The organism is Terrabacter carboxydivorans (assembly GCF_039532035.1).
Classification (GTDB): domain Bacteria; phylum Actinomycetota; class Actinomycetes; order Actinomycetales; family Dermatophilaceae; genus Terrabacter; species Terrabacter carboxydivorans.
Map to the genome: position 1 here is coordinate 1 of NZ_BAAARE010000016.1, position 57,671 is coordinate 57,671.

The window sequence follows — 57,671 nt, forward strand, 5'->3', positions numbered from 1 at the left end:
ATAGCCAAGCCGACCTCGACGAGGTCGCCCGCGAGCTCAACGGGCGCCCCCGTGAAACCCTGAACTGGAGAAACCCCGCCGAAGCCCTCAACCACCACCTCGTTGCAACAGCTCTTTGAAACCGCCCGGTGGAGGACCCGCGAAGTTTGGCCTCTCGACGGTGGAGGGGTGGGGAGAGTCAGGGGTCGGTGGGCCAGCCGCGGGTGACCTCGGCCTTGACCTCGGCCCACTCCCCCTCGAGGGCACCGAGCCGCTCGCCGAGGAACTCGAGGAAGGCGACCGACAGCTGGAGACGGCGCCCGGCGGCGGTCCCGAGGCCCCCGACGGCGGGGACGCCCGCCCGCAGGCTCGTCTCGATCTGGGCCAGCACCCGGTCGCGCGAGAGCATGGCCCCGTGCCAGGCATCGGCCTGCACGACGTAGACGTCGCGGCGCGACCCGCGCTCGCGCTCCTTGCCGATGAGGTAGGTCTGGGTGAGGTAGCGCACCGCGCCGGAGACGGCCGCCGGGCTGACGTCGAGGGCCTCGGTCAGCTCGGCCGCGGTCATGCGTCCGTCGTCGTCGGCGAGCAGCTGCGCGAAGACGCGCGAGGCCAGCCGCGGCATACCGGCGTCGGTGAGGGTGTCGCCGAAGCGCTCGACGTAGGCCGAGACCGCGCGGTCGTCGCGCTCGGGCTCCGGTCGTGCTCTCGTCACCGCTCCTCCTCCGTGCGCCTGCGCCGACCCTATCGTCACCGTCACAACATTCAGTAAACCGTGAATGTTGTGTACCGTCGATGCATGACTTCCGCGATCCAGGTGCAGGGGCTGCACAAGAGCTTCGGACGCACGGTCGCCCTCGACGGGCTGGACCTCGACGTGGCGACCGGTGAGATCCACGGCTTCCTCGGACCCAACGGGGCCGGCAAGTCCACGACCCTGCGGATCCTGCTCGGGCTGCTGCGGGCCGACGGCGGTCACGCCACCCTCCTCGGCGGGGACCCGTGGCGCGAGGTCGAGACGCTGCACCGACGGCTCGCCTACGTGCCCGGTGACGTGGCCCTGTGGCCCAACCTCACCGGCGGCGAGGTCATCGACGTCCTCGCGCGGCTGCGGGGCGGGGTCGACGAGAGGCGCCGAGCCGAGATGATCGAGCGCTTCGACCTCGACCCGACGAAGAAGGGCCGCTCCTACTCCAAGGGCAACCGGCAGAAGGTCGCCCTCGTCGCGGCGCTCTCCTCCGACGTCGAGCTGCTGCTGCTCGACGAGCCGACCTCGGGCCTCGACCCGCTCATGGAGGCGGTCTTCCGCGAGGTCGTCCACGAGTTCCGGGAGGCCGGCGGCACGGTGCTGCTCTCGAGCCACATCCTCTCCGAGGTGGAGCAGGTGTGCGACCGCGTCAGCATCATCCGCGAGGGGCGCAACGTCGAGTCCGGCACCCTGGCCCAGCTGCGGCACCTGTCCCGCACGACCGTCCGGGCGACGCTCGCCCATCGAGTCGACGCAGCACAGGTCGAGTCGCTGCCGGGAGTCGCGGACGTCACGGTGGACGGGGACCACGTGACGTGCACCGTCGGGAGCGACGACCTCGGCCGGCTGCTCGAGCTGCTCGGCACCCACGGGATCACGGCCCTGACGAGTGCCCCACCCACACTCGAGGAGCTCTTCATGGAGCAGTACCGCAGGGCATCGGCGGTGACCCCGTGACCACCCTCGCGTCTGCTCCGAGCCCCACCGCGCGCCCGGCCCCACGCGCTGCCGGCGCCGGCCTCACCGGCACGCTGTCGCTCCTGCGCCTCGCCGCACGCCGGGACCGGGTGCTCGTGCCGGTCAGCGCCATCGGCCTCGCGGCGTTCGTCGCGCTCTCGGCGGAGGCGACGTTCGAGCTCTTCCCCGACCTCAGGACCGCTCAGGAGTCGATGGCGCCGACGTTGGCCAACCCCGCACTCGTCGCGATGTACGGGCCCATCTCCAGTCTCGGCATCGACTCGATCGCGACCTTCAAGTCGGTGCTGCTCGGCGCCGTCTTCCTCGCCCTGCTCGCCTACGTCGTGGTCCGGCGCCACACCCGCACGGAGGAGGAGGCCGGTCGCCTCGAGCTGCTCGGCGCCGGGGTCGTCGGACGCCGGGCGGCGCTGGCAGCCGCGGTGCTGCTCGGCACCGTCGCCGTGCTGCTCACCGTCGTCCTGACCGTCGTGTGGTCGGTCGCCGTCGGGCTCGACCCGGCGGGGTCGGTCGCCCTCGGGGTCTGCTGGCTCGTCGTCGGCCTCTCCTGGGTCGGCGTCACGGCCGTCGCGGCGCAACTGACGTCGAGCACGCGTGGCACCGCCGGATGGTCCCTCGGGGCGCTCGCCGTCGCCTTCCTCGTCCGCGCGGTCGGCGACACCGCGGCCGCCGACAGCCCGGCCCGCCTCCTCTCCTGGCTCTCGCCGCTCGGGTGGGGCGTCAAGGTCTCGCCCTACGGCGAGAACCGGTACTGGGTGGCAGCGCTCGGCGTCGCGCTCTACGCCGTGCTCGTGGCCGTCGCCTTCTCGCTGCTGGACCGACGCGACCTCGGGGCCGGGGTGCTGCCGAGCCGGGCAGGCCACGACCGCAGCGACATCGGCACCACCGGCGCCCTGACGCGGCGACTCGCCCGGGGCACCGTCATCGGCTGGCTCGTCGCCTACGTCGTGCTCGGCCTCGTGCTCGGCTCCATCGCCGGCAGCGTCCAGACCTTCGTGGACTCCCCCCAGGTCGCCGACTTCCTGAGGGCGATGGGGGGCGACGCCGGGTCCATCACCGACATCTACTTCTCGACGGAGCTGCACTTCGCCGCCATCGGCGCATCGGCCCTGTCGATCGCGCTCGTCACGCGGATGCACACCGAGGAGACGACGGGCCGCCTGGAGGCGCTCCTCGCGACCCCGGCAAGGCGCCTGGCGTGGGCCCTCGGCCACGTGGCACTGGCCGTCCTCGTCTCGGCGCTCGTCCTGGTCGTCAGTGCCGCCGTGGCCGGCCTCGTCCACGGAGCCGATGCCGGCGACATCGGGGGAACGGTCGCGCGCCTCACGGGAGCGGCCCTCTCGACGCTGCCGGCCGTGTGGGTCGCCACGTCCGTCGCCCTCGTGCTCTACGGAGCGCTGCCTCGCTTCACCGGGCTGGCGTGGGCCGCGCTCATCGTCTTCCTGCTGCTCGGCGAGTTCGGCGACCTGCTCGACCTGCCCGGCTGGCTCGTCGACCTCTCCCCGTTCACGCACCTGCCGGCGCTGCCCGGGGGCACCCTCGAGTGGGTGCCGCTCCTCGCCCTGACCGTCGTCGCCTCGGCCGTCGGCGCGGCCGGCCTCGTCGCCCTGCGACGGCGCGACATCGGCTGACGACCGCGCCGGGTCGCAGGCGACCCGGGGACCGACGGCACACGGCATACGACCTACGGCGGACGGCTGCCCCGAGTCCGGGCGCTTTGGCCGGGACAGCGTGCCGCGCCTCGGTACGGTGTGCCCCATGACAGGCATACCGGGCTTCTGGGCCGTGATCCCCGCCGGTGGGTCCGGCACGCGGCTGTGGCCCATCTCCCGGCGCCACTCCCCCAAGTTCCTGCACGACCTGACCGGTTCCGGGCAGTCGCTGCTGCGCGCGACGTGGGACCGGCTCGAGCCCCTCGTCGGCGACCGGATCCTCGTCGTCACCGGGGTCGCCCACGAGGACGCGGTCCGCCGCCAGCTGCCGATGCTCGGCTACGACGCGGTCGTCGGCGAGCCCTCGCCCCGCGACTCGATGCCCGCCATCGGCCTGGCCGCTGCCATCCTCGAGCGCCGCGACCCCGAGGCCGTCCTGGGCTCCTTCGCGGCCGACCACGTCATCACCGAGCCGGACAACTTCCGGCGCGCCGTCGCCGAGGCCGTCGTCCTGGCCCGCCGCGGCGAGCTCGCGACGATCGGCATCGACCCGACGGAGCCCGCCACCGGCTTCGGCTACATCCGGCTGGGCGAGCCGCTCGTCGTCGCGGGCGCACCGAGCGCCCACCGGGTCGACGAGTTCGTCGAGAAGCCCGACCTCGAGACCGCCACCCGCTATGTCGACAGCGGTGAGTACCGTTGGAACGCAGGCATGTTCGTCGTCGGCGCGACGACGCTGCTCGAGCTGCTGGCGGAGAACCACGCCGACATGGTCGACAGCCTGCGCACCATCGCCGGCGACCCTCGCCGGATGGCCGACCTCTGGCCGTCCCTGCACAAGATCGCCATCGACCACGCGGTCGCCGAGCCCGCAGCAGCAGCGGGTCGCGTCGCCGTCGTGCCCGCCGCCCTCGGCTGGGACGACGTCGGCGACTTCGCCTCCCTCACCAGGCTCGTCGCGGAGTCGAGCTCGCTGCCCGGCATCACCGCGATCGGCCCGTCCGACGACATCATCAGCATCGACTCGACGGCCACCGTGGCCGCCGGTGGCCGCCTCGTCGCGCTCATCGGGGTCGAGGACCTCGTCGTCATCGACACCCAGGACGCCCTGCTCATCACCCGCCCCGACCGGGCCCAGGAGGTCAAGCAGGTCGTCGAGACCCTGACGGCCCAGGGCCGCACCGAGCTGACATGAGCAGGCTCGCCGGGGCACGTCGCCGGGTCGGCCCGCCCCCGGCGACGGTGGCGCTGCCCGTGACCGTCGCACTGGTGTGGCTGGTGACGTGGCCGCGCACGGTCCCGACGCTCTTCGGTGACCACGGCAGCTACATCTCCATGGCCGAGCGGGTCCTCGCGGGGGACCGCCTCTACGTCGACGTCTGGGACAACAAGGGGCCGCTCTTCTACGACGAGATCGCCGTCGTGCGACTCGTGTCCCGCTACGCCGACATCGTGCTCGAGGTCGCCTGGGTCGCGCTGGCGTGCTGGGCCGTGCTCTCGCTGTGCCGCTCCGCCGGGGTCCGTCGCGGCCTGGCCCTGCTCGTGACGCTGGCGGGCGTGCCGGTCGTCGTCACCGGGGCCGCGTACGGCCCGGGGATGACCCACCTGCCGGGGGTCGCCCTCTGCCTCGCGACCACCGCGCTCGCGGTGCGGCGCCGCTGGGTCCTCGCCGGCGCGCTGACCGGGGTCCTGCTCTTCAGCAAGGAGATCATGGTCCCGATCGCGGCCGTCGCCGTGGTCACGGCGGCCTGGCACCACCGGTCGTGGCGCGGGTTCGCGCGGGCCGTGGTGAGCGCCCTGGTCGTCAGTGCCGCGGTCGTCGCGGGGCTCTACGCGCGGGGCGAGCTCGGCGGGTTCGTCACGAGCATCACCTCCAACCTCGACTACGCCGACGGCGACCTGGCGCAGTCGCGCTACGGCAGCGTCGTCGGACACCTGCTCAACGCGATGCCCGAGGACGGGCGCGGCGGCGGGCTCGTCACCATCGCCGCCGTGGCCCTGGTCCTGGTGACGGGCGGTCGCGCGGGCGGTCGCGGCGCACGGGGCGCACGCGGCGGCGACCGGGAGGCGACCGGCGCCGAGGAGAACCCACCCCTGGCGCAGCCGGAGCTCGTCCGGGACCTCACGGTGGCCACCCTGGTGGCGGCGATCGTCGTCATCGCCGCCACGGCCCCGTGGCCCCACCACAGCCAGTCCCTCTACGTGGCCGGCTGCCTCGCGCTCGTCCTCGTGGCCCTGCGACTCTCCCCACGGCATACGCCCGGAGAGCAGCAGTGGCACCCGGCCCGCGTCGCCGGGACCGCGGTGCTCGTCGCCTTCCTCCTGGGAGGCGCCCTCCACCCCTACTACTACCTCGAGTCCGCGCGTGAGGTCCCGAGCCGCATCGTCGCCCTCTCTCACGACTCCGTCGACAGCGCCGTCATCACCCAGCAGCCGCGCGTGCACACCTACGCCCGGGCCGGTTCGAACGACGACGGGGCCCACGCCGTCGGCCTGCGCTCCTACGCGCTGGTGTGCCCGCGGTTCCACCACTACCCGTTCGAGAGCAGCGCCGTCCTCGACGGCATCCTCGCGTGCCTGCCCAGCGCCGACGCGCTCATCGTCGACCAGACGATCCGGGACGAGCCGAACTCCCCGCAGTGGAACGCCTACGTGGCCAAGGTGCGTGCCCTCGTCGGCAACGGCTACACGTGCGTGCCGACGTCGCGCTCACAGGTCTGCGTCAAGACCAGCCTCTACGTCGCGCCGGGCACGTCCGTCCCGAGCTGAGCCGCGGGGACGCCCGTCACCTCTCGGACGTAGTCCCAGAGCCGCGCCACCTGCTCGGGCGTCTCGACGCCGACGGGCGCGTAGTGCGTCGACCGGCGACGCCGGTCGTGCCAGAAGCCGCCGGTGCCGATCGGGTCGCCGGTGGCGGTGAGCCACACGGCGGTGTCGGCGCCCGAGTCGGCGTCGCGCAGGAGCGGCCCGGTGAGGGCGGCGAAGCGGGGCAGCGAGTCGGTGACGCCGGGGGTGTCGGCCCAGCCCGGGTGCATCGAGTGGACGCGGATGCCGTCGGCGGCGAGGTCACGGGCCCAGAGCTCGGTCATGACGAGCTGCATGCGCTTGGTCCGGGCATAGGCGGTCACACCCGAGTAGTCACCCCGGGTGTACTCCGGGTCCTCGACGTCGAGCCGCTGGCCGTAGGCGCCGCCGGACGTCACGACGACGACGCGCCCGCCGGCCAGCGCCGCGCGCAGCCCGTAGGTCAGCACGTGCGGCCCGAGGACGTGGGTGGCGAGCGTCAGCTCGTGCCCCTCCGGAGTCGTGGTGCGCTTGGGCGGCATGACGCCGGCGTTGTGCACGACCGCGTGCAGGTGCGGCACCTCGCGGGAGAGCCGACGGCCGAACTCCGCGGTCGCGGCGAGGTCGCTGACGTCGGCGACGTGGGTCGTCACCTCGGCGCGGGGCCGCTCGTCGAGCAGCCGCGTACGCGCGTCCTCGAGGCGGCCCGCGTCGCGGCCGGTGAGGTGGACGGCCGCGCCGAGCCGCGCGAGCCCGCGGGCCGTGGCGAGGCCGAGTCCACCGCTCGCACCCGTCACGAGCACGTGACGGCCCGTGAGGGCGCCGGGCGCCGGGTCGCTCGGCCACCAGGCCCGACGCACCGCCGGCCCGATCTTCGTGTAGCCCAGGACCAACGACTTGTCCATGACCCAGTCGACCGCCGCTGCCGCTTCGTGGAGCACCATGGCCCTCACCCTAGGTGGACCGCACGAGGACGTCACCAAGCCGTCACCCGCCGCACCCCGGGGCGTCGCCCGGGCCGGCGCCGACCTCGGGACGGTTGGGCTGTGCGCGTCGCCATCGTCACCGAGTCCTTCCTCCCGGCCGTCAACGGCGTCACGACGAGCGTCTGCCGCGTCGTCGAGCAGCTGCACCGTCGGGGCGACGAGGTGGTCGTCGTCGCGCCGCGGACCCGGGCGCAGGGGCCCGACACCTTCGACGGGGCGCCCGTCCACCGCGTGGCCTCGGTGCCCGTGCGCCAGTTCGACGTCGGCCTGCCGACGCCGGAGATCGAGCGACTCCTCGTGGACTTCTCCCCCGACGTGGTGCACGTCGCGAGCCCCTTCGTGCTCGGGGCTCGCGGGCTCGCGACGGCGCGCAGGCTCGACCTGCCGACGGTCGCCGTCTTCCAGACCGACGTCGCCGCCTACGTCCGCCAGCACACCCCGGGGCCGGCGGGCGCCGCCACGGCAGCCGCCACGTGGCGCTGGATCCGTCGCATCCACTCCTGGGCCGACCTCACCCTCGCGCCCTCCTCCTGCGCCATGGCCGACCTCGTGGCCCAGGACGTGCCGCGCGTCGAGCAGTGGGGCCGCGGCGTGGACGCGGCCCTCTTCAACCCGACGTGGCGGCTCGATGCCCTGACCCGCTCCCTGCGTCGGGAGCTGGCGCCCGACGGGGAGCGGCTCGTCGGCTACGTCGGCCGGCTCGCCCCCGAGAAGGAGGTGGAGAGGCTCGCCGAGCTGGCCGACCTCCCACGGTCCCGCCTCGTCGTGGTCGGGGACGGTCCCTCTCGCGGCGCGGTCGGCGCGGCCCTCGCCGAGGCCGTGGCCGCATCACCGGGACGGCCCAACCGGCCGCCCGTGCTCCTCGGGTCGCGGACGGGCGACGACCTCGCCCGCGCCTACGCCTGCCTCGACGTCTTCGTCCACACCGGCACCTCCGAGACCTTCGGGCAGACCCTGCAGGAGGCCGGTGCGACAGGGCTGCCCGTCGTCGCACCCCGCCGCGGCGGACCGGTCGACCTCGTGACCGACGCCGACAACGGCTACCTCTTCGACCCCGACCGGCCGGGTGACCTGCGGGCGCAGGTATGCCGCGTGCTCGACTCCCCCGACCACGCCGCACACCTGGGACGGCGCGCTCACGAACGTGTGCGTGCCCGCTCGTGGGCGGTCGTGACCGAGGACCTCTCGCGGCACTACGACCGCGTCATCCGGGCACGGCGCCCCGCTCGCGTGGCGTGACGCCCACGCGCCGCGGGACCGGCAGCCGGACCGGCAGCCGGACCGGCGGGACCATCCAGCTCCAGGGCCGCCGGAGGGACGACGCGGGGCAGGACAGGCGCCCACCCGGCCGAGGCGGACGGCATACGCCCTCGATGTCCAAGGTTGTTGTTGAGATTGTCACAACAGGGGCGATACCAGCGGGTAGGAAGTCAGGTGCGGAAACCGCGGGGATAGGGTGCGCACGTGGCCACCAACACTCTCCCAGCGACGGGAACTCCTCGACCTGCGTCGGCACGCCGCACCACCGTGTTCATGAAGCTGCTCATGGCCCTGTCGGGCGCGCTCTTCGTGTTCTACGTGCTGCTGCACATGTACGGCAACCTCAAGATCTTCGGCGGCGTCGCGGCGTTCGACGAGTACGCCCTGCACCTGCGCACCATCCTGATGCCGATCCTGCCCTTCGGCGGGTTCCTCTGGCTCTTCCGCGTGCTGCTCGTCGTCGCGCTCGTCGCGCACGCCTACTCCGCCTTCTACCTGTGGAGCCGCGCCAAGGGCGCGCGCACCACGCGCTACGTGGCCAAGCAGGCCGCGCAGGCGAGCATCCGGAGCCGGATGATGCGCTGGGGCGGCGTCGCGCTGCTGCTCTTCCTCGTGTGGCACCTCCTGCAGTTCACGATCCTCAAGATCAACGTCGGCCCCGAGGCCGCCGGTGACAGCGCCGGCAAGCTCGTCATCTCGAGCTTCCAGGTGTGGTGGGTCGTCCTCATCTACGTGCTGGCGCTCGTCGCCCTCGGCATGCACCTGTGGCACGGCGTGTGGAGCGCCTCGCAGACCCTCGGCTGGACCAACAGCGCCAAGTCGCGCCGGACCGCCAAGGCCACCGCCACCGTCATCGCGCTGGTGACCGCCGTGGGCTTCGCGCTCCCGCCGCTCGCCATCCTGTTCGGAATCGTCAAGGGGAACTGATCCATGACCGACACCCAGACAGCCAGCACCATCACGCCCGAGGCTCCCGCCCCGACCCGTGAGGCGGCGCCCGGCGTCGTGCACGGCCTCTACACCGAGGGCGACCCCATCGTCGACACGAAGGCGCCGAAGGGCCCCATCGAGTCCCGTTGGGACAAGCGCAAGTTCGAGGCAGCGCTCGTCAACCCGGCCAACCGACGCAAGCTCACCGTCATCATCGTCGGCACCGGGCTCGCCGGTGGAGCGGCAGCCGCGACGCTCGGCGAGGCCGGCTACAACGTGAAGTCCTTCTGCTACCAGGACTCCCCGCGGCGCGCGCACTCGATCGCCGCGCAGGGTGGCATCAACGCCGCCAAGAACTACAAGGAGGACGGGGACTCGACCTTCCGTCTCTTCTACGACACCGTCAAGGGCGGCGACTACCGCTCGCGCGAGTCGAACGTCTACCGACTCGCCGAGGTCAGCGCCAACATCATCGACCAGTGCGTCGCGCAGGGCGTGCCCTTCGCCCGCGAGTACGGCGGCCTGCTCGACAACCGCTCCTTCGGCGGCGTCCAGGTCTCGCGCACCTTCTACGCGCGCGGCCAGACGGGTCAGCAGCTGCTCATCGGCGCCTACCAGGCGCTCGAGCGCCAGGTCGCGGCCGGCACCGTCGAGATGTTCAGCCGGCACGAGATGCTCGAGGTCATCGTCGTCGACGGCAAGGCCCGCGGCATCATCGCCCGCGACCTCGTCACCGGCGAGATCGAGACGCACCTCGCCGACGCCGTCGTGCTGGCCTCCGGCGGCTACGGCAACGTCTTCTTCCTCTCGACCAACGCGATGGGCAGCAACGTCACCGCGACGTGGCGTGCGCACCGCAAGGGTGCGCACTTCGCCAACCCCTGCTACACGCAGATCCACCCGACCTGCATCCCGGTGGCCGGCGAGCACCAGAGCAAGCTGACGTTGATGTCGGAGTCGCTGCGCAACGACGGCCGCATCTGGGTGCCCAAGAACGCCGCCGACTGCGAGAAGGACCCGCGCGAGATCCCCGAGGAGGACCGCGACTACTACCTCGAGCGGATCTACCCCTCCTTCGGCAACCTCGTCCCGCGTGACATCGCGAGCCGCCAGGCCAAGAACGTCTGCGACGAGGGTCGCGGTGTCGGCCCCAAGGTCGGCGACTTCCGTCGCGGCGTCTACCTCGACTTCACCGACGCCCTCAAGCGCATGAGCGCCGAGGCCGTCGCGGAGAAGTACGGCAACCTGCTCGACATGTACCAGCGGATCACGGGTGAGAACCCCTACCAGGTGCCCATGCGCATCTACCCCGCGGTGCACTACACGATGGGTGGCCTCTGGGTCGACTACGACCTGCAGTCGAGCATCCCGGGTCTCTTCGTCTCCGGTGAGGCGAACTTCTCCGACCACGGGGCCAACCGCCTCGGTGCGTCGGCCCTCATGCAGGGACTGGCCGACGGCTACTTCGTGCTGCCGAACACCATCCGCGACTACCTCGCCAAGGGCCCCTTCCCCAAGCTCGAGGAGTCCAACGAGGCCGTCGTCGAGGCCCGCGCCTCGGTCGACGCCCGCGTGCAGAAGCTGCTCTCCATCAACGGAGACCGCTCGGTCGACTCCTTCCACAAGGAGCTCGGCAACATCATGTGGGAGTACTGCGGCATGGAGCGCTCCGAGGAGGGGCTGCTCAAGGCCATCGACCTCATCCGCGGCCTGCGCGACGAGTTCTGGCGCAACGTCAAGGTGCTCGGCAGCGCCGACACCCTCAACCAGAGCCTCGAGAAGGCCGGCCGCGTCGCCGACTTCCTCGAGCTCGGTGAGCTGATGTGCATCGACGCCCTGCACCGCCGCGAGTCCTGCGGCGGCCACTTCCGCGCCGAGTCCCAGACCGAGGACGGCGAGGCGCTGCGTCACGACGACGAGTACGCCTACGTCGCCGCGTGGGAGTGGGGCGGTCAGGACGGGACGCCCGTGCTGCACAAGGAAGACCTGGTCTACGAATTCGTCGAGATGAAGCAGCGGAGCTACAAGTGAAGACCACCCCACAAAGTTCTCCGTTCGTACCTCACTCCGATACTTTGCGAGGACCCCGATGAACCTGACCCTCAAGATCTGGCGCCAGTCCGGCCCCAAGGCCAAGGGCGAGATGGTGACCTACCCGGTCACCGACATCTCCGAGGACATGAGCTTCCTCGAGATGCTCGACGTCCTCAACGAGCAGCTCAACGCCCGCGGCGAGGAGCCGATCGCGTTCGACTCCGACTGTCGCGAGGGCATCTGTGGCATGTGCGGCCTGATGATCTCCGGCAAGGCCCACGGCCCCGAGGTCACCACGACGTGCCAGCTGCACATGCGCAGCTTCTCCGACGGCGACGAGATCACGATCGAGCCGTGGCGTGCCGACGCGTTCCCGGTCATCAAGGACCTCGTCGTCGACCGGAGCAGCTTCGACCGGATCATCCAGGCCGGCGGCTTCATCAGCGCCAACACCGGCTCGGCGCCGGAGGCCCACTCGGTGCCGGTGCCCAAGCCCAAGGCCGACCGCGCCTTCATGGCAGCGGCCTGCATCGGCTGCGGCGCGTGCGTGGCGGCGTGCCCCAACGCGTCCGGCATGCTCTTCATGGGCGCCAAGATCACGCACCTCGGTGAGCTCCCCCAGGGCCAGCCGGAGCGCGACGCCCGTGTCGTCAGCATGGTGACCCAGCACGACCACGAGGGCTTCGGCGGCTGCACCAACGTCGGCGCCTGCTCCTCGGCGTGCCCGAAGGAGATCCCGCTCGACGTCATCAACCAGCTCAACAAGGACCTGCGCGGCGCCCTGATGCGCGGAGAGTGACGCGCGACGCGCCGATCGCACAGATCCACCGACGACTCGCCCCGGACCTCCGGGGCGGGTCGTTCGCGTTCGGCACTTTGTCGAAACGCTCGAGCCTCCCCGCGCTCGGCTGCTAACGTCCCCGAACGGTCGGAGGCGCAGGGACAGGACAGGGGTCATGACGGGTTCGGCGACGACAAGCAGTGTGACGGTGGGTCCGGCGACACGTCGCCCGATGCTGATCCTGGCGTGGACCGCCGCAGCGGTGGTCCTGCTCGTCCAGAGCCTCAGGGTGCGGTCGCTCTGGTACTACGGCACCGACATCGAGGCCACCTGGGACGGCGCCCGCAACCTGTTGCGCACGGGCGACCCGTACGTCGTGGTCCCGGGGCACAGTCCCTTCGTCTACCCGCCCTCCGCAGCACTACTCTTCGCCCCGGCGGCGCTGGTCGACAATCGGCTCTTCGTCGCAGGAGGCCAGCTGTTGACGGTGGTCGCGGCTGTGGCACTGGGTGCAGCTCTGGCGGCTCTCGTCGGAGCCCGTTGGTGCGGACCGGTCGCAGCGTGCTTCGTCATCGTGATGACGCTCTCATCCGTCGGGACCGAGACGCTGGGATACGCCAACCTCTCGTGGGCGGTCGCCGCCCTTGCAGGGTGGACGCTCGTGGCGATGCAGCACCTCAGGTGGCACACGGCGGCCGTGCTGATCGGTCTCGCTGTGGCCATCAAACCGATGGCCGCCACCTTGGCTCTCGTGCTCCTCGTCGAACGCAGGTACCGCGCGCTGGCCCTCGCGGCAGCCATCCCCCTCCTGCTCAACCTGGCGACCATCCCGCTGCTGCGTGCGCCGGCGGAGTTCGTCACGGTCGTCCTGCCCCGGGTGCTGAGCGGCGCGACGACGGGTGTCGGCAGCAATCCTTCCCTCTGGGGCTTCGGCGTCCGGCACGAGCTCGACAGTCCCGTCGTCTGGTTCCTGCGCGCCCTGCTGTTCGCGGCCACCGCGGGACTCGTCGTCGTCGCAGCCCGACGTCGTTCGCCAGCCCACCACGCAGTCATCGGCCTCGGGTCGGCAGCGGCCGTGATGCTGGTGGTCCAGGTCAACCAGCCGTCCTACGGGCTCGTGGTCCTGCCGCTCGCGGCGGCGCTGTTCGCTGTGGGAGACGCGTGGACCCGAGCCGTCCTCATCGCTGCCTCGGGCCTCATCCTGTCCTGTGGAACTCCGGGTTGGGTGCCGACCGACGCCACCATGCTCGGCGAGCTCGCCCTCTTGGCTGCCTCGGCCCGCGTCACGATGTCCGGGGACCGCACCGCCGACATCCAACCTGCGTACGTGTCTCGGGGTTAGTCTTTCCCGGCGATGACGCCTCCTGCCCTCCTCCGACGCCGCCCGTGGACGACTCCGGCCGCGGGCGCGACGCTCGGTGCCGTCGCGCTGGGGCTCACCCTGACGAGCACGTATGCCGTCCCCGCCGCGGGTGCCACTGCTCTCCCCCGTGCCGCTGTGGTCTCGTCGGTCCGGGCCACGGCGTCGACCTGCGCACCGTGGCAGACGCAGCAGGCCGTACCTGCGGGCACGGCGCTCGCGCCCCGGGTCTTCCCGGCGGACGAGCAGCTCGTGCAGGCGCCGGGGTCGGCGTCGGCCGGCGCGGGCAAGACCTCGAAGCCACCGAAGATGCATCTGGTCTGTCGCAACGCGCCGCCCGTCCCGTTCCCGCACGCGGCCTGGCAGCCGGACACCGTCGTCGGCGGCTCGCGCCTCGCCGAGACGGGAGTCATCGTCGACCGCCCGGTGTCGGTGCCGGCACCTCCGGCGGTCTACGACGTCTCCTACGTCATCGCCGACCTCGACACCGGTGAGATCCTCGCCGCCAAGTCACCGCACGCCTGGCTGCGACCGGCGAGCACGCTCAAGACGCTCACCGCCCTGACCCTGATGCCGCGCCTCGACCCGCACCAGGTCGTCGTGGCCGGACAGGACGCCCAGGACGCCGCGGGCTCGCGCGTCGGCGTCCTCGCCGGCAACCGCTACCCCGTCTCGAGCCTCTTCGACGCGATGCTGATGTTCTCGGCCAACGACGCCGTCTACGCGCTCGCCGACGCCGCCGGCGGCTACGAGGAGACGGCCGCCCTGATGAACCAGAAGGCCGACGAGGTCGGGGCGCACGACACGCTCACCGTCGACCCCAGCGGCCTCGACGACGGCGCGCAGCGCTCGAGCGCCTACGACCTCGCGGTCATCGGCCGCGACGCGATGCGCCTGCCCGACTTCCGCGCCACCATCACCAAGCGCGACACGGTCTTCCCCGGCGGCAAGGACGCCCGGGGCAAGGTGTGGCCCGCCTTCCACGTCTACAACATCAACGAGCTGCTGGCGCACTACCCCGGCGCCATCGGCATCAAGCCGGGCCGCACCGACCGCGCGCAGCACACGTTCATCGGGGCCGCCACCCGCGGCGGTCGCACGCTCATCGTCAGCCAGATGGGCAGCATCACGGGGTCGTGGAAGCCCACGGCGGCGCTTCTCGACTGGGGCTTCGCCAACGCCGACCGGGTGACCCCCGTCGGCCGCCTCGTCGACCCGGGCGAGGCTCGCGCACCCTCCCCTGCGCCGACGCTGCCCGCCCTGCCCACCGACGGTGCCACGGGCACGGGATCCGGAGGCGGCTCCGGGCCGTCTGGCGGCACGGGCACACCCGCGCCGCTGTCCGCCGCGGCTCTGGCGGCGACGTCGCTGGACCGGACCATGTCGCTCGCGGTGCTCGCCGCCGCCGGGGTCGTCGTGACGACGGCGGCCACGCTCCTCGTCCTCGGCCTGCGCCGACGCAGGGCCGCGCGTCGCTGACGGGCCGCCACCACCGGGGCCGAGTGCCCGTCGCCAGGTGGCGACCGGCCGAGCAGCCCGCGGGTGCCTCGGCGACCCGGACGCCGTGGGGGTCCGGAGCGCTCAGGCCCGGTGACGCCTGACCCGACGCACCCCGCGCACCGCAGACACGGCGAACGCCCCGATAACCGCACCGGCCGCCAGGCTCGCGCGGTCGGTGGCGCGTGACGACTCCGCGACGACCCTCCCGGAGGCCGCAGTCGCGGCGGGGACGACGGGAACGGGAGCCTCCGACGGGGCGGGCTCCACGGCATACCGAACCGTGTCGGTGTCGGCGCTGCCGAGGCCGGCTACGTTCGCGGTCCACGCGGCCGAGAGCAGGATGACCTTGGACATGAGGTTGAGCCAGAAGAGCAGCCCCACCGCGACGGCGACGGCGCCGAGCAGCGGGTTGGCGGTCGCATGGCTCACGAGGAAGCCGCCGAAGAGCTTGAGCACCGTGAGGATGACGGCCCCGAGCACGGCGCCCTGACGCACGTGGTGCATCGGAAGCCGCACCCCCGACAGCATCCGCAGGAGCACGACGAGGATGAGGGTGTCGAAGACGATCCCGGCCAGCAGGCCGAGCAGGCCGACGAGGAAGCCGTTGCCCGCCAAGCCGATCCAGCCCGCCACCCGCTCGGCAAGACCCCCGATGGCGCTCGTCAGGATCGCCGACACCGCGATCGCCAGGCCCAGCGTCACGAGGACGAAGAGGTCACGGCCCTTGGTGCGCACCATGTTGTCGCTCGACGCCTCGAGGCCGAAGACGCCACGGATGCCCGTCCGCAGCGCGCCGACCCAGCCGAGGCCCGCCAGCAGCAGGGTGACGAAGGAGACGATGCCGGTGATGGTGAGCGTCAGGCTGGCCGGCGCCTGCACGCTGATGATGCCATCGGGGTGACCGGCCGTCTTGACCATCCCGGGCAGGGTCGCGTTGAGCGACTCCGCGATGGTCTCGACGAGGTCGGGGCGCCCGCGGAGCACGAAGCCGAAGATCGCGAAGGCGAGCGCCAGCGCCGGGAAGATCGAGAAGAACGCGAAGTAGCCGACCCCCGCGGCGAGCAGGTCGCCGTTGGCCTCCCCGTAGCGGGTCCACGCGTGGAAGGCACGCGTCGCCTTGAGCCGGTCCAGCGCGGTCTGGAACGCCGGCACGCTCAGCTCCCGACGAGGGCGAACTCGTGCACCGGACGCCACACGCCGTCCTCACCGAGCTCGTACAGGTGGTACGCGCCGACGGGGAAGGCGACCGAGTAGTCGGCCAGCTCGCCGAACGCCCGGTCGAGCGACTCCGACGGCACGTTGTGCGCCACCGTCACGTGCGGGTGGTAGTAGAAGTCGAGGTCGCGACGCACCGGTCCGGAACGCAGCGCACGCTCGAGCGACTCGCAGTTCGAGACCCCGCGCGCGACCTGGATGAAGACGACGTCCGAGAGCGGACGGAAGGTGCCGGTGCCGCGCAGGACGACGTCGAAGGCGGAGTGCGCGGCGGCAACGTCCGCGCAGTGGCTGCGGAAGGCGGCATACGCCTCCTGATCGACCTCGGTCGGCGGCAGCAGGGTGATGTGGGCCGGGATCTGCCACGCCTGGGGGTCGCCGAAGTCGGCACGACGGCGCTGGAGGTAGTCACCGTGCGGAGCCGGGATCGGGATCGAGACGCCGATCGTCGTCGGGCGCGCAACACTCACGCCCCTGACCGTACCGAAGTCACGCGCCCGGAATGTGCCGGGGTCTGAACAACCACGGATCGAGGCGCACGTCGCAGCGCCACACGGGGTGCGTCAGGCGCTACCGTCCACCCATGTTCCGCAGCGAGCACAGGGCATCCGGGCGACCTCCCGGTGCGACCCTCTCGGTTCCCTGGACGTGGGCCTTCGGGACACCGCCCCCTGAGTACGGCGTGCGGCTCGTGCGGCGCCCGTCTGACTGGGGCCAGGGACGGGTTCGCGGCCTCCTGACCCAGCTGGTTCACGCGGGACGGCTGGCCGTGACCGCCAGACACTCTCGAACGCTCGTGCTGGCCACCGTCGGAGCCGAGGCCGCCGTCACCGCCCGGCTCGCCAAGCTGCTCAACCGACGGCTGCACGTCGTCGTCTTCGATGTCCTCGCCCCGCGCCGAGAGCTGCCCCGTCCGTTGGCGAGGCGGTTGTTCGCCTCCGTCGACGAGTTCGTCGTCATCCGGACGGGCGACGCCACCATGCTGGCACGACGCTTCGACGTCGATCCCGGCCGCTGCCGGTTCGTGCGCTGGCCGGTGCCGGACCCGACCGGACCCGGGGACGGAGCACCCGACCCGGCTGTGGGCGAGAGCGCCGGACGCGGGCTGCCGTCGACGTACGTCTACTCCGCCGGATGGGCACATCGTGACTGGGACACGCTCGTGCAGGCGATCGACCAGACGAAGACGGAGGTGCAGGCCGTCATCGCTCCCGGCAGACCCCTGTCGCTGCCGCCGGGGGTGCGCGACCGCGTCCGCGTCATCGACATGCCACCACCAGAGCTCGGCCGGGTGCTGACCCGCGATGCGGAGGTCGTGGCCGTCGTCATGCACGACACCGACCTGCCCGCCGGGCCGCTCGTCCTCCTCGACGCCATGGCTGCTGGCCGGGCGGTCGTGGCGACCGACGTCAACGGCACGCGTGACTACGTCCGCGACGGTGAGACGGCACTGGTCGTGCCCGCCGGCGACCCGGCAGCCCTGGCGGGCGCCTTGTCGCGGGTGTGGGAGGACCCCGAGCTGCGCGCCCGGCTGGGATCCTCGGCGCGCCGGGCGGTGACGGACCTCCACCAGGTCACGACGTTCTGGGACGACCTCCTGGCCCCCGGCGCCTGGGAGTCCTCGACGGCGCCGTGAGTCAGGCCCGCGAGGAGCTGCGAAGCAGGCCGACCTTGTCGTAGACGCGACGGACCGTCGCCTCGGCCACGGCACGAGCGCGCTCGGCGCCGTCGGCCAGGATGCGGTCGAGCTCCGCCGGGTCGGCCATCAGCTCGAGCGTCCGGGTGCGGAACGGCGTCACGGCCTCGACGACGACCTCGGCGACGTCCTTCTTCAGGTCGCCGTAGCCCCTGCCGGCATAGTCCTCCTCGAGCGTCGCCACCGGCGTCCCCGACAGGGCGGAGTGGATCGAGAGGAGGTTGGAGATGCCGGGCTTGGCCGCCTCGTCGAAGCGGATCTCGCGCTCGGTGTCGGTGACGGCCGAGCGGATCTTCTTGGCGATGCGCGCCGGCTCGTCGAGCAGGCTCACGAGGCCGGCGTCGGAGGCCGCGGACTTGCTCATCTTGGCCGTCGGCTCCTGGAGGTCCTGGATCTTGGCCGTGGCTTTCATGATGTGCGGCTCGGGCACGACGAGGGTGTCGCCGAAGCGCTGGTTGAAGCGGCCGGCCAGGTCGCGGGAGAGCTCGAGGTGCTGGCGCTGGTCCTCCCCGACCGGCACGACGTTCGCGTCGTAGATGAGGATGTCGGCGGCCTGCAGGACCGGGTAGGCGAAGAGCCCGACGTTGGTGTTGGTGCCCTTGGCCGACTTGTCCTTGAACTGCGTCATGCGGCTGGCCTCACCGAAGCCGGTCAGGGTGCCGAGCACCCAGTAGAGCTCGGTGTGCTGAGCGATGTGGCTCTGCACGAAGAGGGTGGAGCGGGCCGGGTCGACGCCGCCGGCGATGAACTGGGCCGCGGTGATGCGCGTCCGCTCGCGCAGGACCTCGGGGTCGGGCGCGACGGTCAGCGCGTGCAGGTCGGCGACGAAGTAGAAGGCGTCGTGGGTCTCCTGCAGACGGACCCACTCGACGAGCGCCCCGATGTAGTTGCCGAGGTGGAGCGAGTCGCTCGTCGGCTGCATGCCGGAGAGGCTGCGGGGCGTCGTGGTCGGCAGGGAGGGCGTCGAGGACATGGGTGCATTCTGGCCCATCGCCGGCCACGGGCCCGAACCGGTCCGATGCGTCCCTGCTGGCCCCGGCTGCTTCGCGCTGGTCCACGCGTCGGGTCGCGCGCCTCAGTCGCTCTCGAGGTCGTAGTCGACGACGACGGGGGCGTGGTCGCTCCACCGCTCGGCATACGTGGGCGCCCGACCGACGAAGACGTCACGCACGGTGGCCGCGAGACGCGACGTCGCGAGCTGGTAGTCGATTCGCCAGCCGGCGTCGTTGTCGAACGCCTTGCCGCGCCACGACCACCACGAGTACGGGCCCGGGACGTCACCGGCGTGCCTGCGCTGCACGTCGACCCACGCTCCGTCGGCGAGCCAGCCGTCGAGGACGGCGCGCTCCTCGGGCAGGAAGCCGGCCTTCTTGAGGTTGCCCTTCCAGTTCTTGAGGTCGGCCTCACGGTGGGCGACGTTGAGGTCGCCGGTGACGAGGGCGAGGGCGCCGTCGGCGGCGGCCCGCTGCATGCGCCGGGTCATCGCGTCGAGGAACGCCATCTTGACGTCCTGCCGGTCAGTCCCCGCCTCGCCGGTGTGGACGTAGGCCGAGACGACCGTGAGTGCTCCGGCGGGCGTCATGACGTCGGCCTCGACCCATCGCCCCTCGTCGGCGAACGCCCCGTCTAGGCCCACCCGCACGGCGGTGTGCGGATCGCGCGTGGCGACGGCGACGCCCGCCCGTCCCTTGGCCGTGCCCTCGGTGTGGGCCACCGACCAGTGCGCGAGGCCGGCGTCGGCGAGCACCTTGGCGAGCTCGGTGTCGTCGGCGCGCACCTCCTGGAGGCACAGCACGTCAGGTGCGACCTGCTGGAGCCACGGCACCATGCCTCGTCGTGCGGCAGCTCGGATCCCGTTGACGTTGGCGGTGACGACGCGCATGGGCCCGATTGTGCAGGACCCGTGTGGCGCCCTCCCTGCCCGCCCCACGGGATCGCACGATCACCCGCGGTGGTATGCCGTGTGCTGCCTAGAATGCGACGTGCCCACCGATGCCCTCGCCCTCGCGCCCGTCGTCCTCGCGGTCGTCCTCGTGGTCAGCGCTGTCGGCAAGCTGCGCGCCCCGACGGCCTCGGCCGAGGCGTTCCGAGACCTCCGCGTGCCGTCCGTGCTCTCGGGCTCCCTTGTCGTGCAGGCTCTTCCGTGGGTCGAGCTGCTGCTGGCCGTGGCGCTCGTCGTCAGCGGTGGATCGCTCGGTGTCGTCGTCGCGGCGGCCACCCTGCTGCTCTTCACGTCATACCTCGTCCTCGTGGTGCGGGCGCTGGGGTTCGACGAGGACGTCGAGTGCGCGTGCTTCGGTGAGTTCGCGCCCGGCCGGATCACGCGGCGCACCGTGGTGCGCAACGCGTGGCTGGTCGTGGTGGCGGTCGGCGCGCTCGTCGGCGCGGCCGGCGGCTCCTCGGTCGTCGCACGCATCGCCGACGGCCGGCTGCCGTGGTGGTGGCTCGGTGGCGCAGTGGCGGCGGCCGTCACGACCTGGCTGGTGGCGGGTGCCACGAGCGCATCAGGTGTCGAGGCGGCTCGCGTCCCGACCGTGGACGAGGAGGGCGACTACGTGCGTCAGCGGACACCGGCCCTGCCCGTGACGCTCGGTGACGGCTCGACGAGCACCCTGCGCGCGCTGAGCGCCGAGCGACCCCAGCTGCTCCTCTACGTCTCGGAGACCTGCGGCAGCTGCCTGCCGGTCATCGAGGCCGCCCCCGTGTGGCGTGAGCAGCTGCCTCAGCTCGACGTCCGCCTCGTGCTGCGCTTCGGGCCGGAGAGCTCGACACTCGGCTCGACGCAGGAGCCGCTGAGCGTCCACGACACCGAGGGCCTGGTCTACGAGACGTTCGACCTGCGCACGCCCAGCGCCCTGCTGCTCGGGGCCGACGGGCTGCTCGCGGGAGGGCCGATCACCGGGAGCACCGCCGTGCCGGAGTTCGTCGACGACATCCGCGCAGAGCTCGAGGCCGCCCTCGGCGCCTGAGACCGCGGTCGGGCGTCCCCGTTCGGCGGCAGCGCGTCGTGTCGTGGCAGCGATGACGGCCCCGGCCCCCGTGGGGGCCGAGGCCGTCGTCGTGTCCGGTTGCCCGACGGTGTCAGGCGCAGGCCGCGTTGAGCGGGGGCGGAGGAACCGCACCCTGGATGTTGCACGAGCCGCCGCCGCCCGTCGCGGGAGGCGTCGACAGCGTGCCGCTCGAGATGCTGACCGGCGTCGGGTCGATCGCGGCGCAGGTGCTGCACTCGTAGCGCTGGTAGTCCAGGCTGAACGAGGTGTTCTGGCTGTTGGCCTGGCTGTTGGTGTAGACGAAGATGCGCTGCACCTCGCCGTCCGGCGTGCAGAACGTGTTGCACACCGTCGACAAGGGCGGCGTGCACGTCGCGCACGAGCACGTCGTGCCGCTCTTGACGACGACCTGGTACCCAGTGACGGGGACGCCGTTGATCCGCACGTTCGTGATGACCGTGACACCCGTGGTCGGACCCGGGCCGAGCGTGTTGACCGCAGTCAGCTCGAAGACGTAGCCCTTGAAGATGTCGTTGGCGTTGCCGGGGAGCTTGCAGGCCCCACCGGTGAAGCTCAGCGGTCCGGACGAGGCTGCCACCGTGGGAGCCGCCCCCGCGACCACGACAGCAGGCACTGCCCAGGCAGCGCCCTTGACGACCGAACGCCGGCTCGGAGGCGCCGAGTCGGCGCCATGGTTGTGTGACATGAATGTATCCCCCACTCGATGACTGACCCCCCCGAGTCAAGCGTCAACATACCCGAGCCGGGCACCCCGGATGCCTGAAAACGCACACCTTCGTCCATTGCGCGGACATCATGACGGCAGGTCGTCCCAAAGGTCCTTTTTGTGCTCAGGAACGGCCACGAGGACCGTGGCCTCGACCAGTTCACGGACCGCGGCGGCGACGAGCTCTGCCGGGTCTCCGAGGCCGTCCGGGGGTGCGCCGAACCGCTCCGTCACCCCCTCGACCAGCTGGGCCAGGGAGCAGGCCTCGCCCACGAGGTCGAGGATCTCGACACCGATCGGGGACAGCCGCGCGACCCGGTGCAACGGCGGGTCCGCGACGAGGACGACGGTCCCCTCGTCGGTGACCAGCTCGTCACGGATGACACCGCGGCTCAGCACGGTCGCGGGACCCAGCGGGTGCACGTCGTCGCTCATCTCGACCTCCCCAGGACCTCGCGCACGACGGGCTCGAGGTCCGCGGCGTCGTGGTAGCGGACCCGGCGCAGGCCACCAGCCGACTCCACGAGGTCGGCGAGGCGGCGGAGCGGTCGGTCGAAGGTAGCGAGTGCAGAGGTCTCGGGCGCCAGCAGCACGAGGGCGTCGAGCAGCTCCACGGGCTCGACCCGCACCGTCTCGCCGGCCTGGAGGTCACGGCGCAGCAGGACCATCCCTGCCAACCAGGGCCGCACCTGCGGGGGGCAGAGGCCGAGCGACTCCGGGGCGACCTCGTCCTTGGGTTGTCCCGTGTCGGGTCGCCGCACCGACAGCGGTTTGCAGTACGGCTCGACGTGCCCGTCCGCCGTCACCCCCACGGTCTCGTCGGAGACGTAGCCACGCCCCGGTCCGAGCGTGCGCACGAGCGTCGTCTTGCCGGTGCCGCCCGGCGCGACCAGGGCGACGGTGGCTCCGGAGACCTGGTCGCAGAGTCCCCCTGCGTGGAACATCATCAGCTGCCCGGTGCGAGCGGCGATGGCGGCGCGTGTCACGGACTGGGTCAGTGCCTGAAGCGCCTGTGCCACGTCGTCGGGGCCGGCGGAGTCCTCGAGACCTGGCGCCGAGACGACCGGCGCGCCGGCCACGGGCCGGACGGACGACATCGACCACGCCACCCGGGCGAGCGGTCGGAGCCTGTCGTCAGGCACGTCGACCCCGACCGTGGCGCCGAGGGCGCGGACGTGGAACGTCGCCGGGCGCCCCGACCCTGTCACGTGGCGCCCCTGCGCGCCCCGAGGCGTCCCAGGACGTCGACCATCTGGTCCACGCGACGGGACCAGTCCGAGCCGGACACCCGGCGAGGGTCGGCCACCGCCCCCGGGGAGCCACCGGCTCGGGCCATCGCACCCACGACGGTGACGACGAAGGTCTCGTGCGACGCAACCGTCACCAGGTCGTCGACGACGTCACGGAACCCGGCAACCGGGGTCGAGACGACGGGTCGTCCACCCGCTTGGTACTCGTAGAGCTTGATGGGGTCGAGGCTGTCCGTGAAGGGCGTGACGACGTGCGGCACGACGAGGACGTCGGCGTGCTGCACGTAGGCCGGCACGTCAACGCTGGGACGAGGTCCGAGCAGCTCCACGCCGGCGGTCTCCAGCCGCGAGACCTGCGCGGCCGCAAGGGCGTTCGGGCCGACGAGCACGAGGTGGCCAGACCCGGCAAGGGCTTCTGCGGTGGCGACGCACAGGTCGACGTCGAGCCGGTCGTCGTGCAGGGTGCCGACGTAGACGGCGACGGGGCCCTCGGGCAGGTCCGCCGGTCGTTCGTGGGCGACGGCGTAGGCCGAGGTGTCGACTCCGTTGGGCACGAGGGTGACCGCCCGCCCCGTCCCCTTGCTCGCCGCCAGTGCCGGCGAGCAGACCACCACCTCGTTGCACCGGGCGAGCAGCACCTGCTCCTGGTCGGTGATGCGCTCGGTCTCCGGCGCGGACCGCTCCGCCAGGGTCCAGTCGTCGGTGACGTCGTAGAGAGAGGGCCACTGCGTGGCCTCCACGAGGAGCGAGCCCCTCGGGTCGTTGACCCAGAGCACGGGGCGCTCCATGCCGAGCGTCCGGGTGGCACGCAGCACCTGCTGCGCCCATCGCTGGTCGAGCCGCCGGTCGACGCGGCGGGGCAGCCACTTCGTCGGCTCGAGCAGCCACAGCGACTGCTGGCGTATGCCGTCCATCTCGGGGGCGGGTCGCAGGCCGCGTCCGAGCCGTGGCGCCCCCGCGCCGAGCGCCGCGTGCAGCGGGTCGGTGGCCGGCTCGACGAACAGCACCGTGAGGTGAGGGTCGCGACGCAGGAGCCCTGCCACGAGATGCTGGTTCCGGCGCCAGGTGCCGTCCCACGCCTCCAGCGAGGCAACGACGAGGTCCACGTCAGAGCACCCCCCGGTAGACGGCGGCGGTCTCGCGCGCCTGGTGCTCGGGAGTGAAGAGGGCCCGCTGGACCCTCTGCAGCTCGACGGCGTAGGCATCGCGGCGCCCCGGGTCACCCGTGAGCTGCGCGAGCAGCTCGCCGGCCCTCGCGACGTCACCGGCGGGGTGCAACGCGGCCGTCGACACCGCCCCCACCGTCTCGAGGTGTCCCCCGGAGCCGACAGCGACGACCGGCAGCGCGGCCGCCATCGCCTCGAGGACGGTCAGGCCCAGGCCCTCGATGCGGCACGGGGCGAGCAGCACGCCGGCCCGCTCCATGAGGTCCGGCACATCGGGCCGGTGACCGAGGAAGCGGATGGAGTCCGCGAGCCCGAGAGCCTGCGCCAGCGCCCTCAGGGCCGGGAGCTCGGAGCCGTCACCGGCCACCTCGAGCCGCCACCCCTGAGCGGCGGCACCGGAGGCGGCAAAGGCGCGCAGGGCCACGTCCGTGTCCTTCTCGGGCTCGAGGCGCTGCGCCACGAGGACGACGGGCTCGCGCTCACGTGCCGGGCGCGTGGAGCTCGTCGAGTCGACACCGGGGTGGATCACGACGCTGGCGCCGGCGATGGTGTCGGCGACGTAGTGGCTGATCGCGATCTGCGCGTCGACGCGTCGACCCGCTGCCGCTGCCACCACGGTGGAGAGGGGGTTGCTGCCACGACCACGAGCGAAGTGCCGGGTGACCACGAGGGGTGTCTCCATACCGACCATGGCTGTGGCACAAGCGATCTCGGCAGCGGTCATGTGGGCATGGACGACGTCGGCGCCGGCTGCCCATTGCCGGACCCTTCTGAGGACGTCGCCCACCGTCGTCGAGGGCAGCGTGCGCACCCCGGGCCCCGCGGCGACGGTCATGCGCCGGGGGTCTCCTCCCACGACGAGCACCTCGTCGCCCGCCGAGACCTGGGCGCGCGCCAGCCGCGCGACATGGCTCTCGACGCCGGCGAACGCGTCGGAGCGGACGGCGTGCAGGACCCTCACCGTGCGACACCGTGCACGCCGGTCCGCACGTCGCCGGCGGGGGGCAGGTCGGTGAGCACGTCGAGGTAGCGGCGGGCGACCATCGCCCACGAGTGGCGCTCCGCCGTCTCACGCGCGGCGGCCCGCACCGCGGTCCGGTCGAGGGCGAGGACGCCCTGGAGACCGCGGGCGAGGGCGTCGGCGGTGGCCTCGACGACCGCGCCGTTGACCCCGTCGGCGACGAGGTCGGGCACGCACCCGGTCGGGGTCGCGACCACGGGCACGCCGCACGCGAGCGCCTCGAGGACCACGAGGCCGTAGGACTCGTAGGCGCTGGGCATCGCGAGCACGTCCGCGGCGTGCAGCCACGGCCGCGGGTCGGGGTGGGCGCCGGCGAAGTGCAGGCGGTCCCCGAGGGCGACCGAGGAGGGACGTGCGGACTCGGCTGCGACCATGTCCGCCGTGCCGCCGACGACGACGAGCCGCACACCGGGCCCCAGCCTGCGGACGGCGTCGACGAGGACGGGGAGCCCCTTGCGGCCGAACTCGTTGCCGATGAAGAGCACCATCCGGTCGTCGGGTCCGAGTCCGAGCTCGTCACGGGCCACCTGCCGCTCCGGCTCGGTCGGCGGACGGAAGCGGTCCACGTCGACACCGTTGCCGATGACGACCGTCGGGATGGCGAGGTGCGGGTGGATCTCGCGCAGCAGTCGCTCCTCGTCGGTCACCAGGTTGACGACGAGCCGGTGGCTGCCCGCACGCGAGTAGCGCCGACGGTCCCGCGCCGTCGTGAAGAGGTGCAGCGGGTTGCGCGCCATCCGGAGCAGATGGTGCCCGCGGGCCCGCATGGCCGCCTCGACGAGGCCGTGGTTGACGTAGACGTCACCGGTCACCGCGTCGTTGTGGCACACCGACCGCTGGTCGGGGTGCGCGCGGAGGTAGCCGCGGGCCCGGTGGGTGCCCACCGTCGAGAACCAGACGACGCGGGCGATGAGGGCGAGCCGACCGGTCAGTCCGCCGCGCGGCGAAGGCAACCAGGCGCCCCCGGCCTCGTCGAGGGTGAACCGCCGGACGTCGATCCCTTGGTGCTGCCACTCCTGCTCGAGGTGCCAGGCGACGGCGCCCACCCCCGTGCCCGGCCCGATCTCCGGGGTGATCTGGACGATCGTGGTCATGCCGAGCCCACCGGCACCCGAGGTGCCGCTGCCGGGTCGGAGGTCCGAACCTCCGTGGCTCGTTCCGCGTGCCAGGCGGCGCCGAGGCAGATCCCGAGCACGACGAAGGGCACGGAGCCCTGCACCGCCGCCCAGAACAGGTCGAACTGGCCCTGCACGAGGCGCGAGACGAGCACTGCGAGGGCCAGCGATCCGTAGGCGGGGTCGAGCTTCCAGGCGACCCGCAGGGTGACGACCATGAGCATGACGAAGGCCACGAGGCCGACGACACCCGCCGAGGTGAGCACCTCGATCTCGGCGTTGGGAGGCTGGAACTGGAAGGGGAAGCGGTCGGTGTACCACCAGCGCAGCCCCACGCCGAACCACGGGTCGGCACTCCAGACCGTCATCGAGTCCTGGAACCACGTGAGCCGCTGGAAGACCGAGTTGAACTGGTTGCCCGACTGCACCTGGTCCTGCACGAGGTTGGTGACGAAGAGCCCGACCGGCGCGATGAGCAGCAGCACGATGCGGGACCGCTTGCGGTCGCTGTCGGAGCGCAGGACGAGGACGACGACGGCCGCGACGAGACCGATGAGCGCCTGCCGGGACTGGGTGAAGAGCACGGCGGCCAGCAGGAGCGAGGTCAGGACGAAGGTCCAGCGCCGGTTGATGCCGACCCACGCGGGCCGCGCGTAGACCATCACTGCGCCCGTGGCACACACCGTGCCGGCGAAGTTCTTGTGCATGCCGTAGGGGAAGGAGGGGTAGACCGGTGCGAAGTCCCCGTGCGCGAAGTGGACGACGCCCTCGACGATCGTGATGACCGCCAGCACGGCCATCGTGCCGACGAGCAGGCGTATGCCGGTGCGGGCGTGACCGTTGGCCCCGACCGCCCAGCCGACGACGAGCGACCCCGACACCATCATCCAGGCGTGCGCCCACTCGACGGCGTTGGCGGTGTAGGGGTTGTTGACGACCGTGATGAGCGTGGCGAACTGGTAGATCGCGGAGGCCCACAGGACGGCGCGCAGCCCGGACGAGAAGGGCCGCTTCGCCAGCAGCAGCGCCGGCAGCGCTGCAGCCGCGAGCGCGAAGTCCGACAGGGACAGGTCCACCCCGCCACCGCCGACCCGGAGGACGACGAGCAGGACGGGAAGCACGGCGAGCGGGATGAGACCGGGCTGGACCGCGGTGAGCCCTGCCGCGAGGACCGCGACGGCGATGATGACCGCTGCCTGCGGCGTCGTCACCGCCAGGCGACCGACGACCGCGACGAGCAGGACGCCGCCGAGCAGCAGGACGGCCTGGGCCAGCAGCTCGGTGCGGCCGGGTCCTCGGAGCCGCTCGGGAACCAGGCTGGTCATCGCATCTCCGGGCCGGCGTCGACGAAGGTCTTCGGGACCGCCGGAGCGGCGGTCCCTCCCACAGGCGCACCATGACCTCGGGCCGGTCGCGAGTCCTCGGGGCGCACCTCCGAGCGGACCGGCCCGGAGAGGTAGAGGCGCAGCCGTGACCGGGCCGCCTCGCCGCGCGGTCCCGGGAGCACGACCCCGCGCAGCGCCGAACCCACCACCTGCCCGGCCCGGGCCACGTGCCATCCGAGCGCGCCGTGGTGCTTGCGGAGGTAGACCTCCTGGGCCGCGTGGAAGTGACCCTCGCGCCGGGTCGCGTCGGTGCTCGTGGCGGCGCCGACGTGGGTCGCTCGCGCGGCGGGCACGAGCGAGTGGCGCCAGCCGAGCCGGACGGCACGGTGCGCCCAGTCGGTCTCCTCGGCATAGAGGAAGAACCGCTCGTCGTCGAAGGGTCCGACGTGGTCGATCGCCTCGCGGCGGAGGAGCAGCACCGAGCCGATGACGTAGCGGTTGCGTCGCAGTCGCCCGAGACCTGCCGCCTCGACCCAGGTCGCGAGCGGTGACGGGAAGGGCCACTCGACGCGGGCGACGGAGCCGGAGGCGTCGATCTGCGTCGGGCCGACGCTCGCGAGGTCGGGCTCGGCGTGCAGGGCGGACCGCAACCGGTCCACGTCCGCCGGCAGCACGACCGCATCGGGGTTGACGAGCAGCACGTCCGCTCGCGGGTCGACGAGGCGCAGCCCCTCGTTGACACCGGCGCCGAAGCCGCCGTTGCGACCGGGGTCGACGTAGCGCGCGCCGGCCGCCTCGGCCACGGCGCGCACGTCGGCGGACGACGAGTTGTCGACGACGGTGACCGGCAGGTCGCCCAGCGGCGCCAAGGCCTCGCGCAGCAGGCCGGGCTGGCCGTAGGCGACGACGATGACCTCGAGCGGCCTGTCGTGCCAGTCGATCTCGTCGGACCACTGCTTCGTCGCGGCGCGGTACATGGCCTCCTGCTCGACCGCGATCCGGTCCCAGGAGGTCTCGGCGGCGCGGGCGAGGCCTGACGTGCGCAGACGAGAGGCGACATCGGGGTCGTGCACGACGGTCGAGAGCGCCTTGGCGAGCGCGACGGCGTCACCCTCGGGCACGACGAGCGCTGCGTCGCCGACCACCTCGGGGAGGGCGCCGCTGTCGCTGACGACGACAGGAGTGCCGCACGCCATGGCCTCGACCGCGACCCGACCGAACTGCTCGACCCACGAGGCAGTGGTCAGAGACGGGACGGCGAGCACGTCGAGCGAGCGGTAGAAGTCCGGGAGCTGCTCGGGCGCGAGGGCTCCCAGGAGCTCGACACGGTCGTCGATGCCGAGCGTGCGCGCCAGGGCCTCGAGCTCGCGTCGCTGCGGGCCGTCGCCGACGAGGCGCAGACGGAGCCCCGGCTCGAGAGCCGCAGCGCGGAGCAGGACCTCGACCCCCTTGGCGGCGTCGAGGCGACCCGCGAACCCGACGACGGGCACGGGTCTGGGCGTGACGGCATACTCCCCCGGCGTGAAGGCCGCGAGGTCGGTGCCGAGGTCGATGGTGCGCGCGCGACCCGGGAAGCCCTTGCGCTCGACGATGCGTCCCGCGGCGTCGTTGCACACGTTGACCCCGGTCGCGTGCCGCAGCGCCGCACGCTCGAGCCAGCGGAACGGGACCGGGTGACGCTTGTCGATGTTCTGCGCCGAGTAGAGCAGGTAGGGGGCGCGCTGCCGCCGGAGCCAGCGCAGGGCCAGCACCTCGGCGGTGGCGAGCGCGAACGGCTCCTCGTGCACGTCGATGACGTCGACCGGTCGCCCGAGGGCGCGCCACAGGGGACGCGGGTCGTAGACGAAGAGTGCGGGGTGCGACCCGACGGTGCCCGCGGGCACGACCGGCTCGCCGGGGCGCACGGCCAGCGCGACGCGGCGTCCGCCTTCGGACCACGCGGCTGCCGACACGACGTCGACCCGGTGACCGCGACCGCGCAGCGACCGCTCCCGCTCGCGCCACACGTCCACGACGGCGCTGTGGGACACCCTCAGTGCCCACATGAGCACTCACCCCTCTCCCCGTGCCGTCCCCCGGATGTCTCCGTCTCGGCACAACCTCTTGGATGATATGGGAGGATCGCCGCACGTACTGTCGAGTTGGGCCGGGGGGGCAAAGTGACGTTCCGGGATTTCCTGGGCGTTCTGGGAGCACGCTGGCGGATCATCGCGGTGAGCCTGCTCGCCGTGGTCGCCGCAGCGGCCGTCCAGACGATGCTGACGCCTGCCGTCTACGCGTCGAGCTCGAAGATCTACCTGCGGGCCACGCAGCCGGCGAGCGCGAGCACCAACAACCAGGTGACGACGTATGCCGTGTCGGCGAGCGACCTCGCGACCTACCTGGACGTGCTCACCTCGCCGTCAGTGGAGGAGCCGCTGCGCCTGCGGCTGGGTCTGCCCTCCGACTTCCCGCTCTCGGTGTCGGGCGAGGTCTCGCAGACCTCCAACATGATGACGATCACCGCGACGGGCGGCGACCCGCAGCTGGTGACCCGGGTGGCCACCGAGGTGGGCCCGGTGCTGGCCGACGTGGCGACGAAGAAGTTCTCGCCGCTGCTCGCCGCCAACGGCCAGTCGGTCGAGGCGACCACGATCACGCCGGCGACCGTGCCCGGCGAGCCGATGTCGCCGAACGCCAAGCGCAACCTCGCCCTCGGCGGCCTCCTCGGGCTCGCCCTCGGCATCGGCCTCGCGCTGCTGCGGCACACCCTGGACACCAAGGTGCGCTCCGAGGATGACATCAAGGCACTGTCGGGGCGCCCGATCCTCGGCAACATCCCGATGGTGAAGTCGGTCAAGGGCGGCCTCCTGTCGCTCGAGAGCGACCCCCACGGCCGCCACGCGGAGTCGATCCGGCGCCTGCGCACCAACATCCTCTTCGTCGACGTCACGACGGGCGGCCACTCCTTCGTCATCACCTCGTCGGTGCCCGGCGAGGGCAAGACCACGACGACGATCAACCTGGCGCTCGCCATGGCCGACGCCGGGTCGAAGGTCCTGCTCATCGACGGTGACCTGCGCAACCCCTCCGTCGCCAGCACGATGGGCCTCGACGGGTCGTTCGGCCTGACCACCCTCCTCCTCGGGCAGGCCGAACCGGACGACGTCGTCCAGCGCTGGCGCGAGACGACCCTGCACGTGCTGCCGGCTGGCCCGGTGCCTCCGAACCCGAGCGAGCTGCTCGGCTCGGAGCCGATGGAGGCCCTGTTCGGCAAGCTCTCGCACGACTACGACTTCATCCTCGTCGACAGCCCGCCCGTCGTCCCCGTCATCGACGCCGTGCTCATCAACAAGCTGACGCACGGGCTGATCATGGTCGTCGGTGCCGAGCGCACGAAGAAGCGCGACCTCGCGAGCGCCGTGCAGTCCCTCGAGACGGTCGACGCCCCGGTCGCCGGTTTCGCCCTCAACATGGTGTCGTCGGGGTCCTCGACGACGCACCGCTACGGCTACTACGGCTACAACCGCGACGCCGACGCCAAGCTGAGCCGTCGCGAGAAGCGCGAGCGGTCCAAGCGTCACGCCTGAGCGGTCTGCTCAGTCCCGGGGGCTGTCGTCGGTGACGAGCAGCCGCCTGGCGCGCAGGTCGTCGACGAAGGTCTCGACGTCAGAGGCGATGGCGTCCTCGGGCCGGCCGAACGCGTCGGCGACCCGCGAGACCCAGCCGTCCCCCGGCGCCGTCGTGGCCTCGACCCAGATCACGGCAGCGGCGCCTTCGAGGACGACGAGCGGCCCTCCGGGTAGGTGCGCGACGTAGACGGTCTGCCCGTCCTCGCTCAGGGTCACCCCGGCGTCCGGTCCGGGCCGGTAGGCGGCACTCATCGGCCGTCCCGGTCGTGGTGGGTACGACGGGCGACCTGCTCACGCAGACCGCGAAGGGGTCGACCGAAGAACTCCGAGACGATCTCACGACGGGTCACCGGGCCACCGCGGACGATCGTCAGGTGCTCGACGTTGACGAGGACCGACCTCGACGCGACGGTGAGCTTGGCGCGCAGGCCGTGCGCGGCACGCACCCGGGCGCGCCACTCGTCCATGCGGGTGCCCCCTCGTGAGGCGACGCGCCAGAGGTCGTATGCCGGGTCGTGGCGGTGCTCGTCGAGCGTGCCGGTGATGACGGAGAAGCCCAGTGCGGCGTCGAGGCGACGGACCCAGTCGCGCAGGCGGGCCCGCTGCTCCTCGTCCACCGCGGTCCACACCCACTCGACGTCGTTGGCGGCCTTGGGGTCGCCTCCGCCGCGGGCGGCGTGCAGCAGGAGCAGGACGGCCTGGGCATCGCGGGCGGGGACGGCGCACTCGCGGCCCCCGAGGACGGTCGTCGTGCGCTCGGACCACAGGGTGTCGAAGGCGCGCTCGGGCGTGGGGCCGGTGCCGGGGTAGATGCGGTGGAGGTCGAGCAGGCCGAAGTCCCGGTGCCGCAAGGTCGCCGAGTGCTCGAAGGACGAGCCGTACGCGAAGGAGTTGATCAGCTCCCAGCCGTGCCGACGCAGCTCGTCGAGGAGCAGCGGCACGTGCTCCGGTCTCGCGAGCACGTCTGCGTCGGAGTAGCCGCGGCCGGGCACGAGCGTCGGGTCGAGGGCCGCTCCCTTGACGTGGAGCAGGTCGGCCCCGCAGCGGTCGGCGACCCACTGGAGGCAGGCATGGGCGAAGCCGATGCGGACCTCGAGAGGCACGTCGGCGCCAGCGGTGGGGGCCTCTGTCGCCTCGTGGGTTGCCATCGCGCGAACCCCCATAGACTGCAAGCGGACTGGTCGATCGCACCCTAACAGCCCGCTAGGAGGTGCACGTGACGCACCGCGACCGTCTGCGCTGGGCCGCCGTCGCGGTCGCCGCCGCCGTCGTCTTCGTCCTCGCGGCCTTCGTCTCCACGCGGACCGGGCCGGGGGCAGTCCTGGACGACACCGTGCGGGGGTGGATCCTCAACGGGCTGCCCGCCCAGCTGCGCCAGGGGCTCGACCATCTCGCCCGCCCGCTCGTCATCGTGGTGCTGGCACCGGTCGTGGTCGTCCTCGCGCTGCTGGCGCTCGTGCGACGGAGCTGGCGCCGGGCCGTGGCGGCGCTCGTCGTTCCGGCCGTCACGACGCTCGTCGCTCTCGAGCTGCGGGTCCGGGACGTCTTCGGCGTCGGGGGTGACGCGTTCCCGTCGAACCACGCCGCTGCGGGTCTGGGCCTGCTCGTCGGGGTGTGCGTCGCCTGGCCGCGCCCGCTGACGCGCCGGGGCCTCGTCTGGGTGGGGGTGACGGCGTTCCTCGTGGGCCTCGGCAACGTCACGTGGTACGCCCACCAGCCCCGCGACGTCCTCGGCAGCGCCCTCATCGTCCTGTCGACGGCGGCGGCGACGTTCGCCGTGCTCGGCGGGGACTCCCCCAACCTCGCCGCGGGGGTGTGGGCCCCGCGCCGTCCGCGACCCCGCAGCGACTGAACCGGGCCGCCCCGGACGGGCGAGTCAGCCCGCGGCTGCGCGCCAGACAGCGGCGTGACCTCGGGCGCTCGCCTCCCAGGTGAAGCCGCGGGCGCGCTCGAGCCCCCGGGCCGCCATCGTCTCGACGTCGCTGCCCCCGGCCAGGACGTCGAGCACGCCGTCGGCGAGCGCCGTGCCGGTGGGCTCGACGAGCAGGCCACCGTCGCCGACGACCTCGGGCAACGAGGAGCGGTCGGAGGCCACGACGGGGACCCCCGTCGCCATGCCCTCGAGGGCCGGCAGCCCGAAGCCCTCGACGAGGGAGGGCACGACGACGACCGAGGCGGCGGCATACAGCCCGGGCAGCACGTCGTCGGAGACACGGCCGACGAGACGGACTCCCGGGAGGCCGCTGAAGAGCTCGGTCCGGCGCGGGTGCGGCGGCCCGGCGAGCACGAGCGTCACGTCGGGGCGGGACGCGTGGACTCGCGGCCAGGCCTCGGCGAGCGCGGCGAGGTTCTTGCGCCCGGACGCGCCGCCCGCCGTCAGGACGAACGGCCCGTCGACGCCGAGCGCGGCCAGTGCGGCGGAGGCGAGTGGCTGTGCCCCGAAGTAGCGGTCCTCGACGCCGTTGGGCACGACGACCGGGTCCTCGAGTCCCAGCAGCTCGACGGCCTCGGAGGCCGTGAAGGCGGACACGCAGACGACGGCGGCCGCGCGGCGCAGCTCCTGCGCCGCAGCCGCGACGGGCGCCGACTCGTCGGCCCAGCGCCAGGCCACGACGTCGTGGAGCGTCACCACCTCCCGCGGTGCGGGCGGCAGCTCGAGGTCCATCCGGTGCACGAGGCCGCCCCCGGCATAGGCGACCCGGCCGACGGCGGCGCGGGCACGGGGTGATGCCCCGCGGAGCCAGCCCATGGGCAGTCGGAGGGTGCCGGGCAGCGGCGAGCGCAGCGACCGGGCGACGGTCTCCCGGACCCGCCAGTGCTCACCGGGGTTCGCGAGCGCGTCGAGGGCGTCCCGGGCGCGAGAGGCGACGTGCCGCTGGTAGGCCTGCGCCCCCATGGGCACCGCCGTCGCGGTCGTGGCGATGGTGAGCCGGGGCACGATCAACCTGCCTGTCGGGGTGCCGGGAAAGGAGCGGACGCTCCGCCCTCGCATCGTAGGGTGAGACCGCACGCCGGCCGTCCGACGACGCGTGCCCGACGAGAGGAGCAGCCGTGGGTCCTCGCGTCGCCCTCGTCGCGTCGTCGTTCCACCCCTACGTCGGCGGGGTCGAGTCCCACGTGCGGCACGTCGCGCGCGAGCTGCGCGCGACCGGCACCGACGTCGAGGTCTGGACCGTCGACCGCGGCGAGCACCTCGGTGTCACCGAGCTCGACGGCACCGTCGTGCGCCACCTCCCGACACCGATGCCGGCCCGGTCGGCCAGGGCCCTGGCGAGCTTCGCCGCGGCAGCGCCCGGGGCGTGGCACGCCTGGAGCTCGGCGTTCCGCGCCTTCCGTCCCGACGTCCTGCACGTCCAGTGCTTCGGACCCAACGGGGTGTATGCCGCCGCGCTGGCCCGGCGACGCGGCCTCCCCCTCGTGGTGTCGAGCCACGGCGAGACGACGGCCGACGACCACGACGCCTTCGGCACCTCCGCCCTGATCCGCGTCGGGCTGCGCCGCGCGGTCGCCGCGGCGGCCGAGACGACGGGGTGCTCCGAGCCGGTGCTCGAGGACCTGCGTCGGCGCTTCGGACTGGTGGGTGGCGTCGTCGTGCCCAACGGCGTCGGCCCGGTCCCCACCGCTCCCCCGTCAGGGGTGCTTCCTGACTCGCTCGACCTGCAGGGACGCCACGTCGTGCTCGGCGTCGGGCGCCTGGAGACGGCCAAGGGGTTCGACCTGCTCGTCGAGGCGGTCGCGGCCCTCGACCGCGGGAGCGACACGACGCTCGTGCTGGCCGGCGACGGCTCCCAGGGCGGGGCCCTCCGCGCCCTCGGCAACCGGCTCGGTCTCGGCGTGGGACTCCAGCTCGTCGGTGCGCTCGACGAGGCTGCCGTCGACGCCTGGATGCGGCGTGCCGACGTCGTGGTCGTGCCCAGCCGCAAGGAGGCCTTCGGCATCGTCGCCCTCGAGGCCTGGCGGGCGGGCGCGCCCCTCGTCGCGACGAGCCTCGGCGGTCCGGCGTCGTTCGTCACCGACGGTGTCGACGGGCTGCTCGTCGACCCGGTCAACACCGGGGCCCTCGCGAACGCGATCGGGTCCCTCCTGGACGACCCCGAGGGGCGGGCTCGTCTCGCCGCGGCCGGGACGGCGTCCGCGCGCCGGTACACCTGGGAGGGCGTGGCGCAGTCGTACGCCGCCGTCTACGAGCGCGTCCTCGGATCGGCGCCGAGGCCCGCGCCCGCGCTCGGCCTGCGCCGACACTGACCACTCAGGGCGCGGGCGGCTCGTCGACCTCGCGGCCCGTCAGCAGGCCGAGAACGAACGGACCGACGCGGCGGGCCGGACGCGGCAGGACCCGCACGATCGCGTCGGCGTCCGGCACCGTCAGGCCCGACCGCGTCGCCCGCAGCCCCGCGACGTAGAGCAGGGCGCCGATGACGGCGATGCCGACGGCTCGCACCCACTCGCTGCCGGGCACGATGTCACCGGCCACCATGAGCAGACCCGCGAGCGCGGCGCCGACGAAGCACGGGAGCGCGTCCCGCAGCGCCAGGGAGACGGTGATGCCGAGGCCACGCAGCTCCGAGCGGGTCAGCAGCAGCAGGCTCGTCATCGAGCCGCCGATGTTGGCGATGACGGCGCCCCACACCCCGAGGGGCGGGATGAGGCTCACGGCGAGCAGCACGTCGACGACGAGAGCCACCGACGTCGCCCGGAGCAGCTCGCCGGCCGACAGCCTGGCCGACACGAACGCCACCACCGGGCTCGCCACGGTCACGAACCCCGCAGAGACGCCGAGCGCGACGACGACGGGCCCGGCCGCGGCGAAGTCGGCCCCGTACAGCACCGGCACGAGGACCGCGAGCGGCACGACGGCGACCGCCTCGACGAGACCGACGACCGTGGCCCCGGCGCGGAGCACCCGCCGGAACGCGGGCCGCACGGCCGCCGCGTCGACCTCCAGCAGGCCGGAGATGGCGGGCACGAGCGGCCCGACGAAGGCCTGGGCCGGCGCGAAGACGTGCCCCGCCAGACCGAAGGCGAGGGCGAACACGCCGACGGCGGCCGGGGCCGCCAGCCAGTTCATGAAGAAGATCTCGCTGCGGGACATGACGAGACCGCCGATGACGCTCGCGACCCCCACCGGCACGGCATACCGCCAGAAGCCGATGGGCAGGCCTACGGGCAGGGCGGGCCGCAGCACGGCCCGACGGTAGGCCGGCGAGATCGGGATGAGGCAGAGCGCGACCGCCAGGCCGCTGACGACGAGACGCACGGCCCAGACGGCGTCGGGGGTGCGCGCTGCGAGGACGACCACGACGACGGCCGCCTGGGTGGACAGCGACGTGACGAGCGCGATCTTGGCGCCCTCCGCCGTCTTGTTCTCGATGGTCAGACAGGCGACCGCCCCGTCCAGGGCGGCGGGGACGACGATGCCGAAGACGATGGCGACCGCCAGTGCGCTCGGTGGCACCTCGGCGAAGAGGAAGACGACGACCGAGAGCACCGGCATGACGACGAGCAGGCGGAAGCCCTGCGACTGCGAGAGCAGCCGCGCGACCTCGCCGGTGCGGCCCGCGGCGTGGGACTTGGCGCCGAACTGGATGACGGCAGAACCGAACCCGGCCGTCAGCATCTGCGAGACGACCTCCATGAGCGCGGTGAGGAAGGCGAGCCGGCCGTAGTCCGCGGCACCGAGCACCCGGGCCATGAGCAGGTTGACGACGAAGGCCACGGGGATGGCGATGAAGGTGTGGATGACGGTCCACACGGCCCCGCGCACCGCTCTCTCCTGCAGCCCCTCGCGGCTCAGCTGACCCGCGGGCGGGGCCTCGAGGTCATCGGCCTGGCGGTCCGGTCTGAAGAGGTCCGCCTCGAGATCGGCGGCGCCACGGGCGTCGGTACCCGCGTCCGGGTGTGCGTCCGGGGGCGCATCCGGGCGTGCGTCGGCACCACCCTCCTCGGGTCGCTCACCCCTCACACCCCGACCCCGTTCACCCGGTCCAGAGCCTCCATCAGCTCTGCGCTGCGCACCGTGTGGACCTTACGGCAGAAGGGCGAGCCGGAGGACCGGATCTCGTCGCGGTCGTCGAGCCCGAGCGTCCTCGTCGTGTCCTGCTCCGGCTGCCAGACGGAGAAGGAGACGGGACGCGCGACGGTCGGCGGACGCCACCGTGCGAGCACTGTCTGCAGGGCGGACTCGTCGGCGATGATCGACCGCTCGTAGACCCGACGCAGCGGGCTGCCCGGCGCGAGCTGCTCGAGCACGAGCCGCAGGCCCTCCCGGTCCACGGCGAGCCACTGGGAGCCGAGGTGCACGGCGGCGCGCGGCGACGGCATACGACGCCTCACCCCGACGTGGGCGCCGCGGCCCCTGGCCACGACCCGGAGCGAGAGGAGCGGCTCGGCGCGGAGGGCGAGTGCCCACAGGGCCCGCCCGGTGAGGCGGGCGCGCAACATACGGTCGAGTCCCGGGACGGCGTGCCACCGGTAGACGTAGCGGGTCAGGTCGTCGTCGCCGCTCCCCCGGCGGCGCCCCCAGGCCGGCTCGTAGCTGAGGGGACGCGCCGTGCCCTGCCAGCCGCCGGCAGCGACGAGGTCGTGCTCCCACTCGGCCAGTGGCCGCGCGGGGTAGCACTGCCCGGACACGAGGACCACGAGGTCGGGGTCGACGGTGTCCCGAGCCGTGCGCATGGCCTCGAGCGTGACCTCGACGAGCTCCCAGGACCCCCAGTCGGTCGGCCGGCCGTGGCTCACGACATGCACCCGCTCGTCGTCGATGACCGGGGCGGGCACTCGCCGCGCGTCGTGCGTCACGAAAACGGTCGCCTCGGGACTCGACCTCAGCAGGGCATGCACGAGCCGGGTGACCTGGCCGCCCTCGGTGTGGCTGAGGACGACGTATGCCGCGGGCACCGCTCAGGCCTGCGCCGTATGCCGGTCGCCGAGCTGCGTGCGCAGGGCAGCGGTGGTGCCGGCTGCCAGGCCACCGAGGGTCGCCGTCGCGTGCAGGGCCTTGCCGCCGACCGACCGGACCCGCTGGCGCGGCGTGCGCTCTGCGTCGAGCACGGCCTTGGCACCCTCGACGACACTGCCTCCGACGCCGCGCAGCGCGGTGCCGTAGTAGCGGCGCAGGATGGGCGCGTTCATGCCGAACGTGTGCGACAGGAGCACGACGTGGTTGCGGTGGCCGTAGAAGGTGTAGCGCACGTCGAAGCGGCGTCCCCGCGTGTAGGGGGCCGCGACGTGCTCGACGAGGGCGTCCGGGGTGTAGACGACGCGGTGGCCGGCCCGGCCGAGGCGCAGCATGATGTCGCTCTCCTCGCGCAGGCAGGTGCCGGGGAAGAGGTCGACGATGCCGCCGATCTGCTCGAGCGCCGAGCGGCGCACGGACATGTTGGCACCGAGCACGTGGTCGACGTCGAGGTCGCGGCCGGTGGCGGCGGCGAAGTTGCCGGTCAGGGTCCCGTCGGGCAGGAGGCGCCCGACTGCGTCGTGGCCCTCGTGCTCCTCGCCGGGGCGACCGTTGCTGGCGCGGCCGCCGACGGCGCCGACGGCAGGGTCCGCGTAGCGCGCGACGATGTTCTCGAGCCAGTCCGGCTCCGCGTAGGCGTCGTCGTCGACGAAGGCGATGATGTCGGACCGGGTCTCCGCGACGCCGATCGCGCGCGAGGTCGCGAGGGTGCCGGGACCTGCGTCGTTGCGGATGTAGCGCACGCCGGGGAAGTCGGCGACGACGTCGGCCGTCAGCCGGTGCGGTGAGGAGTCGACGACGACGATCTCGTCGGGGGTGAGCGTCTGGCGGCCGAGGTGCTCGAGGCAGATCCGGACGTTGTCGGGGCGGTTGAACGTCGCGACGACCACGTCGACGGACGGCGAGGAGGCCGGCATGTGCGGAAGTATGGCAGCAAACCTGCGCGGATCGACCCGGTTCGCGAGGGTCCGTGGATAGCCTCTGGACGTGCCCCCAGCGAACGCCGGCCCCGTCCGGGACGACCGACCCGTGCGGGTGGCGGTCCTCGACCACACGGCCGAGCTGTCCGGTGCCGAGCTCGCTCTGACGCGGCTGCTCGCCGCGCTCGACCCCGCCGTCGTCGACCCGGTCGTCGTGCTCTTCTCGTCGGGCCCGCTCGAGGAGCGGCTGCGCCGCGACGGCCACCGGGTCGTCGTCGTGCCGCTCGACCCCGGCGTCCGCGACGTCGGACGCGCCGTGGGTGCGGTCGGGGCGCTGCGCGCCGGGAGCGCGACGACGGGGTTCCTGGGCCGCCTGGTCCGCACGCTGCGGGACCTCGACGTCGACGTGCTGCACTCCACCTCCCTCAAGGCCGACCTGCTCGCCGCCCCTGCCGCCCTCGCGCTGCGGCTGCCGCTCGTCTGGCACGTGCACGACCGCATCGCCGACGACTACCTCCCGGCGCGCACCGCCCGCCTCTTCCGGACGCTCGCGCGACGGGTGCCGCATGCCGTCGTCGCCAACTCCGCGGCCACGGCGGCCACCCTGCCGGGAGCGCGCCGCCTCACCGTGGCGCATCCCGGGCTCTCCCCCGAGCAGGTCGCCGTGGCCCCACGCCGGCACCAGCCGGACGGTCCGCCGGTGGTGGGGATGGTGGGTCGGCTAAGCCCGACCAAGGGCCAGCTCGTCCTCGTCCGTGCCGCCCGACGGGTCGTCGACGCCCGGCCCGGCACCCGCTTCCGACTCCTGGGGGCGGCAGCCTTCGGCGCCGAGGACTACGAGCGCGAGGTGCGGGCCGAGATCGACCGCCTCGACTTGACGGACGCCGTTGAGCTCGCGGGCTTCGTGGCCGACCCGCGGCCCGAGCTCGACCGGCTCACCGTCTGCGTCCACGCCTCCACGGTCCCCGAGCCGTTCGGCCAGGTCGTGACGGAGGCCATGGCGTGGGGTGTCCCGGTCGTGGCGACGCGCGGTGGCGGGGTCGACGAGATCGTGCGCACCCACCCCGCCGACGCGGAGACCGGCCTGCTCGTGCCGCCGTCCGACGAGGAGGCCCTCGCGGCGGCGGTGCTCGACGTGATCGACCGTCCCGAGGCCGCTCTCGAGCGGGCAGCCCGCGCCCATGCGGAGGTCCGCGAGCGGTTCGGGGCCGACCGCACCGCCGAGGTCGTGACCGCGGTGTGGCTCGAGGCCGCCGGTCGCCGACCCCCGGCCGACGTGGTGGTTCCGGGTCGCCCGCGCGTCGCCATCGCGCACGACTACCTCACCCAGCGCGGCGGCGCCGAGCGCGTCGTCCTCGCGCTGCACCGTGCCTTCCCCGACGCCGCGATCCACACGACGCTCTACGACCCCGACGGCACCTATCCCGAGTTCCGCGACGCCAGGATCGTCGTCTCGCCGATCAACCGCATCGGCCCCCTGCGCCGCGAGCACCGCGCCGCGCTCCCCCTGCTGCCGTATGCCGTGTCGCGCCTCCCCGTCGACGCCGACGTCGTCGTGGCGTCGAGCTCGGGCTGGGCCCACGGCGTGCCGGCAACCGGGCGCAAGCTCGTCTACTGCCACGCGCCTGCCCGCTGGCTCTACCAGGCCGACGCCTACCTCGGCGACGAGGCCGGGAGCTCGGCCAAGGCCAGGGCACTGGGCCTGCTCAGCGGGTGGCTGCGCCGCTGGGACCGTCGTGCAGCCGCGTCCGCGGACCGCTACCTCGCGAACTCGACGGTGGTCCGCGAGCGCATCGGCACGGCATACGGCATCGACGCGGAGGTGCTGGCCCCGCCCTACGGCATCGACCCGTCCGACCCGCAGGAGCCGGTGACGGCGCTCGAGGACTGGGCCGACGACGGCTACCTGCTCGTCGTGTCGCGCCTGCTGCCCTACAAGAACGTCGACGTCGCGGTCGAGGCGGTGCGCGGGCTGCCGGAGCGACTCGTCGTCGTCGGCTCGGGGCCGCTCGAGGCGCGGCTGCGCGCGACGGCTCCTGACAACGTCCGCATCGTCACGGGACTGACCGACGCGGAGCTGCGCTGGACCTACGCCCACGCCCGCACGCTGCTCGCCGCGAGCCTGGAGGACTTCGGGCTGACCCCGCTCGAGGCGGCGGCCTTCGGAGTGCCGACGCTGGCCCTGCACGCAGGTGGCTACCTCGACACCATCGACGAGGGGGTCAACGGGAGCTTCTTCGAGGAGCCGACCGTCAGTGCCGTGCGCGCCGCCGTCGTCGCGGCCCGCGACCGCGCCTGGGACGCCGAGGCCATCCGGGCCCATGCCGACCAGTTCTCCGAGGCGCGCTTCCACGAGCGCATCCGGGCCGCCGTCGCCGAGGTCGCGGCGCCCTCAGCCCCGGAGCCCTCGTTCGTCGAGCCCTGACCCGGCGGCTCAGCCCCGCGGCGCGAGCCGGCGGCGGGCAGACTGCAGGACGCTGTCGACCACGACCCTCGGACTGATCCCGACCGCCGATCGCACGTGCTGGGCGGCGTCGGCCCGGCTGCCCTGCGCGAGTGCCAGGCGAGCCTGCTCCACCGCCTGGGACCCGTAGATCTCCGCGGTGCGCCGAAGTCCGGCCCTGACCGCCCGCTCGGTCTCGTGGTCACTGCGCGCGTGGGCGCGGGTCCGGTGCTGCTGCAGGATCATCCGTCGCTCACGGGCGCCCCGGGCGTAGTCGCGCGAGGCGTTATTCCCGTGCAGGTGGACGTCGACGAGGTCCTCGGCGACCACGGCGGGGTCGGGACGGTCGAGCGCGAGGCGCAGGAAGAGGTCCCAGTCCTGCGTCTGCGCGAGCAGCGGGTTCTGGCCGCCGACGCGGAGGTAGTCGGCGCGCCGCACCATCGCGCTGCTCTGGCACACCATCCGGTCGGCGAGAAGTCCCCGGTAGGTGAGGTCGCGCTCGTCCCCGCCGATGCGGGACCCGTCGACGACCCAGCTGAACCACGTGCACCAGAACGCCGCGTCCGGCTGCGCCGCCACGGCCGCGATCTGGCGCTCGAGCTTCTCCGGCCCCCACACGTCGTCCTGGTCGATGAAGGCGACGAGCTCGCCGCGGGCCCGCGCGACGGCGACGTTGCGCGCCACGGAGACGCCCTGGTTGTCCTGGCGCACGTGGACGACCCGGGGGTCGAGGTCGCGCACCCACTCGACGCCGTGGTCGGAGCCGTCGTCGACGACGACCACCTCGAGGTCCGGGCACGTCTGCGCCAGCACCGAGCCGAGGGCACGCGAGAGGTCGGCGCCCGGGTTGTGGACCGGCAGCACGACGGAGACCTGGGGCATCCGGCGACGTTAACGCAGTCCGGCCCCGACGCGAGCGCACGCGCACTAGGTTCCCTACCGTGAGTGACCTCCCGCAGCAGGACATCTACCACGACAACGCCCGGCTCGACGTCGCGCCGTACATCCCGGCCGGGGCACGGTCGGTGCTCGAGGTCGGCTGTGGCAAGGGCGGCTTCGGGCCGACCCTGCGCCGCGCGCTCGGTGACCGGGCGCGCATCGTCGGGATCGAGGCGGTGCCGGCGCAGGCGGCCGTCGCGCGCTCCGGGCACGGCTTCGACGAGGTGGTGGACGGCTACTTCCCGCAGGCGCTGACGGGTGAGGAGCGCTTCGACCTCGTCTGCTTCAACGACGTCCTGGAGCACGTCGTCGACCCATGGGCCACCCTGGGTGCGGCCACGGACCTCCTGCAGCCGGGCGGGCACGTCCTGGCGGCGATCCCGAGCATCCAGTACGCGCCCGTCACGATCTCGCTGCTCCGAGGTCGCTGGGACTACACCGACGAGGGGACGTTGGACCGGACCCACGTCCGGTTCTTCACCCGGGGCACGATGACGGAGATGTTCGACCGGGCCGGCCTCGACGTGGTCACCTGTGCCGGCGTCAACTCGGTCTACGAGCAGCGCTGGAGCCGCCGGAGCCCGCTGCGTCGCGCGTGGACCACGCTCATGCCGGACGCCGAGTGGCTGCACTTCGTCGTGCTGGGGCGCCTTCGGGCGGGAGGCGGCTCCCGCACCGTCTAGCCGATGGCGTGCACGACGAGGAACCAGCCCACGACGGGTGCCCCGACGGCCAGGGCGATCGCCAGCACGCGCAGCGCCGCCGCGTGGCTGTAGACCTTGGCGACGCCCGCGGCGACGAGCCCGACCACGAGGATCCCGATCGAGAGGTTGGCGAAGACCGCGCTCAGCTCGACGATCTCGGGCGACTTCGTGATGTTGGCGATGGTGGCCGCCTTGCCCGTCGGTCCCCACGGGGCCGGCAGCGGCACCTGGGCGAGGAGCAGCGCGGCGACTCCGAGCAGGTCGGTGCGCAGGTGGGAGCGCCGCCGTGCCGCGGCCTCACGCCTGCTCGGGACCGAGCTCTGCACGACGGGCGCGGGCTGGGTCACGGCTCGCGGCAGCGTCAGCAGCAGTCCGCCGAGGCCCGCCAGGCCGGCGAGGAAGGCCGCGTAGAGCTTGGGGCGGCCGTCCGAGGCGAAGTCGAAGACCGTGACGACCGGCACGGTCGCGTGCATGAGCAGCCACACGAGCGCCACGAAGCCGACGACACCACCGATGACGACGGGGACGTCTGAGCTGGCGCGTGGCGTCTGTCCTCGTGGCACGCCGCACAGTGTAAGCAGGCGTGCGATTCGTTCCTGACACCTACACTTGGCGCCGTGGACAGCACCAGAGAGCGTGACGCCGACCTGTTCGACCGTGACCAGGCCGACGCCGGTGACGGCGGCTCCGGTGGGTCCGGTGACGACTGGGACGGCGGCGCCGCGGCCGACGGCGGCTCCGGCCGCCGGGAGAGGAAGCGCAACCGCAAGGTGCTCGTCGCCGCGCTGGTCCTGCTGCTGGTGCCCGTGCTGGCCGTCGGTGGCTACCTCGCGTGGCTCAACCACATCGTCACGAACAACGTGAAGCAGGAGCTCCTGCTGCCCGACACCAACAACCAGCCGACCGACAAGAACGGCAACGTCGTCGCCCAGCCGGCCGGCAACGGCCAGAACTACCTCATCATCGGCAGCGACGCCGGACCGGGTCGGGTGGGCGGGCGCTCCGACGTCATGGTCCTCGTGCACGTGCCTGCCGACCACTCCCAGGTCACGCTGATCCACTTCCCCCGCGACCTCTACGTCTCGATCCCCGGGCACGGCAAGGACAAGCTCAACGCCGCGTATGCCTTCGGCGGGCCGCCCCTGCTCGTCACGACGATGCAGAACATGCTCGGCATCCGGATCGACCACGTGGGCAAGATCGGCTTCGAGGGTTTCAAGGCCATGACCGACGCCGTCGGCGGTGTCGACGTCGACGTCGAGGAGCCGAGCAAGGACAACGGCTACAACTTCACCGTCGGCACGATGCACATGACGGGCGACATGGCGCTGTCCTTCGTCCGTGAGCGCAAGCAGCTGAGCCAGGGTGACATCTCGCGTGGTCGGCGCCAGCTCGCCTTCATCAAGGCCCTGATGCTCAAGACCCTCAACAAGGACGTCCTGCTCAACCCGGTGCGTCTCAGCCAGTTCACCGAGGCGGCCACGTCGAACCTCGTCGTCGACCAGAAGCTCGACGTCGGGACGATGCGCTCGGAGGCCCTCGCGCTGCGCGACATCCGCGGCGGTGACATCCGCTTCATCACGGCCCCGTTCACCGGCTTCGGCACGAGCCCTGCCGGCGCGTCCATCGACGTCGTCGACGAGGTCAAGATGGCCGACCTCGGCGACGCCATCCGGACGGACTCGCTCAACTCCTACAAGTAGCAAGGGGCGAGGTCAGCCCGGGCCCTTCCGGTCCGGCGACCTGGCCAGGGGTCGGAGAGGGTCAGGCCCGCTTCCACGCCGTCAGGTCGCCCAGGGAGAGCCACGTCTGGTCGCCGGCGACGATCCAGCCTGCCCGGTCGTTGACCGACAGCCCGACGTCTCCGCGCTGCGCGTCCGGCACGGGGACGCACGCGACGACGTCAGCAGCCTTGCCCTTCGCGACCACGACGAGCTGCACGCCCTTGCACGCACCGACGATGCGGGCGGCGTACGTCCTCAGCTGGTTGTCGACGAGGAGGTTGCTGATGGCCACGGCGCCGGGCGCGTCACCCGAGTCGGTCCAGGTGGCGCCACCGTCCTCGGTGACGACCACCGACCCGCCGGCGCACAGCGCCTGCGCCTCGGTCGCCGAGGTGCGCGACAGGTCGAGCACGACGGCGGTGCCGCACGGCGTCGCGGTCCCGGCCTTGGGGGCGAGCACCTGGGTGGGCTCGGCGAGCTGGCGCGCCCAGCCGCCGGTGACCGCCGTGGGCGTCCGCCAGGTCTGGCCGGCGTCTCCTGAGGAGTACTGCCGCAGGGTGCAGTCGGTGCCCGCGCCCACGGCGAAGGCGCGCGTCGCGTCGAGAGGCTGGATGCGGGCGACGGCGCGCGCGGGTGAGCGCACCTTGGTCCAGGTCTGACCACCGTCGGAGGTCCGCTCAATGGTGGCGCCGCCGCGCTCGCAGGTCCCCGTCGTGGCACGCCACGCGGTCGCGGCGTCGAGGGAGGAGACGAGCCGGGACACCGGGACCGCAGTGGCGCCCGCGCCGGACCCGGCGGACCCGCTCGTCCCGGTCGTCGTCGTGGTGCGGGGCGTCGACGGCGTCGACGGCGGACTGGTGGTCAGGGCCGCGGTCCGCGTCGTCGAGGCCGCCGGCACCTCGTCGGTCGTCGTGTGACCGGACCGCAGGGCGAGGGCGACCAGCCCGACGTCGACGGCGAGGAACGCCACGAGACCTGCCGTCGCGACTCGTTTCTTCATTGCTGCAACTCCCCCTCAACCCGCCTGTCGGCCCTTCCCCCGGGGGACATGCTAGGGGCGAATCCGCTTGTCGCACGACGCAGTCCGCGTCGAGTACAAGCGGAGGGTGGAGCTCAGCGCGGGGTGAGTGCCGCGACGACTGCCGGCAGCTGCGACTCGATTTCGGTCGACATCAGGGCATATGCCTCAGAGCTGCGACCGTATGGGTCGGGTATGTCCGATTCGGCGGCCGAGCGGGCGGGGTGCAGGCCGCGTCGTCCTCGCGCGACCTCGGCGACGACGGATGCCCACGGCGTGTCGGGACCGGCCTGCGCCACCTCCGGGGAGCCCGCGAGATCCGCGTCGCGGACGAGGTCGGCGAGCTCCCCCACGGTGAAGGTCTTGCGCAGCGCGCGGGGGTGCAGGGCCACGGCGTCCGCACGGTGCTTCTGCGTGGCCGTGATGACGAGGTCCGCCGTGTCGAGCATGGCGGGGACGAGCTGGCGGGAGGCGAACCCCGAGGGGTCGGCACCGACCTCGAGGAGGGCGGACACCGAGCCCGGCTCGATGTCGGCGCCGACGAGCGCACGGGTGCCGGCGCTCTCGACGCGCACGTCCTGCCCGGCGAGGAGCTGGCGCAGCCGCCGCTCGAGGTAGGGCGAGCGACACACGTTGCCCGTGCAGATGACGAGGATGGTGCCGACGGGCCTCAAGGGCGCTCGCCCGTCAGTGAGCGGCGGTAGGCCTGGCAGGCCTCGTACGTCGGGAGGAGGCCCGCGTCGACCGCCTCGGCGAGCGAAGGGGCCGCGGTGTCCTTGGGCGACAGCAGCGGCTCGACGCCCTCGGGGAGCGTCAGCGCGAGGTCGGGGTCGAGCGGGTTGATGCCGTGCTCGGCGCTCGGGTTGTAGGCGGCGGAGCAGAGGTAGTGCGCGGCCGTGTCGTCCTCGAGCGCGCAGAAGGCGTGGCCGAGCCCCTCCGAGAGGTAGACGGCCTTGCGCTCGCGCGAGTCGAGCAGGACCGACTCCCACTGGCCGAAGGTCGGGGACCCGACGCGGATGTCGACGACGAAGTCGAGCAGCGAGCCGCTGATGGCGGTGACGTACTTGGCCTGCCCGACGGGCACGTCAGCGAAGTGGACGCCGCGCAGCGTGCCGCGCGAGGACAGCGACACGTTGGTCTGGATGACGTCGAGGCGGTGACCGGTCACCTCGGCGAGGCGGTCGCCCCGGAACGACTCGAGGAAGACCCCTCGGTCGTCGGGGAAGATCCGCGGAGTGACCACCCAGGCACCCTCGATCGAGAGCGGACGGATGTCCATCAGTGAGCCTCCCGGGCCTCGGCGAGCAGGGCGTGCAGGTAGAGGCCGTAGCCGCTCTTGGCCTGGGCGTCGGCGTGCACCCGGAGGCCGTCGTCGTCGATCCAGCCGTTGCGCCAGGCGACCTCCTCGACGCAGCCGATCTTCTGGCCCTGCCGGGCCTCGACGACGTGGACGTACTGGCTGGCCTCCATCAGGCCCGTGAACGTGCCGGTGTCGAACCACGCGGTGCCCCGGGGCAGGGGGGTCACGGTGAGGCTGCCCCGGCGGAGGTACTCGTCGTTGACGGCCGTGATCTCGAGCTCGCCGCGCTCGCTGGGGACCAGGTTGCGGGCGATCTCGACGACGTCGTTGTCGTAGAAGTAGAGCCCGGGCACGGCATAGCTGGACTTGGGCTGCTTGGGCTTCTCCTCGATGGACAGGACCGTGCCGTCCTGGTCGAACTCGACGACGCCGTATGCCGTGGGGTCGGCCACGCGGTAGGCGAAGACGTGCCCGCCGCGCACGTTGGTGTTGTCGCGCAGCCGCGTGCCGAGGCCGGGACCGAAGAAGATGTTGTCGCCGAGGACGAGGGCCACCTCGTCGTCGCCGATGAAGTCGGCGCCCAGCACGAACGCTTGGGCGAGGCCGTCGGGACTCGGCTGCACGGCATACGTGATCGACATGCCCCACTGGGAGCCGTCGGCGAGGAGGCGCTGGAACTGCTCGGAGTCGGCGGGGGTCGTGATGACGAGGACCTCGCGGATGCCGGCCATCATCAGCGTCGACAAGGGGTAGTAGACCATCGGCTTGTCGTAGACGGGCATGAGCTGCTTGCTGATGCCGCGCGTGATGGGGTGCAGGCGCGTGCCCGAGCCACCGGCGAGGATGATTCCCTTCATGGTGGCCCAGCCTAGGGGGACTTCATGGGGGCCGCGTCAAGCGGGCCTGTGACGGAACGGGTCACACGCGTCACGCGGTCTCGCTCCAGCTCTTGAGGTCGGTGCCCGACCGCCACGTGGCGTCGGCGACGGCGAGCCAGCCGGCGTCGTCGACGACGCTCAACGACACACGGCCCTCGGCGCCCTCGACCAGGGTGGTCACGCACGCGACGCGGGAGGTTCCCTTGTCGCCCACCGCGGCGATCTCGACGCCGGCGCAGCCGTCCACGGTCCGGGCGACGTAGACCGCGGGCGAGCCGTTCTCCTCGCGGGCCGAGACGGCGAGCAGCCCCTGGACGGTCGCCAGTGCGCTCCAGCGGGACCCGCCGTCGGTGGAGCGCACGAGGCGCCCGTCCGCACAGGCGGCGACGGCCCGGGAGGCACTGATGCGCGCGAGGTCGACGACAGCGGCGCCGCCGCACGGTCGCGCGTCGGGACGCTTGGGGGTGATGACGAGGGTCGGCTGGTCTCCTCCGGGCACGCGCGACCACCCGCCGTCGATGGCTCGGGGGCCTCGCCACGTCTGTCCGTCGTCGTCGGTGGCGTACTCCCCCGCCGAGCAGCTCTTCGGGGCGCCGATGACGAAGCCGCGGGTCGCGTCGACCGGCTGCACGCGTCCGAGCGCCGCAGCCCCGGCCGACCGCTTGGTCCACGTCTTGCCGCCGTCGTCGGTGACGCTGAGGTCCGAGCCGCCCTGGCTGCACGTGCCGAGCGTGGCGCGCCAGGCCCGCTTGCCGTCGACGGCGGCGATCGCCTCGGTGAGGGGACGGGCCGGCGTCACTGATAGGGCGGTGCTGGTGCTGGTGCTCGTCGTCGCGCCCGCGGTCGAGGTGGCCGCGGGCACCGGTGTGGGGGTCGGGGCGGAGGCCTCGGCGGCCCCGGGACGGAAGGCGAGGGCTACCAGGAGGGCGTCCACGACGAGCAGGGCCAGCAGCCCCACGAGCGCCAACCGACCCACCGACTTGTCCGACATCCACCGAATCACGATCGTCACTCTACGGACCCGCCGGACCGAAACGGCGCATCCCTGACGCTCGGCACTAGGATGCGCAAGAGTGTTGTGTCGGAATTGTCCGACCACAGAGCCACGTGACCAGGGCGCGGCCGGCGAGAAGAGACGAAGACAGTGGAACTGCAGGACTACCTGAACGTCATCCGGAAGCGATGGATGATCATCGCAGCGGTGACGCTCGTGACCCTCGGACTGGCCGCCGCCTACACGGCCCTCTCACCGAGGACGTATGCCGCATCGACCCAGTTCTTCGTGTCGACCTCGGGCGATGACACCGCGTCGTCCCTCGCCCAGGGCAACACCTTCACCCAGGCCCGGGTCAAGTCCTACTCGCAGCTGCTCCAGTCGCCCAAGGTCCTCGACCCGGTCATCAAGCAGGTCGGCCTCGACACGACCGCCGACAAGCTCGCGGCGCAGCTCACGGCGACGATCCCCCTCGACACCGTCATCATCGACGTCAGTGTCACGAGCGGCACTCCCGCCGGAGCGCAGCGCATCGCGGCTGCCGTGGGAGACATCTTCCCCAAGACGATCCAGGAGCTCGAGCGCAAGCAGGGCCAGTCGAGCCCGGTCAAGGTGACCGTCGTCAAGGAGGCGGCAGCCGACCCGACCCCGGTCAGCCCCAAGCCCACGCGCAACCTCGCGCTCGGCCTCGTGCTCGGTCTGCTCCTCGGCTTCGGCGTGGCCCTGCTGCGCGACGTGCTCGACAAGTCGGTCAAGTCCCAGCGCGACCTCGAGACGGTCACCGACCGCACCATCCTCGGCGGCATCGCCTACGACACGGATGCCTCGGCCCACCCGCTCATCGTGCAGGTCGACCCCCGTTCGCAGCGCGCCGAGGCCTTCCGCTCGCTGCGCACCAACCTGCAGTTCATCGACGTCTCCAACCCACCGAAGTCGATCGTCGTCACCTCCTCCCTGCCGGGCGAGGGCAAGTCGACGACGACGGCCAACCTGGCGATCAGCCTCGCCGAGACGGGCCTCAAGGTCGTCGTCATCGAGGGCGACCTGCGCCGGCCGCGTCTGCTCGACTACCTCGGCTTCGAGGGCTCGGTCGGCCTGACCGACGTGCTCGTCGGCCGCGTCGAGGTCGACGACGTGCTCCAGCCCTTCGGGCGCACGGGCCTGCGCCTGCTCGGCGCCGGGCCGATCCCGCCCAACCCGAGCGAGCTGCTCGGCTCGGCCAACATGGAGCAGCTGATCGAGGACCTGACGGAGCGTTTCGACTACGTGCTCATCGACGCTCCGCCGTTGCTGCCGGTCACCGACGCCGCGGTGCTCAGCACCATCGTCGACGGCGCTCTCGTCGTCGTCGGGGCCGGAGTGGTCCAGCGCGAGCACGTGCGCCGCGCCATCGACTCCCTCGACGCGGTCAACGGGTCGGTGCTCGGTCTCATCCTCAACCGCGTCAAGGCCAAGGAGGGCGGGGCCGGCTACGGCACCTACGAGTACGACTACCGCCCCGAGAGCGAGCGGCAGCGTGCCAAGGGCCGGTCGGTGCCCCAGCAGCGGCGCCCCATCGCGCACGAGGACGACATGGGCCCGGTCAACCCGCGGATGTCCGCTCCCGGGAGCCGGCCGGGCGCAGTGGGCCCGGAGACGCCGGAGCACCAGTCCAACGGTCATGCCACAGGGCGCTACGCGGGCGATCCGGCCCAGCGCGCCGACTTCCCCGCAGGAGACTCGATCTTCCACTGAACCGACGCTCCGGCTGTCGGCTCGGAGGTCAACCACCCGTGCACGCACCAGGCCCCCTCACGAGAACGTGAGGGGGCCTGGTGCTTCTCCTCGAGGTCGCTCAGCCGATCCGGTCGGCGCGTGAGGAGCTGGCGACGGAGCCCAGCGCGGCCACGATGACGGAGAGGAAGTCCTCGATGCGGTCGTAGGCCTCGTCGTGGGTGCGCTCCGAGCCACGGTAGGGGTCGACGACGTCGACCTCGTCCGGGTCGCCGGGGGCGATGGTGCCACGTGCGGCGGCGGCCTCGGCGACGACCTGGGGCAGCCATGGCCGCGATGGCACGATGGGCCGCCACGTCTGGGATGCGCGACAGAGGTCGGCGAAGTCACCGAGGGCGAAGATGCGACGCATGGCCGCGGGGTGCAGGCGCGCGACGTCGCCGCGCTGGGCGCGCGTCAGGGTGAGCACCAGCTCCGCCTCGTCGACCAGGCGTGGCGTCACCGCTCGTGCGGCGAAGCCGGTGACGTCGGCTCCGAGACGACGCAACCTCTCGCTCGTCTCGGCCTCGATGTCGGAGCCGACCAGGGCCCCCGTGCCGGCGCTGGCTATCGGTATCCCAGTCTCGGGCAGGAGCTGCCGCATCCGCCTCTCCGCGTAGGGCGACCGGCAGATGTTGCCGGTGCAGACGAACAGGATGCCGCGGTTGGGAGGGGTGTCGCCGAGCATTGGAACCCCCAAGTTCTCTCGGCGTGAACGGGTGAGTCCTGATCCTAGATGTCGGATCTGCGAGTCAAGAAGAGGTAAGGGCGTTTTGGGGGCTTCGTCTCAGGTTTCTGACAGCCGGTTCCGGGCGTCGGTGAGCTGCTCCGGCTACCAGACGGCGCCGGATCGGCGTCCCATGCCGCGGTAGTCCCAGCCCGCGTCGGCCCACGCACGCGGGTCGAGCACGTTGCGGCCGTCGATGATCCGCGGCGTCGCGACGAGCGACCTCGCGGCGGTCGGGTCGAGCTCCACGTAGTCCTTCCACGCCGTGAGCAGCATGACGAGGTCTGCGCCTGCGAGGGCCTCGTCGGCGGAGTCGACGATGTGCAGGTCGGGCCGCAGGCCGCGCACGGCGTCGGCGCCGGCAGGGTCGGTGGCCACCACGTTGGCGCCGCGGCCCCAGAGTCGTCCGGCGATGTCGAGGGCGGGTGAGTCACGCACGTCGTCGCTGTCGGGCTTGAAGGTCAGGCCGAGCACGGCGACCTTGAGGCCGACCAGGCGGCCACCGGCCATCTGCGTCGCGAGCTCGACGGCGTGGTCGCGGCGGCGCATGTTGATCGAGTCGACCTCCCGCAGGAAGGTGAGGGACTGGTCGACGCCGAGCTCACCGGCGCGCGCCATGAACGCACGGATGTCCTTGGGCAGGCACCCGCCACCGAAGCCGATCCCGGCCTGGAGGAACTTGGACCCGATGCGGTCGTCGTGGCCGATGGCCTCGGCCAGCCGTGACACGTCGGCGCCCGAGACGTCGCAGAGCTCGGCCATCGAGTTGATGAACGAGATCTTCGTGGCGAGGAACGAGTTGGCGGCGACCTTGACGAGCTCGGCGGTCGGGTAGTTGACGAGCAGGCGTGGCGTGCCGGCCTCGATGATGGGGGCGTAGACCTCGTCGACGACGCTGCGCCCGACCTCACCGCGCTCACGGTCGTCGGGCAGGCCGTAGACGACGCGGTCGGGTCGCTCGGTGTCCTGGACGGCGTGGCCCTCGCGCAGGAACTCGGGGTTCCACACGACGACGGCGTCGACCCCGGCCTCCTCGAGCCGCTCGGCGATGGCGGCCGCCGTGCCCACGGGGACCGTCGACTTGCCGACGACGACGAGGGGGCCGTCCGCGTGCGGCGTGGCGTTGCCGATGATGTCGTCGACGGCCGACCAGATGTAGGACATGTCGGCCGCGTAGCTGCCACCCCGCTGCGGCGTGCCGACGGCGATGAAGTGCACGCGGGCGCCGGCCAGGGAGGTCTTGTCGGTGGTGAACCGCAGCGAGCCCTTCTCCACACCCTGCCTCAGCAGCGGCTCGAGCCCCGGCTCGTGGAAGGACGGGATCCCGGCGGCGAGCTTGTCCACCTTCGCCGGGTCGACGTCGACACCCACGACGTCGTGGCCGAAGTCGGCCATGCACGCGGCGTGCACCGCTCCGAGGTATCCGCATCCGATGACCGAGATCTTCACGCGGGGAGCATATCGACCGGCGGCGAACGGTCAGTGGCGGCGAGGGTGGCCCTGTTCGTTATCCTCGGGGCCATGCGAGTACTGGTCACCGGCGGCGCCGGCTTCATCGGGTCGAACTTCGTCCTCCGTGCGCGCGAGACGCGTCCCGACTGGGCGCTGACGGTCATCGACTCGATGACGTATGCCGCGAACCGCGACTCGCTCGCGCCCGTCCTGTCCGACCCGGGCGGGGACGGTTCGGTCCGTCTCGTGGAGGGCTCGGTGGCCGACGCCGCCCTCGTCGACGGCCTCGTGGCCGACCACGACGTCGTCGTGCACTTCGCCGCCGAGTCGCACAACGACAACAGCCTCGACAGCCCGTGGCCGTTCGTCGAGAGCAACGTCGTCGGCACCTTCACGCTCCTCGAGGCGATCCGCAAGCACGGCAAGCGCCTGCACCACATCTCGACCGACGAGGTCTACGGCGACCTCGAGCTCGACGATCCGGAGCGGTTCACCGAGCGCACGCCGGTCAACCCGTCGTCGCCGTACTCGGCCACCAAGGCGGGCGCCGACCTGCTCGTGCGGGCCTGGATCCGCTCGTTCGGCATCGACGCCACGGTCTCGAACTGCTCGAACAACTACGGCCCCCGCCAGCACGTCGAGAAGTTCATCCCGCGCCAGGTCACCAACATCCTCGACGGCATCAAGCCCAAGCTCTACGGCTCGGGCCTCAACGTGCGCGACTGGATCCACGTCGATGACCACAACGACGCCGTCATCGCCATCCTCGAGCAGGGCCGCCTCGGCGAGACCTACCTCATCGGCGCCGACGGCGAGCGCAACAACCTCGAGATCGTGCGCATGCTGCTCGAGATCATGGGCAAGCCCGCCGACTGGTTCGACCACGTCGACGACCGACCCGGCCACGACCTGCGCTACGCCATCGACTCCTCGAAGCTGCGCGCCGAGACCGACTGGCGCCCCCGCTACGGCGACGTCCGCGCCGGCCTCGAGGCGACGGTGGAGTGGTACACCGCCAACCGGGCATGGTGGGAGGCCGCCAAGGTCGAGTCCGAGCGCACCTACGCCCGACTCGGCCGGTGAGCACCTCCTCCCCCGGTCGCGCCCTCGTCACCGGGGCGGGCGGCATGCTCGCCCACGACCTCGTGCCTGCCCTGCGTGACGCCGGCTGGGTCGTGACGGCCCTGGGACGCGGCGATCTCGACGTGACCGACCCCGCCCAGTGCATCGCTGCGATCGACGGTCACGACCTCGTCGTCAACACCGCCGCCTACACGGCCGTCGACGACGCCGAGACCGACGAGGCCGCAGCCTTCGCCGTCAACGCGGTCGGCGCCGCCAACCTCGCTCGGGCCTGCTCCCGCGCCGGAGCCCGGATGGTGCACGTCTCGACCGACTACGTCTTCGACGGCACCGCCACCGAGCCGTATGCCGTCGACCACCCCGTCGCGCCCCGCTCGGCCTACGGCCGCACCAAGGCGGCCGGCGAGTGGGCCGTCCGCGCCCAGTGCCCGGAGTCCTGGGTCGTGCGCACGGCGTGGCTCTACGGCGCCGGCGGCCCCAACTTCGTGTCCACGATGCTGCGCCTTGCCGGCGAGCGCGAGACGCTCTCCGTCGTCGACGACCAGATCGGTCAGCCGACCTGGACCGTCGACCTGGCCGACCTGCTGGTGCGTCTCGTCGCGAGCGACACGGCATACGGCATCCACCACGGCACGTCGAGCGGGCAGACGACGTGGTTCGGCTTCGCCCGAGCGATCTTCGAGCTCAACGGCCTCGACCCCGAGCGCGTCCTCCCGACGACGACCGAGGCGTTCCCCCGGCCGGCCCCGCGCCCGGCGTGGAGCGTGCTGTCGCACCACAGCCTGGAGCAGGCGGAGGTCGACACGATCCGCGACTGGTCCGAAGGGATTGCGGCCTTCAGCGCCTAATGTCTGGTTCGTGACGGTGTGCCCGTAGACTCGCGGTGCCACTCTCCGAACAGATGAGGTTTCTGGATGTTTGTCCACGACAGCGCTGAGGTCGCTGCCGACGCAAGAATCGGTCAGGGTTCGAAGATCTGGCACCTCGCGCAGGTGCGTGAGCAGGCGTCGTTGGGCGCCAACTGCATCATCGGTCGGGGCGCCTACGTCGGCGCCGGCGTCACGATGGGTGACAACTGCAAGGTGCAGAACTACGCCCTGGTCTACGAGCCCGCCGTGATCGGTGATGGCGTGTTCATCGGTCCGGCCGTGGTCTTCACCAACGACCACTTCCCCCGCGCAGTCGATCCCGACGGAGATCTGAAGTCCGGCGACGACTGGGAGGCCGTGGGCGTCACCGTCCGCAGTGGCGCCTCCGTCGGTGCTCGCGCCGTGTGCGTGGCCCCCGTGACCATCGGCCAGTGGGCCATGGTCGCAGCCGGCGCCGTCGTCACCAATGACGTGCCTGACTTCGCCCTCGTCGCCGGCGTCCCTGCACGGCGCATCCGCTGGGTCGGACGGGCCGGAGTCCCGCTCGAGCTGCAGGCAGAGGGCGTGTGGCGATGCCCCGAGACCGGTGAGACCTACGTCGAGCGCGACGACCGGCTCACCCTCAACAGCAACTGACCCGAACCTGAGATCCAGAGGACACCACACGTGAAGATCACCACCGTCGGACTCGGCAAGATCGGACTGCCGCTCGCGGTCCAGTTCGCCGCCATGGGTCACGAGGTGCAGGGCGCCGACGTGAACCCCTCCACCGTCCAGCTCGTCAACGCCGGCACCGAGCCCTTCCCCGGTGAGGACCACCTGGCCGAGAAGCTGGCACAGGTGGTGTCCGAGGGTCGACTCGTCGCGACCACGGACACGACCCAGGCGGTCAGCCAGAGTGAAGCCGTCGTCGTGGTCGTGCCGCTCTTCGTCGACGGGGACGGCGTCCCGGACTTCGGCTGGATGGACTCCGCCACGCGTGACATCGCGAAGGGCCTGCGCCCGGGCACCCTCGTCGCTTTCGAGACCACCCTCCCGGTCGGCACCACGCGCAGTCGATGGAAGCCGATGCTCGAGGAGGGATCCGGTCTCACTGAGGGTGTCGACTTCCACCTGGTCTTCTCCCCCGAGCGCGTCCTGACCGGACGCGTCTTCGCTGACCTCCGCAAGTACCCGAAGCTGGTCGGCGGCCTCTCCCCCGCCGGCGCCAAGGCGGCCGTCGCCTTCTACGAGGCCGTCCTGGACTTCGACGACCGACCCGACCTCGAGCGCGGCAACGGCGTCTGGGACCTCGGTTCGGCTGAGGCGGCCGAGATGGCCAAGCTCGCCGAGACCACCTACCGCGACGTCAACATCGGACTGGCCAACCAGTTCGCGGTCTATGCGCAGAAGGCCGGCATCGACGTCTACCAGGTGATCGAGGCCTCCAACTCGCAGCCCTACAGCCACATCCACCGTCCTGGCATCGCTGTGGGCGGGCACTGCATCCCGGTCTATCCACGCCTCTATCTCTGGAACGACAACGACGCGACTGTCGTGCGCGCCGCCCGGGAGGCCAACGCGGCGATGCCGGCGTACGCCGTCGGCCTCGCGCGGGGATCCTTCGGTGACCTGAGCGGTGCCCGCGTCGTCGTGCTGGGCGCGAGCTATCGCGGTGGCGTGAAGGAGACCGCCTTCTCCGGTGTCTTCGGGACCGTTCAAGCCCTCATCGACGAGGGAGCGACCGTCACGGTGCATGACCCGATGTACAGCGACGAGGAGCTCGCCGCGCTGGGCTTCGTGCCTCACGAGCTGGGGTCGGCGGTCGACGCCGCCATCCTGCACACGGACCACGTTGAGTACCGCACGCTGGCGGCCGACGCCCTGCCGGGCGCCCGGGTCATCGTCGACGGCCGCAACATCCTCGACTCCGCAGCATTCCCCGACGCCGATGTGCTCACCATCGGCCGGGCCTGACTCAGCAATCACACGACAGGGAACACAACATGGACTTCATTCCGCCGGCCAAGCCGCTCATCGGTGACGAGGAGCGTGCTGCCGTCGATCGCGTGATGCGGTCGGGCATGATCGCCCAGGGCCCCGAGGTGGCCGCCTTCGAGCAGGAGTTCGCAGAGCACTTCGGGCTGGGCCGCTCCTGCGTCGCCGTGAACTCGGGCACCTCGGGTCAGCACCTGGGGCTGCTGTCGTGCGGCGTCGGCCCCGGCGACGAGGTCATCGTCCCGTCGTTCACCTTCGCGGCGACCGCGAACTCGGTCGCGCTCACCGGGGCAACCCCGGTCTTCGCCGACATCGATGCCGACGACTTCTGCCTCTCGCCCGAGGCGGTCGAGGCTGCGATCACCGACCGCACCGTAGGCGTCATGCCGGTCCACCTCTACGGACATCCGGCCAAAATGGACCGGATCATGGACATCGCTCAGCGCCACGGCATCCAGGTCTTCGAGGACGCGGCACAGGCCCACGGCGCTTCGTTGCACGGCACGCCCGTCGGGGCCTTCGGCTCCTTCGCGATGTTCTCGCTGTACCCCACCAAGAACATGACCTCCGGCGAGGGTGGGATGGTCTCAGCTGCCAACCCTGATGTGGAGCGTCTGATGCGCCTCTACCGCAACCAGGGCATGGAGAAGCAGTACCACAACGAGGTCGTCGGCCTGAACAACCGGATGACCGACATCCACGCGGCGATCGGCCGCGTCCAGCTGACGAAGGTCGACGCCTGGAACGAGGCACGGCGCCGCAACGCAGCCTTCCTCACCGAGCACCTCGAGGGAGTCATCACCCCCACCGTCGCAGACGGAGCGGTCCACG

General features: G+C 72.3%; 53 protein-coding genes and 1 pseudogene (1 of these 54 running past the window's edge). 25 read left to right on the plus strand and 29 right to left on the minus strand.

The features are described 5' to 3' along the window. A pseudogene (locus tag ABD297_RS23735) lies at positions 1-119 on the plus strand (IS30 family transposase); the annotation flags it as partial. Between the two features lie 59 nt (positions 120-178). Here the strand turns inward: ABD297_RS23735 and ABD297_RS16900 are convergent. Then, a complete protein-coding gene (locus ABD297_RS16900; RefSeq protein ID WP_344256216.1) occupies positions 179-694 on the minus strand; it encodes a GbsR/MarR family transcriptional regulator in 516 nt (171 codons plus the stop codon). A gap of 84 nt (positions 695-778) precedes the next feature. On the opposite strand from ABD297_RS16900, the gene ABD297_RS16905 reads away from it, so the two are divergent. The 4 genes from ABD297_RS16905 (at position 779) to ABD297_RS16920 (ending at position 6,123) form a co-directional block, all read left to right on the plus strand. Continuing rightward, the gene (locus ABD297_RS16905) at positions 779-1,684 is read left to right on the plus strand and encodes an ABC transporter ATP-binding protein (RefSeq protein ID WP_344256217.1); all 906 of its coding nucleotides are present in this window, start codon (positions 779-781) and stop codon (positions 1,682-1,684) included. Beyond that, the gene (locus tag ABD297_RS16910) at positions 1,681-3,333 is read left to right on the plus strand and encodes an ABC transporter permease (protein WP_344256218.1); all 1,653 of its coding nucleotides are present in this window, start codon (positions 1,681-1,683) and stop codon (positions 3,331-3,333) included. Before ABD297_RS16905 ends, ABD297_RS16910 begins: the two co-directional genes overlap by 4 nt. A 127-nt stretch (positions 3,334-3,460) precedes the next feature. After that, positions 3,461-4,549 (plus strand): mannose-1-phosphate guanylyltransferase, encoded by a 1,089-nt coding sequence (locus tag ABD297_RS16915; RefSeq protein WP_344256220.1) that lies wholly within the window; start codon positions 3,461-3,463, stop codon positions 4,547-4,549. After that, positions 4,546-6,123 (plus strand): hypothetical protein, encoded by a 1,578-nt coding sequence (locus ABD297_RS16920; RefSeq protein ID WP_344256221.1) that lies wholly within the window; start codon positions 4,546-4,548, stop codon positions 6,121-6,123. The genes ABD297_RS16915 and ABD297_RS16920 overlap by 4 nt, the downstream gene beginning before the upstream one ends. Here ABD297_RS16920 and ABD297_RS16925 read toward each other — a convergent pair. Then, positions 6,090-7,082, minus strand: coding sequence for an SDR family NAD(P)-dependent oxidoreductase (locus ABD297_RS16925; protein ID WP_344256222.1), 993 nt, complete (start codon positions 7,080-7,082; stop codon positions 6,090-6,092). The two genes, ABD297_RS16920 and ABD297_RS16925, sit on opposite strands and share 34 nt — an antisense overlap. 102 nt (positions 7,083-7,184) lie before the next feature. Between ABD297_RS16925 and ABD297_RS16930 the strand changes: the two genes are divergently transcribed. The 6 genes from ABD297_RS16930 to ABD297_RS16955 all read left to right on the plus strand — a co-directional run bounded on the left by ABD297_RS16930 (position 7,185) and on the right by ABD297_RS16955 (position 14,968). Continuing rightward, entirely contained in the window at positions 7,185-8,363 is a 1,179-nt protein-coding gene (locus ABD297_RS16930) for a glycosyltransferase family 4 protein (RefSeq protein WP_344256223.1), read from the plus strand. A gap of 225 nt (positions 8,364-8,588) precedes the next feature. After that, positions 8,589-9,311 (plus strand): succinate dehydrogenase cytochrome b subunit, encoded by a 723-nt coding sequence (locus ABD297_RS16935; protein ID WP_344256224.1) that lies wholly within the window; start codon positions 8,589-8,591, stop codon positions 9,309-9,311. 3 nt (positions 9,312-9,314) lie between these two features. Continuing rightward, positions 9,315-11,345, plus strand: a complete 2,031-nt coding sequence (locus ABD297_RS16940; RefSeq protein WP_344256226.1) for a fumarate reductase/succinate dehydrogenase flavoprotein subunit — start codon at positions 9,315-9,317, stop codon at positions 11,343-11,345. A 58-nt stretch (positions 11,346-11,403) separates the two neighbouring features. Further along, a complete protein-coding gene (locus ABD297_RS16945) occupies positions 11,404-12,147 on the plus strand; it encodes a succinate dehydrogenase/fumarate reductase iron-sulfur subunit (protein ID WP_344256228.1) in 744 nt (247 codons plus the stop codon). Between the two features lie 214 nt (positions 12,148-12,361). Continuing rightward, positions 12,362-13,471: a glycosyltransferase 87 family protein gene (locus ABD297_RS16950; protein ID WP_344256229.1), complete on the plus strand. Its 1,110-nt coding sequence runs from the start codon at positions 12,362-12,364 to the stop codon at positions 13,469-13,471. A 12-nt stretch (positions 13,472-13,483) separates the two neighbouring features. Then, the gene (locus tag ABD297_RS16955) at positions 13,484-14,968 is read left to right on the plus strand and encodes a D-alanyl-D-alanine carboxypeptidase family protein (RefSeq protein ID WP_344256230.1); all 1,485 of its coding nucleotides are present in this window, start codon (positions 13,484-13,486) and stop codon (positions 14,966-14,968) included. Between the two features lie 102 nt (positions 14,969-15,070). Here the strand turns inward: ABD297_RS16955 and ABD297_RS16960 are convergent, their stop codons facing one another. Continuing rightward, the gene (locus ABD297_RS16960) at positions 15,071-16,141 is read right to left on the minus strand and encodes a YihY/virulence factor BrkB family protein (RefSeq protein ID WP_344256231.1); all 1,071 of its coding nucleotides are present in this window, start codon (positions 16,139-16,141) and stop codon (positions 15,071-15,073) included. Between the two features lie 2 nt (positions 16,142-16,143). Beyond that, positions 16,144-16,674, minus strand: a complete 531-nt coding sequence (locus ABD297_RS16965; protein ID WP_344256232.1) for a 2'-5' RNA ligase family protein — start codon at positions 16,672-16,674, stop codon at positions 16,144-16,146. A 299-nt stretch (positions 16,675-16,973) separates the two neighbouring features. Between ABD297_RS16965 and ABD297_RS16970 the strand changes: the two genes are divergently transcribed. Further along, the gene (locus tag ABD297_RS16970; protein WP_344256233.1) at positions 16,974-17,840 is read left to right on the plus strand and encodes a glycosyltransferase family 4 protein; all 867 of its coding nucleotides are present in this window, start codon (positions 16,974-16,976) and stop codon (positions 17,838-17,840) included. Between the two features lies 1 nt (position 17,841). Here the strand turns inward: ABD297_RS16970 and trpS are convergent, their stop codons facing one another. Both trpS and ABD297_RS16980 read right to left on the minus strand, forming a co-directional pair. Next, positions 17,842-18,891: a tryptophan--tRNA ligase gene (gene trpS / locus ABD297_RS16975; protein ID WP_425581189.1), complete on the minus strand. Its 1,050-nt coding sequence runs from the start codon at positions 18,889-18,891 to the stop codon at positions 17,842-17,844. An 84-nt stretch (positions 18,892-18,975) separates the two neighbouring features. Further along, a complete protein-coding gene (locus ABD297_RS16980; RefSeq protein ID WP_344256235.1) occupies positions 18,976-19,782 on the minus strand; it encodes an exodeoxyribonuclease III in 807 nt (268 codons plus the stop codon). A 100-nt stretch (positions 19,783-19,882) separates the two neighbouring features. Here ABD297_RS16980 and ABD297_RS16985 point away from each other — a divergent pair, with 100 nt between their 5' ends. Next, positions 19,883-20,869 carry a MauE/DoxX family redox-associated membrane protein gene (locus ABD297_RS16985; protein WP_344256236.1) on the plus strand — a complete coding sequence of 329 codons (987 nt, stop codon included), beginning with the start codon at positions 19,883-19,885 and terminating at the stop codon, positions 20,867-20,869. A 112-nt stretch (positions 20,870-20,981) separates the two neighbouring features. On the opposite strand, the gene ABD297_RS16990 is transcribed toward ABD297_RS16985, so the two are convergent. From ABD297_RS16990 to ABD297_RS17025, 8 genes are all read right to left on the minus strand, one after another. Beyond that, positions 20,982-21,596: a hypothetical protein gene (locus ABD297_RS16990; protein ID WP_344256237.1), complete on the minus strand. Its 615-nt coding sequence runs from the start codon at positions 21,594-21,596 to the stop codon at positions 20,982-20,984. Between the two features lie 108 nt (positions 21,597-21,704). Beyond that, positions 21,705-22,052 carry a hypothetical protein gene (locus ABD297_RS16995; protein WP_344256238.1) on the minus strand — a complete coding sequence of 116 codons (348 nt, stop codon included), beginning with the start codon at positions 22,050-22,052 and terminating at the stop codon, positions 21,705-21,707. Further along, positions 22,049-22,825, minus strand: a complete 777-nt coding sequence (locus tag ABD297_RS17000) for a hypothetical protein (protein WP_344256239.1) — start codon at positions 22,823-22,825, stop codon at positions 22,049-22,051. Before ABD297_RS17000 ends, ABD297_RS16995 begins: the two co-directional genes overlap by 4 nt. After that, on the minus strand, positions 22,822-23,973 hold the full coding sequence (locus ABD297_RS17005; protein WP_344256240.1) for a glycosyltransferase: 1,152 nt from the start codon (positions 23,971-23,973) through the stop codon (positions 22,822-22,824). Before ABD297_RS17005 ends, ABD297_RS17000 begins: the two co-directional genes overlap by 4 nt. Position 23,974: 1 nt before the next feature. Beyond that, positions 23,975-24,994, minus strand: coding sequence for a glycosyltransferase family 4 protein (locus ABD297_RS17010; protein WP_344256241.1), 1,020 nt, complete (start codon positions 24,992-24,994; stop codon positions 23,975-23,977). Then, a complete protein-coding gene (locus tag ABD297_RS17015) occupies positions 24,991-26,148 on the minus strand; it encodes a glycosyltransferase family 4 protein (protein ID WP_344256242.1) in 1,158 nt (385 codons plus the stop codon). Before ABD297_RS17015 ends, ABD297_RS17010 begins: the two co-directional genes overlap by 4 nt. Continuing rightward, entirely contained in the window at positions 26,145-27,494 is a 1,350-nt protein-coding gene (locus ABD297_RS17020) for an O-antigen ligase family protein (RefSeq protein ID WP_344256243.1), read from the minus strand. Before ABD297_RS17020 ends, ABD297_RS17015 begins: the two co-directional genes overlap by 4 nt. After that, complete coding sequence (locus ABD297_RS17025; protein WP_344256244.1) at positions 27,491-29,539, minus strand: glycosyltransferase; 2,049 nt, start codon at positions 29,537-29,539, stop codon at positions 27,491-27,493. The genes ABD297_RS17020 and ABD297_RS17025 overlap by 4 nt, the downstream gene beginning before the upstream one ends. A gap of 168 nt (positions 29,540-29,707) precedes the next feature. On the opposite strand from ABD297_RS17025, the gene ABD297_RS17030 reads away from it, so the two are divergent. Beyond that, a complete protein-coding gene (locus tag ABD297_RS17030) occupies positions 29,708-31,063 on the plus strand; it encodes a tyrosine-protein kinase domain-containing protein (RefSeq protein WP_344256245.1) in 1,356 nt (451 codons plus the stop codon). Positions 31,064-31,072: 9 nt separating this feature from the next. Here the strand turns inward: ABD297_RS17030 and ABD297_RS17035 are convergent, their stop codons facing one another. Then, positions 31,073-31,357 carry a PqqD family protein gene (locus ABD297_RS17035; protein ID WP_344256246.1) on the minus strand — a complete coding sequence of 95 codons (285 nt, stop codon included), beginning with the start codon at positions 31,355-31,357 and terminating at the stop codon, positions 31,073-31,075. After that, positions 31,354-32,253 carry a nucleotidyltransferase family protein gene (locus ABD297_RS17040; RefSeq protein WP_344256247.1) on the minus strand — a complete coding sequence of 300 codons (900 nt, stop codon included), beginning with the start codon at positions 32,251-32,253 and terminating at the stop codon, positions 31,354-31,356. The genes ABD297_RS17035 and ABD297_RS17040 overlap by 4 nt, the downstream gene beginning before the upstream one ends. A 68-nt stretch (positions 32,254-32,321) precedes the next feature. Here ABD297_RS17040 and ABD297_RS17045 point away from each other — a divergent pair, with 68 nt between their 5' ends. Beyond that, positions 32,322-32,957 (plus strand): phosphatase PAP2 family protein, encoded by a 636-nt coding sequence (locus ABD297_RS17045; RefSeq protein ID WP_344256248.1) that lies wholly within the window; start codon positions 32,322-32,324, stop codon positions 32,955-32,957. 24 nt (positions 32,958-32,981) lie between these two features. Here the strand turns inward: ABD297_RS17045 and ABD297_RS17050 are convergent, their stop codons facing one another. Continuing rightward, a complete protein-coding gene (locus ABD297_RS17050) occupies positions 32,982-34,043 on the minus strand; it encodes a glycosyltransferase family 4 protein (protein ID WP_344256250.1) in 1,062 nt (353 codons plus the stop codon). A gap of 113 nt (positions 34,044-34,156) precedes the next feature. Here ABD297_RS17050 and ABD297_RS17055 point away from each other — a divergent pair, with 113 nt between their 5' ends. After that, complete coding sequence (locus tag ABD297_RS17055) at positions 34,157-35,350, plus strand: glycosyltransferase family 4 protein (protein ID WP_344256251.1); 1,194 nt, start codon at positions 34,157-34,159, stop codon at positions 35,348-35,350. 4 nt (positions 35,351-35,354) lie between these two features. Here ABD297_RS17055 and ABD297_RS17060 read toward each other — a convergent pair whose 3' ends face one another. The 3 genes from ABD297_RS17060 to ABD297_RS17070 all read right to left on the minus strand — a co-directional run bounded on the left by ABD297_RS17060 (position 35,355) and on the right by ABD297_RS17070 (position 38,977). After that, on the minus strand, positions 35,355-36,869 hold the full coding sequence (locus tag ABD297_RS17060) for an oligosaccharide flippase family protein (RefSeq protein ID WP_344256252.1): 1,515 nt from the start codon (positions 36,867-36,869) through the stop codon (positions 35,355-35,357). A gap of 194 nt (positions 36,870-37,063) precedes the next feature. Continuing rightward, entirely contained in the window at positions 37,064-38,002 is a 939-nt protein-coding gene (locus ABD297_RS17065) for a hypothetical protein (protein ID WP_344256253.1), read from the minus strand. A gap of 3 nt (positions 38,003-38,005) precedes the next feature. After that, on the minus strand, positions 38,006-38,977 hold the full coding sequence (locus ABD297_RS17070) for a glycosyltransferase family 2 protein (protein ID WP_344256254.1): 972 nt from the start codon (positions 38,975-38,977) through the stop codon (positions 38,006-38,008). Between the two features lie 70 nt (positions 38,978-39,047). On the opposite strand from ABD297_RS17070, the gene ABD297_RS17075 reads away from it, so the two are divergent. After that, complete coding sequence (locus tag ABD297_RS17075; protein ID WP_344256256.1) at positions 39,048-41,405, plus strand: glycosyltransferase family 4 protein; 2,358 nt, start codon at positions 39,048-39,050, stop codon at positions 41,403-41,405. A gap of 9 nt (positions 41,406-41,414) precedes the next feature. On the opposite strand, the gene ABD297_RS17080 is transcribed toward ABD297_RS17075, so the two are convergent. Further along, complete coding sequence (locus ABD297_RS17080) at positions 41,415-42,305, minus strand: glycosyltransferase family 2 protein (RefSeq protein WP_344256257.1); 891 nt, start codon at positions 42,303-42,305, stop codon at positions 41,415-41,417. Between the two features lie 59 nt (positions 42,306-42,364). Between ABD297_RS17080 and ABD297_RS17085 the strand changes: the two genes are divergently transcribed. After that, positions 42,365-43,045, plus strand: coding sequence for a class I SAM-dependent methyltransferase (locus ABD297_RS17085; RefSeq protein ID WP_344256258.1), 681 nt, complete (start codon positions 42,365-42,367; stop codon positions 43,043-43,045). Here the strand turns inward: ABD297_RS17085 and ABD297_RS17090 are convergent. Next, positions 43,042-43,629 carry a hypothetical protein gene (locus tag ABD297_RS17090; RefSeq protein WP_344256259.1) on the minus strand — a complete coding sequence of 196 codons (588 nt, stop codon included), beginning with the start codon at positions 43,627-43,629 and terminating at the stop codon, positions 43,042-43,044. The genes ABD297_RS17085 and ABD297_RS17090 overlap by 4 nt on opposite strands. 54 nt (positions 43,630-43,683) lie before the next feature. Between ABD297_RS17090 and ABD297_RS17095 the strand changes: the two genes are divergently transcribed. Further along, entirely contained in the window at positions 43,684-44,769 is a 1,086-nt protein-coding gene (locus tag ABD297_RS17095) for an LCP family protein (protein ID WP_344256260.1), read from the plus strand. A 61-nt stretch (positions 44,770-44,830) separates the two neighbouring features. Here ABD297_RS17095 and ABD297_RS17100 read toward each other — a convergent pair whose 3' ends face one another. The 5 genes from ABD297_RS17100 to ABD297_RS17120 all read right to left on the minus strand — a co-directional run bounded on the left by ABD297_RS17100 (position 44,831) and on the right by ABD297_RS17120 (position 48,989). Continuing rightward, entirely contained in the window at positions 44,831-45,790 is a 960-nt protein-coding gene (locus tag ABD297_RS17100) for a beta propeller repeat protein (RefSeq protein ID WP_344256261.1), read from the minus strand. 113 nt (positions 45,791-45,903) lie between these two features. After that, positions 45,904-46,482 (minus strand): arsenate reductase/protein-tyrosine-phosphatase family protein, encoded by a 579-nt coding sequence (locus tag ABD297_RS17105; protein ID WP_344256262.1) that lies wholly within the window; start codon positions 46,480-46,482, stop codon positions 45,904-45,906. Then, positions 46,479-47,087, minus strand: coding sequence for a dTDP-4-dehydrorhamnose 3,5-epimerase family protein (locus tag ABD297_RS17110; RefSeq protein WP_344256263.1), 609 nt, complete (start codon positions 47,085-47,087; stop codon positions 46,479-46,481). The genes ABD297_RS17105 and ABD297_RS17110 overlap by 4 nt, the downstream gene beginning before the upstream one ends. After that, the gene (gene rfbA / locus ABD297_RS17115) at positions 47,087-47,965 is read right to left on the minus strand and encodes a glucose-1-phosphate thymidylyltransferase RfbA (RefSeq protein WP_344256264.1); all 879 of its coding nucleotides are present in this window, start codon (positions 47,963-47,965) and stop codon (positions 47,087-47,089) included. The genes ABD297_RS17110 and rfbA overlap by 1 nt, the downstream gene beginning before the upstream one ends. Before the next feature lie 70 nt (positions 47,966-48,035). Beyond that, positions 48,036-48,989 (minus strand): WD40/YVTN/BNR-like repeat-containing protein, encoded by a 954-nt coding sequence (locus tag ABD297_RS17120; RefSeq protein ID WP_344256265.1) that lies wholly within the window; start codon positions 48,987-48,989, stop codon positions 48,036-48,038. A gap of 141 nt (positions 48,990-49,130) precedes the next feature. On the opposite strand from ABD297_RS17120, the gene ABD297_RS17125 reads away from it, so the two are divergent. Continuing rightward, a complete protein-coding gene (locus ABD297_RS17125; RefSeq protein ID WP_344256266.1) occupies positions 49,131-50,714 on the plus strand; it encodes a tyrosine-protein kinase domain-containing protein in 1,584 nt (527 codons plus the stop codon). A 100-nt stretch (positions 50,715-50,814) separates the two neighbouring features. On the opposite strand, the gene ABD297_RS17130 is transcribed toward ABD297_RS17125, so the two are convergent. Next, entirely contained in the window at positions 50,815-51,420 is a 606-nt protein-coding gene (locus ABD297_RS17130; RefSeq protein WP_344256267.1) for an arsenate reductase/protein-tyrosine-phosphatase family protein, read from the minus strand. Positions 51,421-51,564: 144 nt separating this feature from the next. Then, complete coding sequence (locus ABD297_RS17135; RefSeq protein ID WP_344256268.1) at positions 51,565-52,908, minus strand: UDP-glucose dehydrogenase family protein; 1,344 nt, start codon at positions 52,906-52,908, stop codon at positions 51,565-51,567. A gap of 72 nt (positions 52,909-52,980) precedes the next feature. Between ABD297_RS17135 and rfbB the strand changes: the two genes are divergently transcribed. The 5 genes from rfbB to ABD297_RS17160 all read left to right on the plus strand — a co-directional run. Further along, positions 52,981-53,994, plus strand: a complete 1,014-nt coding sequence (rfbB, locus tag ABD297_RS17140; protein ID WP_344256269.1) for a dTDP-glucose 4,6-dehydratase — start codon at positions 52,981-52,983, stop codon at positions 53,992-53,994. Then, positions 53,991-54,842, plus strand: a complete 852-nt coding sequence (rfbD, locus tag ABD297_RS17145; RefSeq protein WP_344256270.1) for a dTDP-4-dehydrorhamnose reductase — start codon at positions 53,991-53,993, stop codon at positions 54,840-54,842. The genes rfbB and rfbD overlap by 4 nt, the downstream gene beginning before the upstream one ends. A gap of 66 nt (positions 54,843-54,908) precedes the next feature. After that, positions 54,909-55,499 (plus strand): acyltransferase, encoded by a 591-nt coding sequence (locus tag ABD297_RS17150; protein WP_344256271.1) that lies wholly within the window; start codon positions 54,909-54,911, stop codon positions 55,497-55,499. 30 nt (positions 55,500-55,529) lie between these two features. Next, entirely contained in the window at positions 55,530-56,819 is a 1,290-nt protein-coding gene (locus ABD297_RS17155) for a nucleotide sugar dehydrogenase (RefSeq protein WP_344256272.1), read from the plus strand. A gap of 29 nt (positions 56,820-56,848) precedes the next feature. Next, on the plus strand, positions 56,849-57,671 hold the 5' portion of the coding sequence (locus tag ABD297_RS17160; protein WP_344256273.1) for a DegT/DnrJ/EryC1/StrS family aminotransferase. 263 nt of this gene lie beyond the right edge of the window; the window shows 823 of its 1,086 coding nt (coding positions 1-823); it begins with the start codon at positions 56,849-56,851; its stop codon lies off the right edge, out of view.

Coding starts and splice junctions, on each gene's coding strand:
- ABD297_RS16915 (WP_344256220.1), top strand. CDS start 3,461: ATGACAGGCATACCGGGCTTCTGGGCCGTGATCCCCGCCGGTGGGTCC.
- trpS (WP_425581189.1), bottom strand. CDS start 18,891: ATGGGCCAGAATGCACCCATGTCCTCGACGCCCTCCCTGCCGACCACG.
- ABD297_RS17110 (WP_344256263.1), bottom strand. CDS start 47,087: ATGGACATCCGTCCGCTCTCGATCGAGGGTGCCTGGGTGGTCACTCCG.
- ABD297_RS16920 (WP_344256221.1), top strand. CDS start 4,546: ATGAGCAGGCTCGCCGGGGCACGTCGCCGGGTCGGCCCGCCCCCGGCG.
- ABD297_RS16905 (WP_344256217.1), top strand. CDS start 779: ATGACTTCCGCGATCCAGGTGCAGGGGCTGCACAAGAGCTTCGGACGC.
- ABD297_RS17080 (WP_344256257.1), bottom strand. CDS start 42,305: ATGCCCCAGGTCTCCGTCGTGCTGCCGGTCCACAACCCGGGCGCCGAC.
- ABD297_RS16995 (WP_344256238.1), bottom strand. CDS start 22,052: ATGAGCGACGACGTGCACCCGCTGGGTCCCGCGACCGTGCTGAGCCGC.
- rfbB (WP_344256269.1), top strand. CDS start 52,981: ATGCGAGTACTGGTCACCGGCGGCGCCGGCTTCATCGGGTCGAACTTC.
- ABD297_RS16940 (WP_344256226.1), top strand. CDS start 9,315: ATGACCGACACCCAGACAGCCAGCACCATCACGCCCGAGGCTCCCGCC.
- ABD297_RS17070 (WP_344256254.1), bottom strand. CDS start 38,977: ATGCCGGCCTCCTCGCCGTCCGTCGACGTGGTCGTCGCGACGTTCAAC.
- ABD297_RS16980 (WP_344256235.1), bottom strand. CDS start 19,782: ATGCGCGTCGTCACCGCCAACGTCAACGGGATCCGAGCTGCCGCACGA.
- ABD297_RS17015 (WP_344256242.1), bottom strand. CDS start 26,148: ATGACCACGATCGTCCAGATCACCCCGGAGATCGGGCCGGGCACGGGG.
- ABD297_RS16950 (WP_344256229.1), top strand. CDS start 12,362: ATGCTGATCCTGGCGTGGACCGCCGCAGCGGTGGTCCTGCTCGTCCAG.
- ABD297_RS16945 (WP_344256228.1), top strand. CDS start 11,404: ATGAACCTGACCCTCAAGATCTGGCGCCAGTCCGGCCCCAAGGCCAAG.
- ABD297_RS17130 (WP_344256267.1), bottom strand. CDS start 51,420: ATGCTCGGCGACACCCCTCCCAACCGCGGCATCCTGTTCGTCTGCACC.
- ABD297_RS17020 (WP_344256243.1), bottom strand. CDS start 27,494: ATGACCAGCCTGGTTCCCGAGCGGCTCCGAGGACCCGGCCGCACCGAG.
- ABD297_RS17035 (WP_344256246.1), bottom strand. CDS start 31,357: ATGAGTGCCGCCTACCGGCCCGGACCGGACGCCGGGGTGACCCTGAGC.
- ABD297_RS17040 (WP_344256247.1), bottom strand. CDS start 32,253: ATGGCAACCCACGAGGCGACAGAGGCCCCCACCGCTGGCGCCGACGTG.
- rfbA (WP_344256264.1), bottom strand. CDS start 47,965: ATGAAGGGAATCATCCTCGCCGGTGGCTCGGGCACGCGCCTGCACCCC.
- ABD297_RS17150 (WP_344256271.1), top strand. CDS start 54,909: ATGTTTGTCCACGACAGCGCTGAGGTCGCTGCCGACGCAAGAATCGGT.
- ABD297_RS16955 (WP_344256230.1), top strand. CDS start 13,484: ATGACGCCTCCTGCCCTCCTCCGACGCCGCCCGTGGACGACTCCGGCC.
- ABD297_RS17100 (WP_344256261.1), bottom strand. CDS start 45,790: ATGAAGAAACGAGTCGCGACGGCAGGTCTCGTGGCGTTCCTCGCCGTC.
- ABD297_RS16990 (WP_344256237.1), bottom strand. CDS start 21,596: ATGTCACACAACCATGGCGCCGACTCGGCGCCTCCGAGCCGGCGTTCG.
- ABD297_RS16925 (WP_344256222.1), bottom strand. CDS start 7,082: ATGGTGCTCCACGAAGCGGCAGCGGCGGTCGACTGGGTCATGGACAAG.
- ABD297_RS17025 (WP_344256244.1), bottom strand. CDS start 29,539: ATGTGGGCACTGAGGGTGTCCCACAGCGCCGTCGTGGACGTGTGGCGC.